Here is a 56836-nt window from a genome sequence, read left to right on the forward strand (position 1 = left end):
AACCACCAACATCACACCGGACCGGCCCCCACCAGCCCGGCGATGCCCCCTGCACAAGACCCGCCCTGGTCAGGCTCATTTTCCGGTCAGACGCTCGCCGTGCCGCATTTGTCAGGGCTACGCCTATCTCCACTCACCCGCTGGCGCGGCCGTGCTTTTCCTGGGATGGGCGCTGGGCGTTGTGGTGTACGAGATCGGTCAGTCGCGTCAGATGCCGCTGAACGCGCGATTCGTGCTGGGCGGGTCGATCGTCGCGTGGATGCTGTGCGGGTTGGGTCTGCACCGCTTCGCTCTCGGTCGCATGCCCCGGCGCCGGTTCATCGTTGGCCTGGTGGGAATCGCGCTGGCCATCGTGGTGACGCTGGTGGTCACCGAACCTGGCCTGCTGCTCGGGCTCACCTCGGCGATTCTCGTCGGGTACGCGATCGTGGTCAGCCCGCAGATCGTCAAGGCCACTAAAGGCTATCGATGAGCTTTCCTGCGGTATCGGTGGCCGCCCGTCCGAACGAGTGCCGGCTCAGCCCTGTTCGACCCATTGCGCCCAAGGGGGCTAGTCGCAACGCCGGTCAGTTAGGCGGTGAGGGCTTCGGTCACCAGACCAGGCATCGCCGGCGGCCGGCTGTCCGACTCCGGCTGATGAGGGCACGGCGGCTTCACCTGATGGGCGACACGATCAGCAGCCGACCGGGCCAGCGCGCCGTCCGTGACCAGATGCGCCGAACTGACGACGCTTCCGGCGTTCACGTCGCTTCCGCTTCCGGGCGGTGTGCGGACGGCTAGGATTTCACGGGAGCGACCGGCGACCCGGAGGCGGTGCAGAGCGTGCGCCGGCGGGCCGCGACTTCATCCCTGCGGCGTGAGGTTACCGCTGTCCGAGGGTTCCGACGATTGCTGCAGCCCATCGGAAGGAGCATCATGAGCGAGCCGACGACCAATGCGCTGCCGATCGTGCTGATCCACGGGCTGTGGATGACCGCCCGAAGCTGGGACCGCTGGGTGGAGCACTACCGGGCGAAGGGCCATGAGGTCTTCGTGCCGACGTACCCGGGATTCGAGATCGAGGTAGAGGCGTTGCGGGAAAGACCCGAGGTCATCGCCGAGGCCTCCGTTCCCGCAACGCTCGACCATCTCAGCGAGGTGGTCGAGAGCCTGGACCGTCCGCCGATCATCATGGGCCACTCCTTCGGGGGGACCTTCACCCAACTCTTAGTGAACCGCGGGTTGGGCGCCGCCGCGGTGGTGATCGACTCGGCGCCACCCGAGGGCGTGCGGGTGAACCCGCCTGCCCAGACCAAGTCCCTGTTCCCAATCCTCAAGAATCCGGCCAACCGGCACCGCGCGGTGGGCTTCACCAAGGAGCAGTTCCACTATGCCTTCGCCAACACGGTCAGCCGGGAGGAATCCGACGCCGCGTACGACCGCCTCCACATCCCGGCGCCCGGCAGCTGGGTCTGGACCTATGGCCTGACAGCCAACTGGAGGCCGGGCCACCAGGAGACCTGGGTCGACTACGACCTGGACGACCGGGCTCCGCTGTTGTTCATCATTGGCGGCAAAGACCACCTGATGCCGCCCTCGGTGATCCGCTCGAACGCGAAGAAATACCGCAACTCCGAGGCGACGACTGAGACCTACGAGTTTCCGGACCGCTCACACTTCACCGGCGTCGAGCCTGGCTGGGAGCAGGTGGCCGACTACGCGCTCGAGTGGGCGACGAGCCACGCGCGAACGTGACAGAGCTGACCAACCGCAGACAGCGGCAAGTTGTGGTCCGTCCGGCAAGCGCCGTACCCGCACCTGGGCGGGGATGCCAACTATTGCCGGTGCCTCACGCTCAGGCTTGGCGGCGATTCCTTCGTGGCCTCACGGTGCGTGACTTGGACCTTGCCCGCTTCGCCCAGAGCCCCAACGCCGCCCCCGCAAGACCCTCGGCTTCATGACACCATCCGAGAAGCTCGCCGAGCTCCTTGCGCACCCCTTGAACCCACGGGTCAAGCATCAGCCGGGACGGGACAGAGCGCTTCCTGTGATTGTGATCCGACAACTGATCCGCGACACTCGTCCGCCACCTGAGGTGCGATAGATCCAGCGACCTAATAGGGCCTCGCATGTGCCTGACCGTGGTCCGCTTACCAGCCCCGTGGTTAGTCGATTCTAGGCGGGGTACGCACTCGGGCAGGCGTGTGTAGACCCTGAGCGTTCTTGTCGACCCCTGGAGGGGAAGAACGGTGTCACACGAGTACCGCAAGAGCCCCGAGGCAGTTTCTCGGCTGTCGCCGGAGCAATACCGAGTCACTCAGGAAGCGGGGACGGAGCCAGCCTTCGACAACGCCTACTGGGACAACGAGGAGCCGGGGATCTACGTCGATGTCGTGTCGGGTGAACCGCTGTTCGCTTCCGTCAATAAGTACGACAGCGGCACCGGCTGGCCGACCTTCACCAGGCCGATCGAATCGGAGAACGTGGTCGAGGTCCGAGAGTCGAGCCACGCCATGTTCGGCACCGAGGTCCGGTCGGCGCACGGGGACAGCCACGTGGGCCACGTGTTCGACGACGGTCCCCCAGAAACGGGCGGACTTCGTTACTGCATGAACTCGGCGGCGCTCCGGTTCATCCCACGCGACGACCTCGAGCGTGAAGGCTACGGCGAGTACCGCAGAATTTTCGAGCACCCGGACGGGGAGCGACGATGACCGAGACGACTGCGAAGGCGCTCCTGGCCGGCGGCTGCTTCTGGGGCATGGAAGACCTCATCCGGAAACACCCGGGCGTAGTCGACACCAGGGTCGGATACACCGGCGGAGACGTGCCGAACGCGACGTATCGGAACCATGGATCTCACGCCGAGGCGGTCGAGGTCGTCTTCGACCCCGCGAAACTGGCCTACCGAGAGCTTCTCGAGTTCTTCTTCCAGGCCCACGACCCGACAACGAAGAATCGCCAGGGCAACGACGTGGGAACCAGCTACCGGTCGGCCATCTTCTATTGCGACGAGCAGCAGCGAAAGGTCGCCGAAGAGACGATCGCCGACGTCGACGCCTCCGGCCTGTGGCCGGGCAAGGTGGTCACCGAGGTCACCCCCGCTGGCCCCTTCTGGGAGGCCGAGCCGGAACACCAGGACTACCTGGAGCGAAATCCCGGGGGTTACACGTGCCACTACGTCCGGCCGAACTGGAAGCTTCCCCCTCGCAACGAGAACGCGAGTTAGCGCGCGGGTAGGTGTAGACGCCCCTGCCGGGAAGCTGCCGACGGGTGGATCTACCAGGCAGAACAGGTTGGTCACCGGGGAGCGAGACCTAGATCATTCCGTACCTGTTCCGGATCTTTTGACACGGCCTGACTGCCCGCTTACAAGCTCTGTGCAGCACGTCCGCGCTGATCCCGGCGGTCGAGAGGCCGAGGTAGGGTGCATCGCTGCGCGTCGGTTGACGCGGCTCGTGGAGTCCTTCCCGTGTTCGCCCGATCCGGGCCCATGGTTTACGCGCTGCCGCCTAAAATCGGGTAAAGCCGACATCACGGGCGCGAGCTGCTGTACCTCTCTCGCAGCTCTTCGGCGGTTCTGCGGTACCGGCCGGCCCGGCCGGCATGCCCGACGGGGACGAATCGGAAAGGACAGCGGCATGAGCTACATCACCGCCAAGGACGGCACCGAGATCTATTACAAGGACTGGGGTGCGGGCCCCGTTGTCACTTTCTCCCATGGCTGGCCGCTGAACGCGGACGCGTGGGACGGCCAGATGCTCTTCCTCATGCAGAACGGTTTCCGGGTCGTCGCGCACGACCGCCGTGGTCACGGCCGGTCAAGCCAGGCCTCCGGCGGAAACGACATGAACGGCTACGCAGACGACCTCGCGGCGGTCATCGAGGCGCTCGACCTCACCGACGTCACACTGATCGGGCACTCGACCGGCGGTGGTGAGGTCGCGCGCTACATCGGCCGCCACGGGACGAGACGGGTCGCCAAAGCCGTCCTTATCTCCGCCGTGCCGCCGATCATGGTGCAGACGCCGGACAACCCCGAGGGCCTACCCATCGCCGTCTTCGACGAGATGCGCGCCAACCTGATGAAGGACCGATCGCAGTTCTACCAGGACCTGGCGCAGATGTTCTACGGCGCCAACCGGCAGGGGGCGAAGGTCTCGAAGGGGATCCTCGACCAGTTCTGGCTGTGGAGCATGCAGGCCGGCCTGTTGAACGCTTACGAGAGCATCAAGGCCTTCTCCGAGACCGACTTCCGCGACGATCTCGCCAAGTTCGACATCCCCACCCTGGTGCTGCACGGCGAGGACGACCAGATAGTCCCGGTCAAAGACTCGGCGAGGAAGACCGCCCAGCTCATCGCGAACGCCAAGGACATCTACTACCCGGGCGCGCCGCACGGCATCACGTCCACCCTCCAGGACCAGGTCAACAGTGATCTGCTCGCGTTCCTGAGGAGTTGACCGAGGCGACATAGCCGTTGGGTTCCCGAGCTGGCCAGACCAGGCCCCGCCCCCTCGACGCCTCGCTTACAAGGAAGATGCCCCTGGCATCGACGGACATGGTCATGAGTCAGCTATGAGTCAGCGAACGCGTCGCGGATGCGTTGATCTCGTCCGTCCGACCGGTGGGTGTAGAGGTTGAGCGTGGTCGACGGCTTTCGTGGCCCATCACGGCCTGGACGTCTGTCGGCAATGAGGACGAGGGCGTGAGGGACAAGCCGCGGTGACTCAGGCAGGTGGTTTGGTCGCAGCGTCACTCGCCTGTACTGGCCTGGATGCCGGCCGATGTGTCCGCAGAGGCGATGACGTCCATGCCAGATCACGAAGTGCTGCGGCTCCTGGTCGAGATGCCACCGCAGTGGGCGGCGCCGCTCGCCGCCAAGCTACCCCTCGAGCGTCAGCAGAGCATTGTGACCATGATGCCTCTTGATCCAGCCGCATCGTTGCTGACCGCAATGACGACGGAGCAGGCGGCATCCGTGCTGGGCTTTCTGATCGTCCGGGCAACCGCCTTCGCGGTGGCAGTTCTGGCCTACCTCCCACCCCTCAGCGCGGCGGCCGCGTTGCCGTGTTTGTAGTTGCCGGTGATGCGCGCCATCAACGCCTGAGGATCTTCGCTGTTGACGTCGACCAGGAACCGGGCCGCGGCGGCGCCGCGAAGCACAGTGGCAGGGCGGCCGTGATGTTGCAGTTCCACGTCGCGGTTCTTGCGGAGGCGATAGGTGAATTCCTCAGGTGCACCGTACCGACGTCGGGAACCGATCCGTCAGCCGCTGGCCGCCTCCTTCGATCTGATGCCGGTCGACGTCTCCGGCTCTGGACGCTTCCCACGGTTACTCATTCCAGGATTCCATGAACGAAGCGGTCCGGGCGCACCGCGGTGACGGTGCCGGGGGTGTCGTTGAGAAGCCCGTCGAGGTCGCTGATCGGCAGGCAGCCGGGTGCCGGGTCCGGGTGTTGCAGGGCGAGGACGACCGCGTCGTGGGGAATGGTGTCGGTTACGGTGCGGGGGTCGCATCGGTGTCCGATGTACGCCCACCGGTAGCCGATGAGCTCATCGAGCCGGACGGGTGCGCCGCCCGCGACGCTGACGCGCGGGTTGGGCAGGACGTGACCAGCCTGTGGCAGCGGTCCGGCGAGGCTGCGCGGCAGCCGTCGCGGTGGCACGGGCCGGCTACCCAGGCGCGCGCGCAGCCCGGGCACGGCCGCCGCCGTGCGGACCAGCCCACGGATCAGTCGTGACGCCGCGCGGTTGCGGGTCTGCACCAGGCGGCCGATGCCTAATGCCATCGCGGTGGTACGCCTGACGTCTGCCCGGCGTTCGCGCTCGTAGCCGTCGAGCAGGTCGGCACCGCTGGCACCGCCGACGACATCGGCGAGGCGCCAGGCCAGGGCACCAACGTCACGGATTCCCATGCTGAGACCGAGGCCGGCGAATGGTGGGATGGCGTGGGCGGCGTCACCGGCGAGCAGGATCCGTCCGGCGCGCCACCGGTCGGCCATCCTGGCATGGAAGGTGAACACGGCCGCCCGTTGGATCTCCAGTGCTGCGGGATCCACCCAGGCAGCGACCAGGGACCGCACCACCTCAGGCATGGTCATGGTGTCCGGGTCCTCGCCAGGCAGCACCATCCACTCCCACCGCCACCGGCCACGCTGAGACATCGCCACGGCGGGTCGCGCGGGGTCAAGCACGAAGGCAAAGGTCGCGGCACCGTCCGTCGCACCGCCCACGCCGCGATTGCCGCTGGCGTCCGGACGCGTCGCGGCATCGACGACCAGCCAGGGCTGCGCGAACGTTTTACCAGGAAAACCGATGCCGGCAGCGACGCGGACAGCGCTGGCGGCACCGTCGCAGCCGACCAGCCACCGCGCTGTCAGACGCCGACCATCATCGAGCACCGCGGTGACGCGCTCGCCGTCCGGTTCCACGGTACGCACGCTGCGCCCCGCCACTACCTCGACGCAGCCCGTGCCGGCAATGACCGTACGCAGATCCTCCTCCAGCACCGGCTGGTCGATGCGGGCGACCTGCGGCTGGCCGAAAGCCCGAGCCGTCTGATCGATCATGATCAGTGGCTGACGATCCGGGCCGACGGCACCGTTGCGAGCCAGCGGCGTCGCCCATTTCTCCAGCGGCGGCATGCCAGGCAGTGCGGTCAGGAGCCGGATCGCCTCGACGTCGAGCACGGCGGCCCGTGGCTTCGGATACGGCCGCTCGTTGGGCTCGACCACCACCGTCGGCACTCCCCGTGCACCGAGCATCGCCGCCAGGACACCACCGACCGGCCCCAGGCCCGCCACGACGACGTGTACGTCCGGATCATCCCTCGTTTCCATGCATACCCCCGTCGTCATCCGGTGCCCGCAGGCGCGTTTCCTGAACGTGCCGCCGACAAACAGCCGGCACAGCCGATGCCCTCTACGGGGCCCTGTGGGCGCCTCGCGGCGTTCGTTGAGCCACGCAGTCGACGCCGAAGACAACTCCCGATCAGCGTCGACCGGTCCACACCTCACGCTCGGCATGGTCGGGGTCGTTGACGACGGTGATCGCCTCGTCGATCAGCGCGGTGGACCGGTTGGGCAGGTTGTATCGGGGCCAGCACGGGTTGCCGTCGGCAACGAAGCTGACCCAGGTGCTGTGGGCAGTGTCGGCGACGATCTGTGGTGGTTGGGGGCCGATGAGGGCGTGGATGGATTCATCGTCGAGGAGGTCGAACACGTACGGGATCTCCACCCCGTGGGCGGCGCCGAGGCGGCCGGAGAAGCTCGGCGACCCGTGGTCGAAGCGGTACATCCAGGTGTCGGACGTGCCGAACTCGAGGCGTGCCTCGGCGACCCGGATCGCCGGAATGCGAATGAAACAGTCGGTGGTCACCGCGGCGAGCAGGTCCCCGTTTTTCGCTTTCGGACGGGCTGCCCGGTAGAGCTCGACCGTCCCCTCGGGTGCGCCGAGGGCGCCCACGAGTGCGGAGAGGGTGGCCTCGTCGGCCTTGTCGATCCTGTCGATGAAGCCGTTGGGGACGAGGCCGATCCGGGTGTCGTCCCGGTTCCACCCGGCCAGGAGCCGCACGCCGCTGCTGGCACCGTTTCTCAACGCGTCGAGCGGGTGGTCGGAGAGGGTGTGGCCGTCAACGACTGGGGCGAAGGGGAGGCTTCCCCACTCGGCCGGATCCGAGGCGGTCGGGTCTTCCTCGACGAGGGCGGACGCCGCCCGCGCGAGCCGTCCGGCGGGTACCTTGCTGAAGGCTTCGCGGGTCGGGGCAACTCTGAGCGACTTAGCCAGCCTCGAGGTGACGCCTGCGGCGGCCTGGGCCGTAAGTGTCTGGGCGGCCGCCCCGCTTTGGATGATTGCGTGGCGGAACAGGCCTTGGGCGCGGGGCATGGCCATGAGGGTGGTGATGCTCATGGCGCCGGCGGACTGGCCGGCGACGGTCACCTTCCGCGGGTCGCCGCCGAAGGCGGCGATGTTGTCCTGGACCCACTCGAGTGCGGCGATCTGGTCCAGCAGCCCCAGGTTGGCGGTGCCGTCATCGAGGTAGAGAAAGCCCTCCGCGCCGAGCCGGTAGTTGATGGTGACGCACACGACCCCACTGTCGGCGAAGGAGGTCCCGCGGTACGGGGTGGCGGATCCGGACCCCTTCGTGAACGTGCCGCCGTGAATCCAGACCAGTACTGGCAAGCCGGATCCGCGGGGATCTGGGGTCCACACGTTGAGGTTGAGGCATTCCTTGCCGGGGATCACTACTTCCGGGAACAGCGGTGGGCTCTTCGGACGGGGGTAGTATTTCGGGCAGGTCGGCCCGTACTTGGTTGCGTTGCGCAGGCCGTTCCATGGCACGGGCGGCCTTGGAGGCCGCATGCGGTACGCCCCGGAGGGCGGGGCGGCGTACGGGATCCCGAGGAACGCTGCCACGTTCCGGTCCGTGCGACCCCGCAGCCAACCACTCGCCACCCGAACCTTCAGCGCGCTGTCCACGGTCACCGAATCGACCAGCCCGGCAGCGGACGCGGCCGGCGTGGGGGCCAGCAGGCCACCGCCGGCGACGGTGCCGAATCCGGCTGCCAACGACGAGAGCAGGAAGGTACGACGCTGCATCGGTGTCATTCCTGGTCACTCCTGGTCAGTCCGATCGGTCCACCAGTGGCAGGCAGGATCCGGGCCAGTACCCGGACCTTCGAATGTGACAGTGGTCGCGTCATGACTTCTCCTGTCGCTTGGAGCTCCGCGGCCTCCGCAATTGGGCCTTGCCGGAGACGATGTCGAGCATCACAAGCTCGAGGCGAGGGTGTCTTGGACAAATGTTCCGCTTTGTGGTCAGCATCTACACTGGCCATGTGCTGTCGGCCGGGACACCACCGGACTGGGCGAGCGTGGACATCGCGGTTCCACGCCCGTCACCTCGGCTGCCGGGGATCAACATGGCCGGGTTCTGCGCACGTGCCCCCGCATCCGCGGACATCGCGATGGTCGCGCACCCATCCGTCACCCTGCTTGTCGACCTGAGCGAGGGAGAAGGGCTGCTCGTCGACACTCATGGCCAGCGCGTGCGCGGCAGTGTCGTCGTCGGGCTCCTCCCCGGCGACCTTCGGGCATCTGGTCGAGGGGGCGGCGAGTGCCTCCAGATCCGGCTGGAGCCGGTCACGGCGGCTGTGGTGCTCGGCTCATCGGCCGAGCTCAGCGGGACGGTGGTATCCCTCGAGGATGTCTGGGGCCGGGACGCCGGACGAGCCGAGGACAGGCTGCGCGCTGCCGCGTCGTGGGACGACCGGTTCGCGATCGTGGCGGAGTTCCTCGGACGACGGCTGGGCGCCCGCCCATCGGTCGATCCGGAGGTCGCCTACATCTGGCGGCAGACGCTCACCAGCCGGGGGCGGGTGCGGGTCGACGGCCTCGCGGACGAGGTCGGCTGGAGCCGCAAGCGCCTGTGGTCCCGTTTCCGGTCCCAGCTCGGCATCACACCCAAACGCGCCGCCCGACTGGTGCGGTTCGACCATGCCGCCCGCCTTCTCGCGGCGGGTCACCCCCCCGCCTGCGTTGCCACCGAGAGCGGCTACGTCGACCAGTCCCACCTCCACCGCGAGGTCAAGGCGTTCGCCGGGCTCACGCCCACAGCCGTGGCCGTCGCGCCGTGGCTCGCGATTGACCACGTCGCGTGGCCAGCCTTATCACCAACCCGAGCCCTGTGACGGGTGGCGAAACCATCCCCGACCTTGGTTGAACGGCTTGCCCCGCAGGGTGGGGGCAGTCCGATGTCGTCCGCGAACTCTTACCTGGGGCGCAGATCCGGACCTCCGCGAAGACCACGGCAGCGGGCTGTCGCCCCTCGAATGGGCCGTTCGAAGCGGCCATGCCGAGACGGAAGCGTTGCTCAATACCGCATCAACCAGGTGAGTAACGAGGACGCTGCGAGCCCATGCGACTGCAGCGCTTTGGCCCCAAGTGCGTTGGCTGCTGGGATGGTAGCCCTACCGACGCCCGATCGGCCATGAGCGGGATGTCGTTGGTGAGCAACCGATCGTCCGTGGGCTGCTGGGTCGCGCTTAGATTTTGTGCTACGGCCGGTTTGGTCCGGGCTTGAACAGCCGATCGATGTGATCGATGAGGATACGCAGTGCGGCTGCACCGTCTCGTTGCCCGCCGAGCACGCTTGAGCCGAGGCCGTTGGTGAGGGCGAGGAGTCCGGCGGCGGTCGTCTCCGGGTCCAGGATGGTGTCGATCTGGTCGGCCTGCTGCGCGGCGGTCAGTTGCCCGGCGAGCAGTCGTTCGACCTTGTCCGGGTAGGCGGCGCCGTGCCGGGTGGCGAGGTCGGGGTCGGTGAAGACCAAGGTGTAGTAGCCGGTGTAGGCCCTCGTCAGGTCGAGGCTCTCGGCGTCGGTGGGCAGGATCGCGGTGAGCGTGCCGTAGACGACGTTGCGGGGGGTCACTGGTCCCAGGGCGCGGATGTGGCGCTCTACCCGGGTGGCCAACCGTTCGCCGAGATAGGCCAAGGCGGTGAGTAGCAGCTCTTCCTTGGTGTGGAAGTAGTACTGCACCAGGCGGAGGGAGACGCCGGCTTCGGCGGCCACCTCACGCATGCTGGCGGACTGCAGGCCGCGGGCGCTGGCGATGCGCAACAGCGCCTCCCCGATCTGCGTGTCAGACCGTGCGTCTACGTACCGCTGGGACCGTCACGGTCGGTCCCTGAGCTGCGGGAATGTGGTCCGGACTTTGCCAAGCATGGTCCACGCAGGTCAAGGCCACTTCCCGGGTTCGGGAGGTGGCCTTTCTGCTTGCGTACGGCAGCGAAGTACAGCAGCGGTTAGTGGGCGGGTGACGACCAGGCGAGGGGGTGTCTGCCTGTGCTGTTACTTTGCCGGCCGTGAATGATCAGTTGACGTGGATCGACCGGATCATCGACGTGACCGGATGGCGCCACGAGCCTGAGGTCGGTGCCGGCTGGGGGCAGGTGGAGGCGGAGCTCGGCGTCGCGCTGCCAGGCGACTTCAAGGAGTTGTGCCGGCGGTTCGTGCCGGGCCTATTTATGGTGCACCTTGACTTACTGCGACCGACAACCGACCACGACTCGACGTCGCTGCTCGGGTGGTGGGACTCCATGCGGCGTTCGGTGAGTGAGCATGACGACTCCGCAGCGGGCCTGTACGCCCCGTACGAGCTGTACGAGCCCGACACGGGGTCTGGGCTGATCGAGTGGGGTCACGACTCGGCCGGAGGCGGGTACTACTGGCTTGCGGACCGCTCCGTGGAGCCTGAGCGGTGGCCTGTGCTGGCCCGGCACGACCCTCCAAACCCGTGGCACCGGTTCGACATGTCGGCGACGGAGTTCGTCTACCGGATGCTCGCGGACCCGGAGTTGGAGTCATTCTCGATGGTCACGCCGACGTGGCGGCCGTTCTACCTCCCGTACTGGCAGCCTTTTCCCACTACTGCCGAGGAGTGGGACGCTCTCGCCGACCCGAACCGCGAGAACTGAACCAGTCCCTGTCTTTGCCCGTCCAGGTCAGATGCCGGGAGTCGCCGAGGCGCTGTCGACCCACCCGGTCGCAGGCTTGGTTCGGGCTGGCTACAGAGCGATTCGATTGTCGACCGATCGCTGAACCGGACTGGTGTACTCGCTGAGGCTGAAGCGGCGATGCCCATCGGTGGGATGCACGGTGACGGCGATAGTGCTCTCGTCTTCGAATCGCAGCGCGAAGGCGGGATCGAGGTCACACAGGAATGCAAAGGCATCGCGGTCCTCGTCGCTGTCGCTGACGGGGCGACCGTAGGCCTCCCAGCCGGCGCCAGCGGCGGCAATCACGACGGCCACCTCGACGCTGCCGAGCAGGGTGGATGAGTTCGTCCACCAGTCCAGCCAGCAGCGGCCCTCGAAGCGGTCCATGCCGTCATCTTTCCAGGACGAGGCCCGGCCGGCTGTCGGCCGGCTGTCGGCTGCCGGCGATGTCGGGTCTCAGGACATCCGTGATGGCATGAAGGAGCGGGGCCTCGCTCCTCGTGGCTCTCGAGCGGGATGCTCGGGGTGCTCACGTCTCACGACGAAGGAGGCCCCTCATGCAGGCAGAGTACGACGGCAGGCAGATCGTGCAGCCGGGATGGCGGGGCTCGCCGTGGTCGAGGTGTCGACATCGGCAGGTGTTCCGCCATGCTGGGCCATCTCGGGGCCCTGGCCTACGAATTGCCTGTGGCCGCGCGGTCAATCCGGTCTGGCGTTGTCGTCGTCCTGGTCGTAGCCTCGACCGATGCCCGCTTGGTCGAGGATTCCGCGAGAGTCGGGCTTGTCGTACTCTCGACCAATGCCCGCTCGGTCGAGGCTTCCGCGAAAGGCGAAGCTGTGGTTCTGGGCGATCTATACAACACTCGGCGCAGTGATGTCGATCGGAATGGGCTACTCAATGTGGGGCGATCTCAACGGCGGGAAAGCGACTGCAACGGTGGCTACCGTCTATTCGCAAACTGCCTATACCGTCAAGTACGTAACCGAAGATGGCATGCATTGCCTGACGCCGCATAAATGGGACCCTCGTCCCGAACCCGTCAAGCCTTCAGACACCTTCGAGGTCTGGTATTCGAAGATCTTGCCTTGTGACAACGTGCGACGTGCGGACGCAGACCCCTCGTGGTTCGCTGATTTCCTGACCTTGGCGGTTTTCATGACCGCAGGCCTCACCGCATTTGTTCTGGTCAAACGCCAACCGAAAACCTGAGCTGTCGCTCTGCGTGTCCAATAAACGCGACTCTCAAAAGCGTCACCGTGACCGTGAGCCGCAAGCCAGGCGGTAACGAGCGTCGGCGGGGCCGACCGGCGCCGAACTCGGGAAGCTCAACGACGGTCCGGCCGCAGGTCATGGACCGACGTTGTCGCCTGGGGTCATTCCATCAAGGAGTCGCCAACCAATCCATTTGACCCCAACGGCCAGGCAAAGCCGGCACGAGCGGGATCCTCGGGGCGCCTTCGAGTTCGAACACGTCTACCGGCAGCTGGCCGTTGGCCTCGGCGAACGTGGCGGCCTGCCGGGTGCGGCCCTTGATCACATTGGATGGCAGATGCTGCCCGCCGGGGATCGAGGCCCGCACCTGATCCCACTCGGCTGGGGTGCGCTTGCGCGGATCGGCCGGCCACGTCGCCAGGACCCCGCCGGTGACCTCGGCGCGCCACTTCACCGAACGAAGAGCACGCCCCGCCTGCTCCTGCGCCATCCGCACGACCCGATCATTGACCGTCACACCCCCAGGCGGGGCGACCGTCCACCCGAGGCGCCGCAGTGCGGTCCACGCGTGCGACGGCAATCGCCGCCCACCCGCATCCACCCCGGATGCCAGCACCTGCACATCCACGCTGTTCCAGTGCTCGCCGATCAGCGCGGCCACCATGCCCGCCACCAGATCGGCACACCAACCGACCCGCCGCGCCAACACCGCCCGAGACAGGACCTCACCGGTTGCCTCGTCCACGCCGGTGCGCAGCACAGCGCGGGCACACGCGGTGCGGGCCGCCTCACCCTCGGCCAGCCGCAGCTTCCCGCTCACCGACTCAACGCCTCAACACCGATCCACAAAAACCGGCTCTCACCGCCGACCCACACCACCAGAACCCTCCCCGAGCCAACCCAAACGTGATACGCCACGGGGTGAACACCGACACGCTTCCCGGCCCTGGAAAGCCGAGAACGTTCCACACAGGCCAATCTATGATCACTGATCATCGATAATCAAATCGGTTAGCCTGCGACGGCCAGGAGCGTCACCAGCCCGACAACGGTTGGCGCCGTCGGCCTTGTGCCGAGTGGTAGGACTGCTCAGACCAACTCGCCGCGTTTCCTGCTCAGGTAGGCGCGCTCGGCGCTGTTTTGGGTGGCGGCGATCGCGGCGTCGTACGCCTGTTTTGCCTCGGCGCTGCGGCCGAGTCTGCGGAGCAGGTCGGCGCGGGTGGCGTGCCATGCGTGGTAGCCGGTGAGGGGTAGCCGGTCGACCAGGGCGAGGGCGACGTTCGGGCCGTCCAGCTCGGCGACCGCGACTGCGCGGTTGAGTGCGACGATCGGTGAGGGGTCGAGCTGGGTCAGCTGGTCGTACAGCGCGAGGACCTGTGACCAGTCAGTGTCCGGTGCCGTGGGGGCGTCGGTGTGGACGGCGTTGATCGCGGCGAGTATCTGGTAGCGGCCGGGTCGGTTGATCGTGAGGCACTCGCGGACCAGGTCGTGGCCCTCGTTGATCAGGGCGCGGTTCCAGCCGGTGCGGTCCTGCTCATCGAGCGGGACCAGCTGCCCATTGCGCACGCGGGCCTCACGTCGGGCCTCGGTGAGCACCAGCAGCGCGAGTAGACCGGCCACCTCCGGCTCGTCGGGGAGCAGTTGGCGGAGGATCCGTGTCAGTCGGATGGCCTCGCTGGTGAGTTCGGCGCGAATCGGGTCGCCATCGCTGGTGGCGAGGTAGCCCTCGTTGAAGACGAGGAACAGCACTGCCAGTACGCCGCCGAGCCGCTCGGGGAGGTCGGCGGCCTCGGGCACCCGGTAGGGCACCTTCGCCGACGAGATCTTCTTCTTCGCCCGGGTGATCCGCTGCGCCATCGTGGTTTCGGGCACGAGAAACGCCTGCGCGATCTCGGCCACGGTCAGTCCACCGAGCAGTCGGAGCGTCAGCGCGATCCGCGCTTCCGGTGCCAGCGCTGGGTGGCAGCAGGTGAAGAGCAGCCGCAACCGGTCGTCCTCGACTGGGCCGGTGGGCTCGTGGGGTGTGTCGTCGTGGTACATGGTGGCCGCCTGATGCTTGGCGTCGCGTTGTTTCTCCCGGCGGATCCGGTCGATCGCGCGGTTGCCCGCGACGGTGGTGAGCCAGCCGCCGGGGTTGGGAGGTACGCCGGATTCCGGCCAATTCTCCAGCGCGGCTACGAGCGCCTCGCCCGCCGCTTCCTCCGCGATGTCGATGTCACCGAAGCGGCGGACGAGTGAGGCGATCAGGCGGCCGTACTCCTCGCGGAAGACCCGCTCGACGGCCGCCGTTGCGGGCTGCATCGATAGTCGCCGGTCGCGCTGGCTCAGGCGAGGCCGTCGAACGGACGGACCTCGATCTTGGCCCGGCACGCCTTGGACCCCTCGGCCGCGAGCTTGAGCGCCACGTCGAGGTCGGGTGCGTCAATGACCCAGAAGCCCCCGAGGGCCTCCTTGGTTTCGAGGTAGGGGCCGTCGGTGATCACCGGCGTGTCGCCCTGGCCGTCCACGACGGTCGCCGTCAGCGCCGGCGCAAGCCCACCGGCGAAGACCCAGTAGCCTTCGGCGTGCAGCTTGTCATTGAAAGCGCCGGTCGCGGCGAACGCCTCCTCCATCTCCTCCTTGGAGCCGTAGTTGCCGAACTCGTCCATCTCGGCGGGGCCGTGCACGGCCAGCAGGTAGTGCGTCATCCCACTTCTCCTCAGTTCCGGCGGTCCCGATGACTGCCTTCCACCTCACCACGAACGGCGTCCCGCCGATACGACAACCCGCCCCGGAAAACCTTCCCATCGTGTTCTTCGTCGGCCAACCGAACGTCCCGCGCCAAGCACAGGACGTTCGTGTGCTCAGCCGCGCCTTCATCCAGGGCGTACCCGACGGGACTGGCTGCGCCGGCGTCACGGCCGGGTCCGGCGCCGGCCCGTCCCGGCGCTGCGTCACCGCGCAGCCATCCGTAGAACTTTTTTTCTCGCGACCTGTCGAATCCGGGCCCGCCCGTTCGTGGAGGGGGTGTGAGCGGGTCGCACCGGGCGACCTGCCGAGGAAACGGAGCCCGACATGTCCACCACCACCCAGGTCCCCACCCGCATGACCCCCAGCACGCCGGCCCCGACTGCCGAGCGACAGCCGGTATGGAAGCACGGCGTCGCCGCAGCCGTCGTCGCCTCGGTCACCACGACCGTCCTCGCGGCAGTCGCGTCGGCCGCCGGGATCTCGTTCGCCGACAGCACCGGCGCGAGCATCCCGATCGCCGGGTTCGCGCAGCTGACGCTGCTCTTCTCGCTCGCCGGCGTCGGCATCGCCGCCGTCATGGCACGCAAGGCACGCCGGCCGCGGCGCACGTTCGTGCGGACAACGGTCGCCCTGATCGCGCTGTCCTTCGTCCCGGACCTCACGTTCGGATTCGACGCCGGCTCCGCAGCAACCCTGATCACGCTGCACATCGTCGCCGCCGCGATCGTGGTGCCGACCCTGGCGGGGCGGCTCGCCCCCACACGCTGACCTGGCTCGAACCGTGCCACTGCCCTTTCGCCGGGCGGGCGTCATCAGTCCCATCCCGCTCCGCCGTCGACGGCCGGGTGACGAGTTCACGGTGCCACCGCAGCAGGGGGGCCGGGGTGACGAGGAGGCCGACCAGCGCGGGCGGGGCAGCCGCGACAGCGCCGCCAGGATCACCCGGTCGGCCGGTTGCAGATCGGGGCGGGTTACCTGTCGGCGCAGGACCGCCACCTGATGGCGGAGCACGAGGATCTTCACATCCTTCAACCCGCCATCGGAGGCGATCTGGGACAACATCTGCAGGATCAGGCGAAGCAGCAGGTACAGCAACGACGCGCTCATGCCGACGAACATGCCGGCTGCCGGGCTCGAGCTTGCACACAGGACTGCACTTCAGACGGCCGAATCGAATATTCGAGCCGCAGAGGTCGGCGCGCCAAGACCTCCGTGACCACGAGGATGCCTGTTGATGACACGGAGAGTCGTTAATGATAAGCGAACAGTGTCTGGCGATCGAAGGCCATGGTCAGCTCACTGCCTGCGGAGCCAGACGCATGAGGTCGGGGAGGCGAAGTCGAGGTCTTCGAGGTCGGGTCCCTTGGACCATGCCGGCAAGCGTGTAGCGAGTACCTGGCCTTGGCGATTCGCCGCAGCTGCACCACGCCGATCTCGTCCAGGCCCGCCACGCCGTGGTGTCCGAGGCCACCGATCCGAACACCTCCTGCTGATGGCGCAGCACGTCGATATCCGCGATCACGTCCCCGCCGTCAGCGATCATCACGGCGAGGTCCACCAGCACGCGACCCCGATCATGCACCGGCCACCAGCCGGCCCGGGCCAGCCCCGCCGACAACGCCCCGGTCAACCCGGCCCGATCAGCCAGCAACCGCAACAGCGTCGCACCGGCGTGCGACACCACACCCGAACCACCTGCGGGTGACCCGCAGATCCCTCGACCACTCCGTAAGCTGCACCTCGGAAGTGCCTCCCCCGAAGAGAACCTGTAGATGTCGCAATCACAGGTTTCCCTTGCAGGGCAGGCACTTCCGCTTATCTACAGGACGACGAACACCACATCCCGGCGATCACCATGAATCACCCGGGCTAGCGGGTTAGCCAGCCGCCGTCGACGGCGAGTACGTGCCCGCAGACATAGTCGGAGGCCGGCGCGGCGAGGAACACGGCCGCGCCGACCAGGTCCTCGGGTGTGCCCCAGCGGCTGGCCGGGATGCGGGCCCGGATCTGCGGTTCCCGGTCGGCGTCGGCGCGCAGCGCGGCCGTGTTGTCGGTGGCGATGTAGCCGGGCGCGAGCGCGTTGACCTGCACGCCGTACGGCGCCCACTCGTTGGCGAGGGCCTTGGTCATACCGACCACGGCATGCTTGCTCGCGGTGTAGCCGGCGACGTTCAGGCCACCCTGGAACGACAGCATCGAGGCGATCGTGATGATCTTGCCGGAGCGGCGGGCCAGCATCCGCGCCCCGACGGCGCGCGTGACGATGAACGCCGCGTCGAGGTTGACGGTGAGCACCGCCCTCCAGTCAGCTTCCTGAGCATCCACCGCCGGGCCGCGCCGGATGATGCCGGCGTTGTTGACCAGGATGTCGATGGGTGCCGCGTCGGCAAGAGCGTGCGCCTCTTCGGCGAGGCCATCCAGATCAGACAGGTCCCGGACCCACCGGCGTGTCCGGCGGCCGGCGGCACGTACCGCCGCTTCGACATCCTCAAGGTCGCCACGGTGCCCGTGCAGGATCACGTCGGCGCCGGCTTCGGCGAGCCCGACCGCGATCGCCCGGCCGATGCCGGTGCGTGCTCCGGTCACCAGTGCGGTGCGACCGGACAGATCGAACAGGGTCCCGGCCGTCATTGCAGCGTGTCGATCGGTGCCGGCACGACATCGGTGTAGGCGGTGTTCTCGCCACCCATCGCCCACACGAACGCGTAGCTGGCAGTACCGAACCCACAGTGGATGGACCAGGGTGGCGAGATGACGGCCTGCCGGTCAGCGACGACGAGGTTGCGGGTCTGTGTCGGTTCCCCCATCAGGTGTACGACGCGGTGCTCGGGGTCGAGGCCGAAGTACAGGTACACCTCGGTTCGCCGCTCATGCGTGTGCGCGGGCATCGTGTTCCACATGCTGCCGTCAGCGAGCTCGGTGACGCCCAGGACGAGCTGGCAACTGCGGATGCCCTCATCGTGGATGAACTTGTAGATGGTGCGCTCGTTGGACGTCCGCTGCTCGCCCAGGGAAACCGGGGTTGCGTCGGCGAGGTTGGCCAGGGTGGTCGGGTGGCTCGCGTGCGCCGGAGTGGAAACCAGATAGAAGGCCGCGTCGCCGTTGCCGGCGAAGGTGACCTCACGGGCACCGCGGCCGACGTAGAGCACGGCCTTCGGCACGAGTTCGAACTCGGTGCCGTCCACGTTGACGACGCCCGGAGCTGTGCCGACGTTGACCACACCGGCCTCGCGTCGTTGCAGGAAGTAGTCGGCCTTCAACGTCTCCGGAGCGTCGAGCCGGACGGGTGAGCCGGGGCCGGGCGATACGCCACCGATCACGAGGCGGTCGTGGTGGCTGTACACGGTCTCCACTCGGTCGGCCGGGAACAGGTCCTCCACCAGGTAGTGGGCGCGCAGCGCCTCGGTGTCGAACCCCGGCACCTGCTCCGGGCTGGTGGCGTGTCGGGTACGCATGTTTCCTCTCAGGTGGGTTGGTCGGTGAGCGCGTCGGCGTAGGCCCGCAGCGCGAGTCCTTGCCCCCACGGCTGGATTCGGTCGGTGCGGATCACCGAGTAGCCGAACGGGATGAGCTGCAGCACGGTGCCAGCACTGGTGCGAGCGAGGGTGCCGTCCGGCTCGACGTACGTGTGGACGCCGGCGAGGGCCTGCCACGCCGCCCGTCTCGTCGTGTCCGGTGCGATGCCGAGTGCGGCGGCGCGGAACATCGCGGCGGCGATCCCGGCCGCGGCCGAGGTCTCCAGGATGCCGCGGTTCTCTTCCTGACCGTCGACGAGGACGTCCCAGACCCCGTGTGCCGGCTGCAGGTCGGCGAGTGCGAGCAGCTGGCCGGCCAGCACCGGAGTGAGTTCGTCGGCGAGGTCGGCGATCCGGGGCTGGTCCAGCTGCCTGGCCGCCTCGAGGAACTCCACGGTGGCCAGCGCGGTCCACGCGTTGGCGCGACCCCAGAAGCACCAGATCGTCTCGCCGTGGTGCGAGCCGTGGGCGTACAGGCCGGTGTCCGGATGCCGCAGGACTGCGGCGTGGGCGAGCAGCTGCTCGCCGGCCTCCGCGACGAGCTCCGGTCGGCCGGCGGCCAGCCCGTAGCGGATGAGGAACATCCCGGCCATGAACACGGTGTCCGCCCACACTCCGCCGGGCCAGTGTTCGATGGCGCCGTTGCCGGCCCGGGTCAGCCCTGCTCCGTCCCGCACCCATGCGAGGAGCTGCTCGCAACCGGCACGATAACGGGGATCGCCGGTGGCCGCCCACAGGTCCGCGCACGCCGCGCCGGGCGCCACGTCGTTGACGTGTCCGATGTTGACACCACGGGCCAAGTGCTCGTCCACAAAAGAGACGACGGACGGGGGTGGCGGCTCCCCGCAGGCTGCGGCGAATCGCAGGGCGCCGTGCAGGACCACGCCCTCGCCCCAGGACCAGCGGGACAGCCCCATCGCAGCGGTCCGCTCGGCGATCCGGCGGCCGGTCGCGGCGAGTGCCGGCGGCGTCAGCTCGGCGACCTCGGCGGGCGGGCGAGGTGGCTCCGCGAGTGCCGCCTGGCTCGAATCAATACCGCTCATGGCAGTGGCCTCCCGCGGCGCAGGTCGATGCGGTGCTCGGTGCCGTCGATGGCGATGACCATCTCCTCCTCGCCGTGATGCAGTAGGCAGGCAGGGTTGTCGATCTGCGGCCACGCCTCGGGCTGGTCGTCGGCGTCAAGGTCGGCTGGCCGGCCGGCCACGGTGAACGGGCCGGTCCAGGCAAGGTCGAGTGCCGGTCCCCGGGGTGGGGTGAACCGCACCCGGCCGGTGTCGAATTGGGGCGTGGCAAGGGATGCCAGAAACTGCTGGAAACTGCCGTCGGTCGCCCGGCGCCCGACGACGCAGACCCAGGCGGTGCCGTCACCGGCCGGCAGCAGCTCTTGCCAGGCGTCCGGACCCGACTCCACCGGTGCGGCGCCGCCGTCGGTGGCGAGCGCGACGTAGCCGTCGCCGAGCCGCCCGGCGATCCACACGCCGTGGCGCGCCCATTCGTCGAGATGGGCGATCGGGAACCAGGCGTGTGTACGGCTTGTCGGGTCACCGTCCGGGAAGGAGTACAGCGCGAGGACCGTGTCGCGGAACTGCCGGACCCGGGGCAGGATCCGGTTGCCGGCCCAGGCGTTGGGCCGGGACGACGGTGAGGACGAGGCATTAGGTGGGTGCGTGACGAAGATCTGCGTCTCCGGGCCGAGCGTGGCGCCCCAGATGTGTTCCTGCAGGCCCGGCAGCCCGACCCGGTAGTCCTGGACGCTGGCGAGCATCACGTCGGGTGTGCGGTAGATGAGGGCATCGGAGCCGTACGGCCGTTCGAGCAGGTCATGGGCGAACCGGTACGTGCCGCGGTACGACTGCCGTCCCAGCCAGTCGTCGGCGCGGTGCCGGGCAACCGCCCGGATCGCGTCCGGCAACGCGTACCGCCGCGCGGTGGCCAGGACCGTGACGGGAAGGACGGCGTCGTTGAGCGCGCCGACACCGAAGCACAGCCACGTGATCGGTGCGGTCTCTTCAAGACGCGATGAGCGCAGCGTCTGCACGTACGACCGGCCGTGCGCGGCACCGTGGATGCCGCGCCAGGTGTTGGCGGCAAGGCTGAACAGCACGCGGTCGGCGAGGCCGGCCGCCAGCTCGGCGAGCTCGCGGTCGGCGCTGAACTCCGCGAGTGAGACGAGCGCGAGCGTGTCGATTGCCAGATAGGCGTTCGAGTCGAACTCGCTGAAGCCACCGGCGAGGCGGCGTTCGATCCACTCCCGGGCCAGCGTGCGCCCGTGCTCGGCGTGCTTTGCCCCGCTCCAGCCGGTGTTGGTGAACGTGTCGTCGGGAAACGCTTCACCGGCCAGGGTTTCCGCGGTGTGCCACACCAGTTGGTGGTTCTCCGTGAAGTAGCACATCGCGTCCAGACCGGGCTGGTCGATCCAGTACTTGAAGCCGAGCAGCGCCTGGCGGACCCGATCTCGCAGACCCGCCGCCCATCCCTCGCTCGGTACCCGATGCCACAGGTGCATCAGTCCGACGGCTTCAAAGTCGGCGCAGTCGGCCCGGTTGGTGAGCATGCCGAGCGCGACCTCGAGCGCCTTGTCGGACACCTGGGCACCGGTCACCGTGAACGCGGCCAGGGGGTTGCCGGCATCGGCGGCGTGCTGGAGGACCTCTCGGCGCCAGTCGGCCGGATCGCCGACCGGCTCACCACGGTACCGCGACGGCAGCACTGCGACCGGGAACGTCCGCTGCACGGGTGCCCGTTCGTCGTCGATGCCGATTCGCAGCGACATCGCGGCCGCGGCGAGCATGGAGGCGGAGCCGACCTCGTCGCCGGGCGCCGGTTCAGGCAGCGGCACCACCGCTCGGCCGCCGTCGAGCCGGACCCTGGTCGACTTCTCCGGCGCGGTGCTCCACGAGATGCGCAGCTGAGCGCCGTCGGGGCCGGTCAGCGGCACGGACCGTTCGGTGCTGCCCCAGCGGGTCACGCCGACGGCGTCGAGGATCTGCTCGGCAGCCGCGCTCACGTATTCGTCGGCATCGGCGCTCGGGATCACCACCCGGACCGGAAGTCCACCGACGCGCAACCGAAGCACCTGCCGGCACTCCCGGAAGGCTACCTGCCAGGAGGCGACGACAAGGGTCGATGTGCCCGACGGCAGCCAGATCCGGATGTCACGTTCGACCGGTTCCATGTAGGAGACGGTGCCGGATTCGTCGATCAGCAGGCCGTCGTGGAACAGCATCGTGGGCCCGGTGCTGGCCAGTCGTAGCGTGCGCCACTCGGCCTGGTCCACCTCGACAACGGTGGCTGCCAGTGCGAGCCGGTATTCCGGGGTGAAGCAGAAGGCGCTCCAGTCGACCATGCCGTCCGGGGCGGTGTGTACCCGTTGCCACGTTCCCTGGTGGGCGATTCCAGTCGGTCCGACGTAGCTGACCTGGCCGCCCTCGGTGACCGGTTCCAGCGGCGCGTCCCGGCGCAGCGGGCGCGCACGGTACAGCTGCTGCTTCAGGGTGGTGACGTCCGGTCCGTTGGTGAGCACCCAACGGCCATCCTTTCCCCACGGTGAGCCGGCGGCGTCGAGGTGGCGGTCCAGGTCGTCGGCGGGCTCGCGCCACGCCGGTCCGACCAGCCAGTCGCGAATCGTGCCGCGCTCGTCCAGGCGGTGCACGCTGCGGTTGGTTGTCATGGTGTCCTTACTTGAGGCCGGTGCTGGCGATGCCGCGCGTGATGTGGCGCTGCAGTACGAGGAAGATGATGATGACCGGCAGCATGCTGACTACTGACATCGCGAGGATGTAGTTGAACGGCACGACCAGTTGGCTGTCGAACTGCGCGAGGGCCACCGGCAGCGTGTACTTGTCCTGGTCCTGGCTGATGATGAGCGGCCAGAGGAAGTCGTTCCACCGCCAGATCACTGAGAAGATCGCGAGCACGGCGATCGGAGCGCCGCAGAGCGGCACGACGACTCGCAGGAAGATCCAGAACTCGCCGGCGCCGTCGATCCGGGCCGCCTCGATGAGTTCGTCGGGGATGCTGAGCATGTACTGCCGCAGCAGGAAGACCCCAGTCGGTGTGGCCGCCGGCGGGATGATCAGGCCCCACAGCGAGTTGACGAGGTGCAGGTCGGCCGCCACCTGGTAGACCGGGATGAGGATGATCTGCAGCGGGATCATGATGGTGCCGAGCGTCACCAGGAACAGGATGTTGCGGCCGCGGAAGTTGTACTTCGCCAGCCCGTAGGCGGCCATGGTGTTGATGACCAACGTCAGCACGGTCGCGCTGACAGTGACCAGTACGCTGTTTTTCAGATACGTCGTGAAGTTGAAGGTGGCGAGGGCCTCGGTGTAATTGGTCGGCGCGAACGAGTCCGGCAGCAGCGTCGGTGGGTGCTGCGCCAGCTCGGTCTGCGTCTTGAACGACGAGAGCATCGCCCACACGACCGGGGCGAGCACGAGGATCGACAGCGCCACGAGCAGCGCGTACATCAGCACCTGGCGGGTTGCCGGCGGCCGGCGGCCGTCGATGGAGGTCCATTGGGCCTTGTCCCGAGCCGCTGCACGGGTGGCGGTATCGGTCGCGGAATCGGTGGCGGTCATGAGGCTGCCTTCCGCTGGTTGTAGAGGAAGTTGAGCAGGGTGACGCCGAAGATGGTGCAGAACAGCACCACCGATCCCGCGGCGGCCAGACCGTAGCGGATGGGTGACTGGAACGCGTTCTGGTAGACGTACTGGACCATGAGCGTCGTGGCGCCGACCGGCCCGCCGCCGGTGAGTGTCCAGAGGAAGTCGAACGCCTGGAAGCCGGCGATCGTGCTGAGCACGACGACGACCATGGTGGTGGGTCGCAGGAGGGGCAGCGTCACCCGGCGCAGCCGCTGCCATGAGGACGCGCCGTCGATCATCGCGGCCTCGTGATATGCGGGGTCGATGCCTTGCAGCCCGGCCAACATGATCATGGTGTAGAAGCCGACGTGGGTCCACAGCCCGACGAAGATGACCACGCCCATCGCGAGGTTGCCGTTCACCAGCCAGCCGACCTCGCTGAGTCCCAGCCCGCGCAGGACGGTGTTGGCCAGCCCGTTGCCCCGTTCGAAGATCCAGCCCCAGACCAGTCCGACGACCACCGGGGACAGCAGCACCGGCAGGAAGAACACCGCCCGGAACACGCCCCGCCCGCGCAGGGGCTTGTCCAGCAGCATGGCCAGGGCGATGGACGCGATGGTGCACAGCAGCACGAAAAACACCGCGAAGGTGGCCGTAGCACGTGCGGCGGCCCAGAATTCGGCGTCGTTAACCAGTTCGGCGTAGTTCTGGGTGCCGACGTACCGGAACGTGCGGCCGTTTGTGCTGTCGTACAGGCTGATATTGAAGTTGTTGAGCGCTGGGTAGATGATGAAGACGGTGAAGATCGCCATGTTGGGCAGCACAAAGAGGTACGGTGCCCACCGCTGGTTCCACGGCTTGACCGGGCGCCTGCTCATGTCGCGCCTCGCTTTCCGGGGTCCGGGGCACCGCGACCGCTGCCGGTCGCGGTGCCGTTCGGGACGTCAGTTCCGGTCACTTCTGGGCCGCCTGCAGGGCCTTGTCGGCCGCGGCGTGGATCGCGTCGGCCGCCGCGTCCGGTGTCTCCTGGCCGGCGAGCACCTTCGCCAGCTCGGTGACGGTGGCCTTGGCCGTCGCGCTGAACGCCGGGTTGTACGTGCTCGCGTAGGTGTCCGGCGGGGTCTGCTTGACGTCGGCGAGGAACACGTTCATGTCGGCGCTGCGGGTCGGGTAATCGATGCCCGATTCGATGAGGTCCTTGCGGGTGGGCAGGAACGCCGCCTGCTGGCACATCTTGCGCTGCGACTCGGCCGAATTCATCCAGGCGATGAACTGCGCCGCCAACTGCTGGTGCTTGCTCTTGTTGAACGACACCATGAACTTGCCGCCCGGGAAGCCGCCGCACCGGGCCTGGCACGGGTTGGGTGCGGCCTGCCAGGTGAACTTCGCGGACTTGTCGAACGCGCTCACCTGCCAGTTGCCGCTGATGTACACCGGCACCTGCTGGGCCAGGAAGATCTCGTTGGCGGCCTTGTACTTCGAGCCGGCCTGCAGCCATAGGTCCTTCGGCATCGCACCGGACGCGTTGAGGTCGGCGAACTGCTTGATCGCCGCAGTCGCGCTGGCCTTGTCCAACGCAACCTTGTTGTCCTGGGTGAAGAACGTTGTGCCGAACTGGCTGAGCATGGTGGAGAACCGGTGACCGGAGACGTCCATCGCGATGGCGTACTCGGTCTTCTTGGCCGCCTGCACCTGCTTGGCGGCGGCGATCATCTCGGTCCAGGTCCACGGCTTCTTCGGGTCCGGTAGCGCGACACCGGCCGCCTTGAACAGGTCGACGTTGATGAGCGGACCGTTCATCGTCAGGTCGCTCGGCACCGCGAGCAACTCGCCGTTCGTGCCGGACACGTAGGACTTCGCCCCGTCGATGAACTTGCCGTCGAGGGCATCCTTCTGAAACTTGTTGAGGTCGAGCAGGTCCGATCGGAACGGTTCGATGTCGTTGAGCCGCGCCACATCGGGCACGTTGTCGCCGGAGAGTCTGGCCTGCAGTTGCTGTTCGAGGTTGGCAAACGGCACGATCTGCAAGTTGACCTGCGCACCGGTCTGCTTCTCGAACTCGCTGATCAGGTTCCTCGTGGCCTGCTCGTCGGGACCGTCGGTGAAGTACACGTAGGTGAGTTTCTTGTCTTCGGCCTGGTTGGCGGTGCCATTGCCGGAGTCACTGCCAGGTGCGCAAGCGGTGAGCGATGCGGCAACGATCATGGCGGCCGCCGCGAAGATCGCAGCGTGACGTTGCATCTGGGGTCTACCTCCTGAATGGGACGGTGTCTGGTGCTGCGTGGAACCCGAGCCGCCGGGAGACCGACAGCGCCACTTCCGTCACTCGCACCGGGATGACGTCGCGTTTTTCGGCAATCCGGTCGCGCGGCCCAGCGACGCTGATCGCGCAGACCGGCCGTCCGTGATCGTCGCGGATCGCGGCACCGAAACACATGACGTCTGGTTCGTTCTCTCCGTTGTCCACCGCGTAGCCGCGCACACGCGCCTCGTCGAGTTCGGCACGCAGGCGGGCCCGGTCGGTGATGGTGGTGGGGGTCAGTGAAACGAGCGAGAGTTGGTCGACGACCGCGTCGGCCTCGTCGATCGGCAGAGCGGCCAGATACGCTTTTCCCAGTGACGTGGCGTGTAGTGGCCGGCGCACACCGAGCAGGCGGCGCACGGCGATCAGGTTGTCGGTGACGTCCTCGTGCGCGATGTACACCATCTGTGTGCCGTCGCGCACGGCCATGAGGGCGGCCTCGGACAGCTCCGACGACAGGTCGCGCAGGTACGCCTGAGCGGCGACGAACGGATCGAAACTCGCCAGTGCGGCCATGCCGAGCTTCACCACCTGCTCACCCAGCTGGATCCGGTCGGCTGACCCATCCCAGTCCAGGTAACCGCGCTGGCGAAGCAGCCCGAGAATCCGGTACGTGGCGCTGCGCGACAGTCCCAGTTCCTCGATGATCTCGTTGGCGGCCACCGGGCCGCCGGCGGAGAGCATCTCCAGGATGGCCAAGCCGCGCTCCAACGTGCCGGCGCGCCTGTCCAGGTCCGGGTCGACTCCCGATGGTTGATTGTTTGATGTCACGTACGCCGCCTCTAGGCCCGATGAGCGAGACAATGTATCGATGGGTGGGAGGACCGTAGCTACGGGCGTAACGAGCTGTCAATAGTTCGGCAATGTCGAACTACCGGTACGCTACCGCTGTGGGCGAGACGATTCAGTCAGTGGAGCGTGCCGCAGCGATCCTGCGGCTGCTCGCGTCGGGCGGGCGCCAGCTGGGCGTCGTGGAGTTGGCCCGCGCGATGGATCTACCGAAGGGCACGCTGCACGGCATCTTGCGCACCCTCGTGCACGTGGGCTTCGTCGAACAGGACGATGCCACCGGCAAATACCGGCTCGGTGGCACGCTCCTGCACCTTGGCACCAGCTACTTGGACGTCAACGAGCTTCGTTCCCGCTCGACGAACTGGGCGGACGCCTTGGCGGGCCGAAGCGGCGAAAGCGTCTGGATCGGCACGATGCATGAGGGCGAGGTGCTGGTCATCCATCACGTGTTCAGGCCGGACGATTCCCTGCAAACGCTGCAGATCGGGACGCTGCTGCCCATCCATGCCACGGCGGTCGGCAAGGTACTTCTCGCCTTCGACCCGTACCGGGAGATCGCCACGCCGCTGTCCGTCTTCACCAAGGCGACGATCGTCGACGCCGGCGTCCTGGACGCCGAGCTCGAACAGATCCGCAGCCGTGGTTGGGCCGCGGAGTTCGAGGAGTTCGAGGAGGGGGAGGTCGGCATCGCGGCTCCGATCAAGGACCAACGCGGCGTGGTCGTCGGTGCCATCGGCATCCGCGGTGCGATCGAGCGGCTGACCAGCGGTGGTGAGCTCCGGATGACCTCGTTGTCCTACGTGCGGGACGCCGCGCGGGCGATCTCGCGCGACTTCGCCCGCTGACGGATCGCGCTCCTGCACCTTGTGGCGTCAGGCGACAACGGCTTACTATCCGGAAGCTGTTCGGCAATGCCGAACACCGATGACGGTGAGGACGCGCGTGTCAGCTGAGAAGTTCATCGCGGCGATCGATCAGGGAACGACCTCGAGCCGGTGCATCGTGTTCGACCACCGGGGAAACATCATCTCCGTCGCGCAGCGCGAACACCGGCAGATCTATCCCCGGCCAGGCTGGGTCGAGCACAACGCGGAGGAAATCTGGCAGGCGGTCCGCAGCGTGATGGCCGACGCCATCAGCGGGGCCGGCCTGCGGCCAGGCGAGATCGTCGCGCTAGGCATCACCAATCAGCGGGAAACGACCGTGCTGTGGGACCGCCGGACAGGGCGCCCGGTGGCACCGGCAATCGTCTGGCAGGACACCCGCACCGACACGTTGTTGCGCGAGCTGGTTGACCATGCCGAACTATTCCGGGAGCGCGCCGGCCTCCCGCTGGCCACGTACTTCTCCGGTCCGAAGATCCGTTGGCTGCTCGACGAGATACCCGGCCTGCGTGAGCGGGCCGAGCGCGGCGACGTGCTGTTCGGCACCATGGACAGCTGGCTGATCTGGAACCTCACGGGACGGCACGTCACCGATGTCACCAACGCCAGCCGCACCATGCTGATGAACCTGCACAGCCTGCAATGGGACGACGAACTGCTGCGAGTGACCGGAGTCCCGCGCGCGATGCTGCCGGAGATCCGCCCGTCGGCCGAGGTCTACGGGCACACCGCCGACGGCGTGCCGGTGGCCTCCGCACTCGGGGATCAGCAGGCGGCGCTGTTCGGTCAGACCTGCTTCGAGCCGGGCGAAGCCAAAAGCACCTATGGCTCGGGCAGCTTCCTGCTGATGAACACCGGAAACGAACCAGTGTGGTCGAAGCACGGCCTGCTCACCACTGTCGGCTACCAGATCGGCGATCAGCCCGCGACATATGCCCTTGAGGGTGCAATCGCGGTGACCGGGTCGCTGGTGCAATGGCTACGAGACAACTTCGGCTTGATCTCCACAGCTTCCGAGGTCGAAACCCTGGCCCGCACTGTCAGTGACAACGGTGGCTGCTATTTCGTTCCCGCGTTCTCAGGACTGTTCGCCCCCCATTGGCGCAGCGACGCGCGCGGAGTCATCGCCGGGCTGACCGCATTCGTCACGAAAGGACACCTCGCCCGGGCGGTGCTGGAGGCGACAGCGTTCCAGACCTACGACGTCGTCGAAGCGATGAACGCCGACTCCGGCGTCGCGATCACGACCCTACGGGCCGACGGCGGGATGACCACCAACAACCTGCTCATGCAGAACCTCGCCGACATCCTATCGGTGCCCGTCGTACGTCCGGTGGTCGCCGAAACGACGTGCCTGGGTGCCGCATACGCCGCCGGCCTTGCGGTGGACTACTGGCCCGACATCGACAGCCTGCGTGCCAACTGGCACAAAGCCGGCCAGTGGCTGCCGGCCATTGACGAAGGGGTACGCCGCCGCGAACTGCACAACTGGCGCAAGGCCGTGCGGCGGACCCTTGAATGGATCGAAGCCTAGCCCCCGCCTGAGCCCGAACACCGACCCGCCGCGCCGTCGGCCAACAGCTCCGCAGGAGAATTACGATGCCCATCGCCACGACCGCCGGACGGATACAGACTCGCGCCGAACTATCCCAGAGCACCTACGACCTGCTCGTCATCGGAGGGGGCATTCTCGGCACAGCCGTCACCTGGATGGCGGCGCAGTCCGGGATACGGGTAGCGATGGTCGACGCAGGTGACTTCGCCGGTGCAACCTCGAGCGCCTCGAGCAAGCTGGTCCACGGCGGCCTGCGCTACCTGCAGACCGGCAACCTCAAACTGGTCGCCGAGAACCACCGCGAACGCCGCGTCCTCGCCTCGGACATCGCCCCCCACCTCGTCAAACCGCTGAGCTTCGTGGTGCCCATCTACCGTGGCGGCCCACACGGTGCGGCGAAGCTCGGCGCCGGCGTATTCCTGTACTCGGCCTTGTCGGCGTTCGGCGACGGCCTCGGTCGTGTCATCACACCTCGGCAGGCCGCCGACCGGGTGCCGGCATTGCGCACCACCGGCCTCAAAGCAGCGGCTGTCTACGGCGACCACCAGATGAACGACAGCCGGGTTGCCATCATGACCGTGCGAGCAGCGGTCGCTTCCGGCGCCGACGTCCTCAACCACGCCGAGGTCGTCGGTCTACGCACCACCTCGGGCCGCGTCACCGGTGCCGACGTGCGCGACCGCGTCGACGGCGTCGAATTCGGGATCAACGCCCGGCTCGTACTCAACGCGACTGGCCCATGGGTCGACCACCTGCGCCGGATGGAGAACCCATCTGTCGCCCCAAGCGTCCGGCTGTCCAAGGGCGCGCACCTGGTCCTTCGCCGGGTCGACCCGTGGCAGGCGGCGCTTACGGTACCAATCGACAAATATCGCGTCTCGTTCGCGATCCCATGGGAGGACCACCTCCTGCTGGGCACCACCGACGAGCCATACGACAACGACCCGGCTACCGTCGCGGTCACCGACGCGGACATCAGCCAGATCCTCGACGAAGCGGGCCACGCGGTCGCCGACTACCAACTCCGGCGCGACGACATCACCTATGCCTTCGCCGGTCTGCGAGTATTGCCCGGGGGGCCGGGCGCCGTCGCCGAAGCCAAACGGGAAACCGTACTGACCCGCGGTCGCGGTGGCATGCTGTCGGTCGCCGGCGGCAAATGGACCACGTACCGCCACATCGGCAAGGCCGTCTTCGATACGCTCACCAAGCTACCCGGCCACCCGCTCGGGAACACCATCGCCCGAGGACCACGGACAGTCCCGCTGCCCGGTGTCGCCAACGCCGATGCCGTCGCTCACCGCCTCCAGGTCGAGCGTGAACAGAGCGCCACCCTCGCCCCTGATATCGCCAGACATCTCGCCTCGCACTATGGATCAATCGCGTTCGACCTCACTCAACTGATCCGCGACGACCCGACACTCGCCGAACGTGTCCACCCCGACGGTCCCGACATCTGGGCGCAGGTGGCCTACGCCCGCGACCGCGAGTGGGCCGTCACCGTCGACGACGTCGTACGCCGACGTACGACACTCACCGTCCGGGGCCTGGACAGCCCGCTGATCCGTGAGCAGATAGAACGCGCCCTGTCATAGACCCAACAACCGCATGACAAGCTCGCCGTGCGTTACCGGACCACCGTGCTCATCACCGCGATCAACGAATGCCTCAGAAGGGTTGTCTCAGCTGGGGGGAGTGTGGATATCTAACGGTGTTTCCGGCCTGACCCATCGGGCGTTGTGCCTGGTGAGGAGGGTGCCGTGATGACTGCGACACTGAACGATGTGACCGGACGGAAGAAGCGGCCTGAGCCGTCGGCGGAGGCGAAGGCCGCCGCGGAGCTGGTCCGGGCGGCCAAGGAGCAGGGCTTGTCGCTGACCGGGCCGGACGGGCTGCTCAAGCAGCTGACCAAGACGGTCCTGGAGACCGCGTTGAACGAGGAGATGACCGAGCACCTCGGCTATGAGAAGCACGATCCGGCCGGTGCCGGTTCGGGTAACATCCGCAACGGCAGCCGGTCGAAGACGGTGCTGACGCTGGCTACCGGTGCTCGTGCAGCCATACCGAGGAACCGGTGGGCGGGCTCGGCGCCCAGGGCCGAGTACCTGGCGTTCCATTGGCCCACGGCATCCTGGTCGCCACGCCCGATACTCCCTCCGACGACCTGATCTCGAGCTTCCTCGCCGCCTCCGACCTGCTGGGCACCGGCTGGTTCGGCGCCCTCCCGGCTGAGGCCGGTCCGGGCAAGACCCGTCGCCGTGGTCGGTGACGGCGCGGTCGGGTTGCTCGCCGTGCTGGCCGCCGACCAGCTCGGCGCGGAACGCATCATCGCCTTGAGCTGCCACGAGCCCCGTCAGAAACTGGCGGCCCAGTACGGCGCGATCCACATCGTCACCGAGCGGGGCGATGAGGGCGTCGCGCGCATCAAGGAGCTCACCGACGGTCTCGCGGCGCACTCGGTCATCGAGGCGGTCGGCACCCAGGAATCAATGATGCAGTCCATCCGCTCCACCCGTCCCGGCGGCCACGTCGGCTACGTCGGAGTTTCGCCCACGGCGTGCAGCTCCCCGGTGAGGAGCTGTCCTTCTCCCACGTGCACGTGCACGACGGTCCGGCACCGGTGCGCCGTTTCCTGCCTGAGCTGATCTGGAACCGAACCCGGTAGCGACCCTGGGGCGGGTCCGGTCAGGTGGGCTAACGCTGGACGCGGGTGCCGGTCCCTCGGATGAGCGCCTCCACCTCCCTGCGGCTGGCCATCGAGGTGTCGCCCGGTGTGGTCATGGCCAGTGCGCCGTGGGCCGCGCCGTACTCCATGGCAGAGGTCAGGTCACCGAGCTCCAGCAGGCCGTAGATCAGACCGGAGGCGAAGCTGTCGCCGCCGCCCACCCGGTCCATGATTTCCAGCCCGGGGCGGTGGGTCGCCTCGACGAAGCCGGTGTCGGCGGACCAGGCGATGGCCCCCCAGTCGTTGACGGTCGCGGTGCGCACGGTTCGCAGGGTGGTGGCGACGACCCGGAATTTGTCGTACTCCTTGGTGACGTCTTCGATCATCCGCTGGAAGTTGGCCACCTTCAGCTCGGACAGGCTCTCGTCGGTGTCGGGCACCGCAAAGCCCAGGCTGGCGGTGAAGTCCTCCTCGTTGCCGATCATCACGTCGACGTGCCGAGCGAGCCGCCGATTGACTTCCTGGGCGCGGGTCTGCCCGCCGATCGCCTTCCAGAGGCTGGGCCGGTAGTTCAGGTCGTACGAAATGATCGTCCCGTGCCGGCGCGCGGCGATCATCGCCGCCTCGATGGTGTCCGGGGTGGACTCCGACAGCGCGGCGTAGATGCCGCCGGTGTGCAGCCACCGCACCCCGATCTCGCCGAACAGGTGGTCCCAGTCGACGTCGTCCGGTCGCAGTTGGCCGGCGGCGGTGTGACCGCGGTCGGACGTGCCGACGGCCCCGCGTAGGCCGAAGCCGCGCTCGGTGAAGTTGAGCCCGTTACGCACGGAACGCCCGACGCCGTCGTAGGGCATCCAGCTGATGAACGAGGTGTCCACTCCGCCCTGCAGGATCAGGTCCTCGATCAGCCGGCCCACCTCGTTGTCGGCGAGCGCGGTGACGATGGCGGTACGCAGCCCGAAGCAGCGGCGCAGCCCGCGGGCGACGTTGTACTCGCCGCCACCTTCCCAGGCGCGGAAGGTGCGGGCGGTGCGGACCCGCGCCTCGCCCGGGTCGAGACGGAGCATGACCTCACCGAGGGAGACCAGGTCGTAGCGGCACTGCTCAGCGGGGCGTAGATCGAACGGCGGCATGGCCCCTCGTCAGCATTCCCCGGCGGCGGACACGGCCGCGGCGGTCAGGTTGGTGACCTCGTCCCACCTGCCGGCGGAGATCAGGTCGGGGGCGACCATCCAGGTGCCGCCGACCGCGAGGACGGCGGGCTGGGTGAGGTAGTCGCGCAGGTTTGCGGGATTCACGCCGCCGGTCGGAATGAAGCGCACCGAGTGGAAGGGGGCGGCCAGGGCTTTGATCATCGCGACTCCGCCGAGCTGTTCCGCCGGGAAGAACTTCACCGTGTCGAGGCCCGCGTCGAGCGCCATCTGTATCTCGGTCGCCGACGCGACGCCCGGGAAGACGGGGATGCCCAGCGCCTGGCAGTGGTGGACGACGGCAGGACTGAATCCGGGGCTGACGACGAACCGGGCCCCGGCTTCGACGGCCCGGTCCACCTGGGCCCTGGTCAGCACGGTGCCGGCGCCGACCAGGAGGTCGGGGTTGCCGGACATGGCGCCGATGGCGTCGGCGGCCGCGTCGGTGCGGAACGTCACCTCGACACTCCGGGCTCCTCCGGCGATCAGCGCGGCCCCCAGGGGGGCGGCGGCCTGGGCGTCGTGGAGGACGACGACCGGAAGGATCCGGCCGGTGGCGATGGTCCCCACGATGGCGGACCCCGCATGCTGTTCATACTTGTGAACGTCGGTCACATACATGACCCTAGCGGTGCCTCGCGCCATGTCAACCCCGCTACAGTGACGGCGTGATGTCAGGGGAGAGGTTTCAGCCGGTCAAGTCGGCCGACCGCACGCTAGAGGTGCTGGAAGCCCTGGCGGCTTCGGCGCAGCGGCGGTCGCTGGTCGACCTCGCGCGGTCGCTGGACATCCCCAAGAGCAGCCTGCACGGCATCCTGCGCACGATGATGCAGCGCGGCTGGGTCGAGGCCGACGAAACCGGAACCCGGTTCGGACTGGGTGTGCGCGCGCTCCAGGTCGGTGCCGCCTACCTGGAGACCGACGACACGGTCAGCCTGCTGGCCGGCGTGCTCGACGACCTGTCCCAGCAGTTCGGCGAGACCGTCCACCTCGGCCGCCTCGACGGCCCGCATGTCGTCTACATGGCCAAACGGGAATCAGTGCATCCGTTGCGGCTCTACAGCGCGATCGGCCGACGGTTGCCGGCGCACGCCACCGCGCTGGGCAAGGCGCTGCTCGCCGAGCGCACCGACGAGGCCGTCCGCGGGTTGCTGAGCTGGCCGCTGGCGGCCCTGACCCCGCACACGATCACCGACCCCGACGCCCTGCACGCCGACCTGGCGGTCACCCGTGAGCGTGGCTACGCGATCGACAACCAGGAGAACACCGAAGGACTGACGTGCTTCGCGGTGACGGCGCCCCTGCACAGCCCGGCCGTCGACGCCGTGAGCCTGTCCGTACCGATCGCGCGGCTCGACGCCGGACTCGAGGAACGGATCGTCGCAGCGCTAAGCCGCTCGGTCAGCCAACTGCGCGCGGCACGCGGCCTGCTCTCCGGCCACCGGAGCTCGCCCGCTAACTTGATGTAGCGGACCCGGGTCGAGCTGTCGCGCGCAGCCGCGGAATTTGTGACAGGACGCGTGGGGGCGTTGTGTCACTGCCGTGGGTGAGCACTCCCGATGCCTGGATCTGTTGAGTTGGCCGAATCGGCTCGAGCAACCTGAGGGCGTGGTCACTACACTCCGCTACGGTGTTCGCAGTGCACGTAGCTTGTCCGACCCCTTGTGAGCGGGCACTGTCGAGGGCCCAGGCCCGACGGTCTGAGCCGAGCTTGTCGGTGTGCTGGCGGGCCCAGGCCAGCGAAACGGCTGGTATTACTGGGGCATGCAGGAAGAGACCGCACGCTCCGCGATCGACACGTTCATCTCCGCGTTCAACGCCTCGGACGACAGCTATGTGACTGCCCTGCTCTCCCAGGCCCTGACCTCAGACGTGGTCTTCTGGGGGCCGTTGGGCCGCAGCGAAGGAATCGCGGCGGTCGAGCGGTTCGTGCTGGACATCCGACGCCACCCGGCGGGGACCGGCACGATGGTGCGCTGCTCAGCGGTGGACATGCCTGACGAATGGGCCCGGTACCAGTGGGTCTTCACTACGCCGGATGGAGGCCCCCGCCTGGCGGGAACGGACGTCGTCCATCTGCGGCGGAGCCTCATCGACCAGTTCATCGTCTTCGCGGGGGAGATCGAACCGTCCGCCTCCTGAGTCATCCCTCTGTCGCTGTCCTTCTCCGGAACTTGCCCCCTTCGGCGCTCGGGGGCCGCGGTTCGCGGTTGGTCAGGCTGCGGTGTTGAGGGGGCGTCCGCCCCAGCGAATGCCCTTTTCGCTGCGGGTGCGGGCGCGTTCCTTGCGTTGGGCGGCGAGTACGTCGGGGTGGCGGACGTTGGTAGTGCGCCAGCGCACGCAGCGGTGCAGTGCGTGGGTTTGCGCGGGGTGGCTGCGGTGGTGGGAGTTGGCCAGAGCCGCAGCGGGCCGAAGTGGGCCTCGATCGGATTGGCCCAGGAAGCGTAGGTCGGGGTGAAGCACAGCCCGACCTTGTCCTTCTTCGCCCAGCGGCGGATGCCCGCGCCGGTGTGGGCGGAGAGGTTGTCCAGGATGATGCAGATCGGGGCGCCGTCGGGTCGGGCGGCGCGGATCGACTTGAGCGCGGCCAGGGTTGGCGGTGCCCTTGCGACGTCGGTTGACGCCCCACAGGCGGTCGTCGCCCACGGAGTAGCAGCCGTGGAAGTAGGTGACGCCATGGGTGCGGCGGTAGGTCGCCGGCAGCCGGTTTGGCGTGCCCTGCTTCGCCCAGCAGGAGCCTCCGGTGGGCCGGATCCCCAGAGGCCCGAACTCGTCGAAGGCGAAGACCCGGTCCGGGAAGCGTTCCAGCACCTGCTCAATCCGGTCGAGCTTGGCGTCGCGATCAGGGTCGGGTGACTCCTTCCAGGTCTTGGTGCGCTGGAAGGTGATGCCGCGGCGCCGGAGCAGGCACCGTAAGGCTTACCGATTTGATATCGATGATCAGTGATCATAGATTGGTCTGTGTGTTCGGCGGTCACCATGACGGCCGCCTCGCAACCGCCCCGCCGACACCTCGTGAGCAGCTCATCGGCACGGTCATCCCCGCCCCGCTTCCTCGTCCGCCACCTGCTCCGATGCCGCAGCTGCCCGCAGCCCTCCCAGCTGCGCGGAAACTCACGATGGTAGTCACGAGGAGGCTCCGCAGACCCAAAACGCCGGCTGGATGGCCGTTCGAGGTGGCGGAAGGGCCTGCCTGACGGCTCGGCGTCGCGGGAGCCTATCGGGCTGCGGCCTCCAGTAGCTCAAGCGCCAACTGCTGCAACTGCGGCCCGGCCTTCTCCGGGCTGCCGGTGTCGAACGGCGGGTCTGGGTCGTACTCCACCGCGAGTTGCAACGCCTGCGCGACCCGGTCGCCGGCCAGCTTCGCCGCCAGGTGCAGGGCCATGTCGATGCCTGCGGACACCCCGGCCGCGGTGATGATTTTTCCGGACTCCACGAACCGGCCTGGGGTGTAGATCGCACCGAAGGTGGACTCCAGGTAGGAGCGTGATGCCCAGTACGTCGTTGCTGGCACCCCCTGCAGCAAGCCGGCCGCGCCGAGGATCAAGGCGCCCGTGCACACCGATGTCGTCCAGGTCGTTTGCTCGTGCAGGCGTCGCACCCAGTCCACCGTCTCGGTGTCCTGCATCGCCGCGATGACGCCCCGGTTGCCCGCGCCGGGAACCACCAGCACATCCGCGTGCCGCACCTGGTGCAGCGCCCGGTCGGCGACCAGCCCCAGCACGCCGGTGTCCGTACGCACGGGACCGACTCGTTTCGCCACCGTCACCACCGATGCCTCCGGTGCCCGGCACAACACCTCGTACGGGCCGACGGCGTCCAGTGCCGTAAAGCCGTCGTAGAGCAGGATCGCGATGCGCGGGCCTCGGCCGCCCGTCGTGGCTCCGCCGGGTGCTGCACCGGCCGACGCCGCCAGGCCTGTCGCGGCCAGCCCCGTGCCTACTCCGCCAGCAACGGCTGCTCGCAGGATCGCGCGTCGTCCATCATCCACCCTCATGCCCCTCGGCTCCTCTCTAGATGGCCGTCCATGGGTAGTCGAGCCAGCACGCGGTCCGGTTCCCGGACAACCGGCCTTGTCACCGCCGGTTTGTGTGTTGGACATGCACTGTGCCGGGCGGACCGGCGGCGGCCGTCATCGGAGCGAGGGTGTGGCCTCGGATGACGACAACCCTGGCACTGACCACGCTGGTCGACGGCGGGCCCGGCTTCTGGAGCCGGAACTTCCCCTGCGAGGTCTGCCTGGGTCAGGCAGGGCCCCTCAGCCTTGGATCGTTATTGCAAAAGTTTGGCAACTACGTAATGCTGGCAGCAGTGGGCGGGTGTCCCGGCTCGCGATGATCCGCACCTCGCCGGGGCGCCCGCCCCTGCGCTGTCGCCCGATGGGAAGGAGCCTGCTGGTGGGCGTCTACACGCTGCCCGACATGCCGTACGACTACGGTGCGCTGGAGCCGGCGATGTCCGGCGAGATCCTGGAGCTGCACCACAGCAAGCACCACGCCGCGTACGTGAAGGGCAGCAACGACGCCCTCGACCGGCTGGCCGAGGCGCGAGAGAAGGGTGACTTCGCGGCGCTGGTCGGGTTGGAGAAGACCTTCGCGTTCAACCTGTCCGGGCACGTGCTGCACTCGATCTTCTGGAACAACCTGTCCCCGGACGGCGGCGACCGCCCGGACGGGGAACTGGCCGCCGCGATCGACGAGCACTTCGGCTCGTTCGAGGGCTTCGCCGGGCACCTGTCCGCCGCGACGAAGGGCGTGCAGGGCTCCGGCTGGGGCGTGCTGGCCTGGGAGCCGCTCGGCCGGCGGCTGATCGTGGAGCAGGTGTACGACCACCACGGCAACGTCGGGCAGGCCGCCACCCCGCTGCTGGTCTTCGACGCCTGGGAGCACGCCTACTACCTGCAGTACCGCAACGTGCGACCGGACTACGTGGATCGGCTGTGGGACCTGGTGAACTGGGCTGACGTCACCGCCCGCTTCGACGCTGCCCGCGCGGCTTCGCCGAAGCCGTGACCGGCGTGCCGGGCCTGTCCCGGTCACTCTGTTCCATCGGCTCGGCACGAGCGGCCGTGGCCTCCGCAACCACAGGAGCAATCATGGGTAAGCCTCTGTCCACCCGAGTGGCGGCGCTGACCGCCGCCGTCCTGGTCGCAGCCGGCTGCTCGTCGCCGGCGACGCCGACGGACGCCGCGCGCGGTGCCGGAACGCTGGTCGTGGCGACCTCGGGTGAGCCGGACACCCTGAACCCCGTGCTGAACTACGGCGTCGACGGCGGTTCGTTGATCTTCGACGGTCTGGTGTCCCGCGACGCCCGCAACCAACTGGTGCCGGCGCTGGCCCGGGAGCTGCCTACCGTCTCCGCCGACGGGAAGACGGTCACGGCGAAGCTGCGCGACCCTGTGCTGTTCCACGACGGCAGCCCGCTGACCGCCCAGGATGTCGTCTTCACCTACCAGGCGGTGCTGGACCCGAAGGTCGACTCCACGCTGCGCTCGGATCTGGACATGCTCGCCTCGGTCGCCGCGCCGGACCCGTCGACCGTGGTGTTCACCCTCAAGTACGCCTACGCGCCGTTCCTGCAGCGGTTGGCGCTGGGCATCGTGCCAGCAAAGGCCTTCGCCGGTCAAGACGTCAACACCGCCGAGTTCAACCGTAAGCCGGTCGGGACCGGCCCGTACCGGGTGACGTCGTGGACGCCGGGAGACCGGCTCGTGCTCGCGGCCAACGAAAAGTATTGGGGCGGCAAGCCGGGCAACTCCGGGGTCGTGGTGGCGTTCGTCGCCGACGACAACGTGCGTGCGCAGCGGATGCGGGCGGGGGAGTTCGACGCGACGGAGCTGGCGCCGAAACTGGCCGCCGGGTTCGACAAGCAGGGCGGGTACCGGGTGCAGCGGGTGCCCACCGCCGACTACCGGGGCGTGATGCTGCCGATGGGGAACCCGGTCACCGGCGACGTGGCGGTGCGGCGGGCGCTCAACGCGGCGGTGGATCGCCAGGCGATGGTGACCGGCGTGCTCGGCGGGGCGGGGAAGCCGGCGTTCGGGCCGGTGCCGCCGTCGTCGGAGTTCGCCGAACCGTCCATCGCCGGCAAAGCCTCCGCCGACCTGGCCGCAGCGACCGCCGCCCTCGACGCCGCTGGCTGGAAGCCAGGCCCGGACGGCGTCCGGGTCAAGGGCGGCCGGCAGGCCGCGTTCACTCTCATGTATCCCGCCACCGACAGCCTGCGCAAGGAGTTGGCGCTCGCGGTCACCGCCGACGCGAAGAAGGTCGGCATCAAGGTGACGCCCGAAGGGCTGACCTGGGACGCAATGACCCCGCGGATGAAGACCGATGCCCTGGTCATGGGATACGGCACCCCGTACGACCCGGACTTCGTCTCCTACAAGCTGTTCCGGTCCGAGTTCGCCGGCCAGGGCTTCTTCAACCCCGGCTCCTACAAGTCCCCCATCACGGACGCGGCGCTGCAGGCCGGCCGTGACGACGCCGACCCCGCCGCCCGCACGGCCGCCTACGCCACGTTCCAGAAGCAGCTCGCCGCCGACGTGCCGTGGGTGTTCCTCACCTATCTGCAGCACACCTACGTCGTGAAGGACACTGTGGCCGGGGTGACACCACGCGTCGAACCGCACGAGCACGACGTCGCCAACAGCCTCTGGTGGAACGTCCACATGTGGACGAAGAAGCCGTGACCGCGGCTACCCGGGCCGGCGGGCCGGCGGCCCAGTCGAAAGCTCCGGCCCGCCAGCGGAGGTTGGCGGGTGCCGGCGCGGTGGTCGGCCGCCGGCTGCTGGTCGCCGTACCCGTGCTCGCGGCCACCAGCGTGGGGATGTTCGCCCTCGGCGCGGCCTCCCCGATCGACCCCGCCCAGCAGTACGCGGGCGCGGCGGCGTTCACGACCAGCGAGGAGAACCTGGCGCAGATCCGCGCGAACTGGGGAGTCGACGACCCGCTGCCGGTGCAGTACACGCGGTGGGTCGGCAACCTGCTCCGCGGTGACCTGGGCTGGTCGACCAGCCGGCACGAGCCGGTCACCTCGGTGCTGGCCGCCCGCGCCGGCTGGACCCTGCTGCTCGTCGGCGCCGCCCTCGCGTCGGTGCTGGTGACGAGCCTGCTGTTGGGCACCCTCGCCGCATACCGGCGTGGTGGCTGGTTCGACCGGGGCCTGCGCGCCACCGCGTACGCGGTGCAATCGATGCCCGTGTTCTGGATCGGTCTGGCCGCGATCGCCGTGTTCGCCCTCAGCCTGGGCTGGCTGCCCGCCGGTGGGCTCACCGACGTCACCGCCACCGGCACGGACCCCGCCGACGTTGCGCGGCACCTGATCCTGCCGGTGGCCGTCCTGGCGATCTCCCAGGCGCCATGGTTCGTACTGTTCATCCGCGACGCGGTCACCGACAGCCTCCGCGACGATCACGTCCTCGCCGCCCGCGCCCGGGGCCTGCCCGGCCGTACCGTCCTGTTCGGGCACGCGCTGCGTACCGCGCTGCTGCCGTTCCTCACCCTGGTCGGCACCCACCTGCCCGAACTCGTCGGCGGCGCGGTGCTGGTGGAGACCGTGTTCTCCCTGCCCGGCCTCGGCGCGGTCACCGTGCAGGCCGCCCTGGGCGCCGACTTCCCGCTGCTCGCCGCGACCACGCTGGTCACCACCGTCGTGGTGCTGGCCGCGAACCTCGCCACCGACCTCGCCTACACCGCAGCCGACCCACGGGTACGCCTCGATGACTGATCTTGCCCTGCCCGCCCGCCTTCGGGGGCTGAAACCGCGTGCCGGACGGGCCGGCGTCACCGTCGCCACGGCTCTGCTCGTCGGCGCGGTCGCCGCCTGCCTGCTCGCCCCGGTCCTGTGGCCGCTCGACGAGAGCGCCGTGGACCTGGCCCGTACCCGACTCGCGCCCTCCTGGCAGCACCTGGCCGGCACCGACGACCTGGGCCGCGACGTGGCGCTGCGCAGCCTCTACGGGCTGCGCGTCTCCCTGCTCGTCGGCGCGGTCGCCGCGCTCGTGGCCACCGTCATCGGCGGCCTCGTCGGCGCCGTCGCCGGCATCGTCGGCGGGCTGGTCGACCGGGTGCTGATGCGGGTGGTCGACACCATCGCCGCGCTGCCGCACCTGCTGCTCGGCATCTTCATCGTGGCGATGCTGCGCCCCAGCCTCAGCGCGGTGATCCTGTCCATCGGGCTGACCCACTGGCTGTCCACCGCCCGCATCGTCCGATCCGAGCTGCTCAGCCTGCGCACCCGCCCGTTCATCGACGCCGCCGTCTCCGGCGGGGCCAGCCGCGCCCGGGTACTCACCCGGCACCTGCTGCCGCACGTCCTACCCCGGCTGGCCCTGGCGACCACGCTGATGGTGCCGCACGCCGTCTGGCACGAGACCGCCCTGTCCTTCCTCGGCCTCGGCCTGCCCCCGCACCTCGCGTCGATCGGCAACATGATCAACGACGGGCAGCGGTCCCTGCTCACCGGCGCCAGGTGGGCCAGCATTGTCCCCGGCCTCGTCCTCGTGGCCGTCACCCTCGCGCTGGCCACCCTCACCGGCCGATGGCGCGACCGCCTCGACCCTCGCGTCCGAGCGGAGCTGAACCTGTGACCACCAGCGCCCCGGCCATCCCCGACATCACCGACACCGGCCAGCGGTCGGCTCTGCTGGAGGTCGACGGGCTGACCGTCCGTTTCCGGCTCCGTGACGCCGTGGTCCACGCCGTCACCGAGCTGCGCCTGCAGGTGCACCCTGGGGAACTCCTCGCGGTCGTCGGCGAGTCCGGGTGCGGCAAGTCCGTGCTCGCCCACGCCTTGCTCGGACTGCTTCCCGGCAACGCCACCGTCACCGGCCACGCCCTCCTGCACCCACCCACCGGCGAGCCGATCGACCTGATCGGCTGCGGTGAACGGCAGCTATCCCGGGCGGTGCGGGGACGCCAGATCGGGCTGGTGCCGCAGAGTCCTGCCACCGCCCTCACTCCGGTCCGCACCGGGCGGCGGCTGCTGGCGGAAACCCTGCGCGCCCACGGCCACCCCCGACGCGACGCCGCACCAGCCGCCGACCGCCTCGCCGCCGACGTGGGCCTCGATCCGGTCGACCTCGACCGCTACCCGCACGAACTGTCCGGCGGAATGGCACAACGCCTGGCCACCGCGCTCGCCCTCGCCCCGGACCCGCCGCTGCTGCTGGCCGACGAACCCACCACCGGCCTGGACCGGCCGCTGGTCGACCACACCCTTGACCTGTTACGCCGCCGCTGCGACACCGGCGCGGCTGTCGTGCTCATCACCCACGACCTCACCGCCGCCCGCCGAGTCGCCGACACCATCGCTGTCATGTACGCCAGCCGCATCGTCGAACACCGCCGCACCGACGCCCTGTTCACCGCACCGGCCCACCCCTACACCGCCGGCCTGCTCGACGCCCTGCCCGAGCGGGCCTTCCGACCCGTGCCCGGCCACCCGCCGATGCTTACCCACCTCCCGGCTGGCTGCGCCTTCGCCCCACGCTGCGACCGCGCCAGCGACGTGTGCCACGATCCGCCCGGTTCAACCGGAGACGGCACCGGCCGGGTCGCCTGCCACCACCCCCTGGCCGCCGGAGTGCGGGCATGACCGGCCTCGCCGCGCACCAGATCACCGTCAGCTACGGCCGGCAGCGCGTCCTCGACCGCGTCGACCTGCACATCGCTCCCGGGGAGACAGTCGGACTCCGTGGCCCGTCCGGCAGCGGCAAGTCCACCCTCGCCCGGGTCCTCGCCCTCCTGCACGCCTCCGACACCGGGCACGTCACCCTCGACGGTCAGCCCGTCGTCGGTGTCCGGCACCGGCTGCCCGCCGCCCTGCGGGCCCGGGTCGCGATCCTGTTCCAGAGCCCCCGCGCCGCCACCGACCCCCGGCTCAACCTCGCCGACCTCATCGCCGAACCACTGCGCGCCACCGGCACCCCCAAGCACGAGGCGTCCACGCGCGCGGCGAAGCTGGCCGACCTCGTCGGCCTCACCCCGGACCTGCTCACCCGGCGTCCGCACGCCGTCAGCGACGGCCAACTGCAACGCGCCTGCCTGGCCCGCGCCCTCGTCCACCAGCCCGCCTACCTCATCTGCGACGAGGCCACCGCCATGCTCGACGCCTCCACCCAGGCCCACCTCGCCGCCGTCATCACCGACTACCAACGCCAGCACGCCGCAGGGGTCCTGCTCATCACCCACGACCCGGCCCTGCTGGCCCGCTGGGCCACCCGGACCGTCGACCTGCCCGTCAACCACTAGACCCGGCTCCGGCGCCATCCAACTACGACCCGCCAGGTCAGCTGGAGCGACGTTCCCGGCTGTCGGTGATGTCGGCGTCGGCCATGGCGGTGATGAGGTCGTCACGGGCGCGGGCGACCCGGGACCGGATCGTGCCGACCGGGCAGTCGCAGACCTGTGCGGCTTCGGCGTACGAGAGGCCGAGCACTTGCGTGGCGACGAATGCCTCCCGCCGCTCGGGTGAGAGGTGGTCCAGGATCCGCCACAGGATGACCTTGTCCTCGACCGGGAAGCCACGGGCGGCTCGCGAGTGCGTGGCGGCGTGCGAGTCCTCCAGTTGGGCCGGCTGGGGTCGGGCGGCTGCGGCGCGGTGGTGGTCGACGACGACCCGCCGGGCGATCACGAACAGCCAGGTGCGGGCGGACGAGGCGGCGGTGAACCTCGGTAGGCTGCGCAGCGCCCGCAGGTAGGTCTCCTGGGTCAGGTCGTCGGCCTCGTTAGGCCCGGCGAGGTGGGCGATGAGCCGCCATACCTGCTGCTGGGTGGCGCGGATGAACGCAGCCGCCGCGGCCTGGTCGCCTTCGCCGGCGGCAAGGGCCAAGCGGGTCGTCCGTGTGTTGTCGTCCACGTCCGGTCCTCCACGCTGCGGATGTTTCGGGGCTGCCGCCCCGCAGTGGGGGTAGCTCGGTGTCCTGGCGGAGGAAGTTTCGTTGCCTCTGCTTGTATGTTGAGTCGGAGCGGGCAGAACTTTTGCTATCTGCATAAAAAGTTGCCGATGCCTTGATTAAAGCCTCCCCGTCGCGAGGATGCTCTGATGCGTCGTCTCCCTCGGGCTCTTGGACGTGCGGCCTCGGGCCTGCTCGCGTTTGTCCTCGTTTTTGCGGTCGCCGTCCTCGGGTTCGCCTCGCCCGCGGCAGCTCACGGCACCTTGGCGATGTCCACCCCAGCGGAGGGTGCCACGGTGAACGAGCCGTTGGCGGCGGTGAAGCTCTATTTCACGGAGAGGGTCGCCGACAACGCTTACTTCGCGATCACCGCGCCGGGTGGCGGTCGGGTCGACAACGGCTGGAACCATGGATCGCCCGAGCCCCTGGACAAGCCGGTACGGGAGTACTTCCTGGTCGCGGGGAAGTTCGAGCCGCGCGAGTACTCGACGGGGTTCCCGGCGGTGGTGACGCTGGCGCATCTGCCGGCGGTGGGGCAGTACTCGGTGAGCTATCTGTCGGTGGCCTCGGACGGTGAGCCGGTGCGGGGCACGATGAGCTTCCGCTACACGGGGCGGGTGACGGCAGCGGCGCCGGGATGGCGCCCGCCGACCAATCAGCCGGATCCGTCGCTGGTGGCGGCTGCCGACCAGCACGCCTCGTCCGGGCACGGGTCGGGGTCTTCGTCGGCTGCGCCGGCCGCGCTGCCCGTGCCGTCGGCCCCGCCGGCCGCGCCATCGCTGTCGGCGTCCCCGCCCGCGGTGGCCGCTCCTTCGACGGCCCAGGATGACGAGGGCGGCCTCGGTTGGGTGGCGTGGACCGGCTGGGCGGTGGCAGTTGCGGCGGCCGTGGCCGGATTCGTGAGCTGGCGCCGCCGCCCGGCTCCCGTAGGCAGGGCCTCCGGCCGGGACCGCAGCTCGGGCGCGGCCGCTCGCCGGCGGAGCGCCGGCCCCCGCTCCAAGGGCAGCTCGGGCGCGGTCGGTCGCGCCGGCGCCAACGGCACGGCCGCCGCGTCGGGCTCCGGCGGCAAGGGACGACGGGCCGCCGCCCCGGCGACGCGGAAGAACGGGGCGGTTCGCTTCGCCGTGACCGCGCCGCCGGCGGCCGGACAGGAGGCGACATCGGCGAGTGCCGTCGCCACGGCGCGGCCCGTGACCGCAGGCCGGGTGGGGGCTTCCGACATGGCCGACCCAGCCCTGACGCTCGGGCCTTGGTTCAGTAACACGCGTTCCGCATTGCTCGTCGCCGGGTTGGTGGTGGCGTTGCTGGCCGGGTTCGGGATCGGGCGGATCGGTACGGGCGACGCGCGAACCCCCACCGGCGCGCCGACGCTCAGGACAACCGCAGGCGGGCCGCCTGCCGTGCAGCCGGCACTGGTGGCGGGGGACGGGCATCAGCATGCGCCGGGTACCGGGGCGCACTCGCATCCGGGTGACGGCAGCGCGGGCCAGACGCCGGCGACCGGGACGACGGTCAGCGCGGGCGGCTACACGCTGCAGCCGATGCGGCGGTCCCAGCCGGCCGGGGTGAGCGTGGACTACCGGTTCCGGATCGTCGGAGCTGACCGGCGGGCGGCGACGCGCTTCACGGTCGTACACGACAAGCCGTTGCACTTGATCGTGGTGGGTCGCGACCTGAGCGGATACCAGCACCTGCACCCCACCATGGCGCCCGACGGCACCTGGAGCGTCCCGTTGAAGCTGGCCCGGACCGGCGGCTACCGCATCTACGCCGACTTCTCCCTGACCGGGACCGACGGCAGCCCCTTGCCGCTGGTCCTGGGCGTCGACCACGACGTGCCGGGCGCGTACACCCCGGCCGCGTTGCCGCCGGCGCAGCCGCAGGCCACGGCCGGGCCGTTCACGGTGTCGATGGACGGCACCCCCACAGTGGGGGTGGCAGCGCCGATGGTCTTCCGGGTCAGCCGCACCGGCACCCCTGGGCCGGTCCAGCTGCAGCGCAATCTGGGCGCGTACGGGCACCTGGTGGTGGTCCGCGAGGGCGATCTGGGCTACCTGCATGTCCACCCCGAGCAGGAACTGGTCGACGGGGCGGTCAAGGTTTGGCTGACGGCACCGAGCATGGGCCGGTATCGGGCGTTCTTCGACTTCCAGGTCGACGGGAAGGTGCACACCGCGCAGTACACGATCAACCTGGCCTGAGCGGACTGATGCCTGCGGCGGCATGCGGTGGGCCGGTGCCACTGACCTGCGAGCAGCCGGTGCCGGTTGTCACCCGGCGTCGGTCAGCAGTGCGCGTTGCGCGAGGAATCCTCAACCGACGTCAATATATTTCGGCGTTCCGGGAACCAGCGAGGACCGGCGGACGACTCTATGACTGATCCAACCGGTGCGTGACCCCCCTCGGCAGCGCCGGTAAGGCCGGTGCCGTCGCACCCTGAACGAGGAGTTCTGCCGTGACCGTGGACAGCGACACCACGATCGACCAGACTTCCGATACTGCGGCGCGGCCTGCGCGGCGGGGGGTGTGGTCGCTGCTGCGCCCCCTGGTCCTGCGTCTTCACTTCTACGCGGGTGTCCTCGTTGCCCCCTTCCTGCTGGTAGCAGCGGTCAGCGGTGGGCTCTACGCGCTGAGCCCGCAGGTGGAGCGGGTGGTCTACGCCGACCTGCTCGAAGCGCCGTCGGTTGCCTCGTCGGCGCGGGTGCCGCTGGCCGAGCAGGTCGCCGCCGCGACGAAGGTGAGCACGGTGCGGGGCCTGGTCGCGGTCCGGCCGGCCCCCGAGGGCGGCACCACACGGGTGCTGTTCGACGACGGCACCATGGCGGAGTCCTACCGGCATGCGGTCTTCGTCGACCCCACGACCGGCGCCGTGTTGGGTCAGGAAAAGGTGTACGGCACCAGCGGCTCCCTGCCGGTGCGCTCCTGGATCGACCAGTTGCACCGGTCGTTGCACCTGGGAGAGGTGGGCCGGCTCTACAGCGAGCTCGCCGCGTCCTGGCTGTGGGTGGTGGCGCTGGGCGGGCTCACGCTGTGGGTGGCCCGGGCCCGTGCTCGCCGGTCGGCACGCGCCCTTCTGGTTCCAGAGTCGGGCGCACGGGGCCGGGTCCGGACCCGTTCCTGGCACGGCGCGCTGGGGGTGTGGCTGGTGCTCGGCTTGCTGGCCTTGTCGGCCACCGGCCTGACCTGGTCGCGCCTTGCCGGGGAGAACGTCACCGAGCTGCGGTCTCGCCTGGGCTGGTCCACCCCGGCCCTGGTCACCACGACGGCTTCGGCCCCGGCTGCCGGCGCCACGGGCGGCCACGCCGACCACGGTGCCTCAACCGGCGGGACGCATGGGGTGGACGCCGGCGACATCGACAAGGTGCTCGCCGCCGCGCGGGCGGCCGACATCACCTCCGACCAGGTCGAGATCGGGTTACCCGCCGGGGCGGGGGCCACTTGGACCGTCACGGAGGTCCACCGCGCCTTCCCGACCGCTGTGGACGCCGCAGCCGTCGACCCCGCCACCCTGGCCGTCACCGACAGCGTGCGCTTTGCCGACTACCCGTTCATGGCCAAGCTCGCACGCTGGGGCGTCGACATCCACATGGGTGTCCTGTTCGGACTGCCGAACCAGATTGCCCTCGCCGGCCTCGCCATGGGGCTGGTCGTAATGGTGGTGCTCGGCTACCGGATGTGGTGGCAGCGGCGCCCCACCACCGCCGCACGGTGGCGTCCCGGCCCGGCCATTCGGCGTGGTGGCCTGCGGGCGCTGCCGTGGCCCGGGCTGGTGGCCGTGGCCTTGGTTGCCGTCATCTTCGGGGTCTTCCTGCCCCTGCTGGGAATCAGCCTGCTGGCATTCCTGCTCGTCGACCTCGTCCTGGCCGCCTACTTGCGGCGTGCCATCCGGGCCAGGTGACCCGCCGGCAGGCGGAGGACCGATCTCGCGGTGCAAGGCCAGCATCGGCGCCGCCACGCGTAGCCGAACAACCCGCGTGGGACGTCCGCGACTGGACGTCGCACATGGCTCCGCCCGGTTACGGCCGCTGTCCTCGGTCCTGGTCCTGGCCGGCCTGCCGGGCGGCGGCGAGAAAGGCGTTGTAGTGGGTCAGCTCGTCCTCTTCGCCGGTGGCCTCGGCGCGGTCGGCGGCGCGGTCGAGGCGGGCCTGTTCCCGCTGGTCGGCGCGGATCCACTGGCGCACGAGGAGGATCATGACGGCGGCGGCGGGGATCTCGCCGAACGCCCAGGCGATGCCCGCGCCCAGCTTCTGGTCCACCAGTAGGGAAGAGGCCCAGGCGGGGTGGACGGAGATGTACCAGTCCGGGGCGATGACGGTGGTGGTCTGCATGAGCACCAGGCCGAAGAAGCCGTGCGCCATCATCGCGGCCAGGTGGATGAGCACGAGGATGGGGTGGGGGATCCGTCGCCGGCCGGGGTCGACGCCGATGAGCACCCAGAACAGCAGGTAGCCGGAGGCCACGAAGTGGACCAGCATGGCGAGGTGGCCGAGGTGGGAGCGCATCAGCGCGCCGAGCAGGTCGCTGAAATAGAGCCCGAAGAGGCTGCCGGTGTAGATGCCGAGCGCGACCAGCGGGTGGGTGAGCAGTTTGGTGGGCCGGCTGTGCAGGGCGAGCATTAGCCACTCCCGGGCGCCGCGGACCTGCGGGTCGGCCGGGCGGCGCAGGGCGCGCAGCGCGAGGGTGACCGGGGCGCCGCCGACGAGCAGGATCGGCACCAGCATGGACAGCACCATGTGTTGCGCCATGTGGGCGCTGAACAGCACGTACGCGTAGCGCGCCACACCGAGGCCGGTGAACGCGGCGAGGACCAGCAGGCCGGCGAGCCAGCTAGCCGTGCGAGCGATTGGCCAGCGGTGTCCGGCCCGGCGCAACCGCCGTACCCCGGCGAGGTAGGCGGCGGCCGCACCGGCGGTGACGGTGAGGAAGAACAGGTCCGGCAGGGGCTGGCCGAGCAGGTTGCCCGGGGTGGGGGCCGCGGGCATCGAGAAACCGAGCAGTTCGGTCAGCGGCTCGGCGTCGGCGGGGTTGGTCGCCACCGGGGTGGGGCTGCGCGACAGCGCCACAGCCAGCCCCAGGGTGGCGGCGAACACGATCAGTTCCCCGGCGGCCAGCCGCCGGAACGCGCCCGGCTTGCCTGCGTGCAGGGCCGGCAGGGTCCGGGACCGGTGCGCCGCGCCGGCGACACCGAGGATCACCAGCGCGACGAGCTTGCCGGCCACCAGCCATCCGTACCTCGACTGCCACAGCTGGTCGACCGTGCCGAGGCGTACGGCGGCGTTGGCGAGTCCGCTGATTGCGACGGCGGTGAAGCAGCCCAGGGCGAGGCGGCTGTATCGGCCGGCGGTGTCGGCGAGGTGCCGGCTGCGGCGGACGGCCAGCAGCGCGGCGAGGCCGCCGATCCATAGCGCGGCGGCCAGGACGTGCAGGACGAGACTGCTGACAGCGATCTGGTGATTGCCCGCTCCGGCGGCGTGCCCGGTGAATGCTGGTGGTGTCACCGCGATCAGTGCGAGCACCGCCGCCGCGGCGGCGAGCCCACGCGACACGCCCACCCGGGCGAGTATCGCTACGGTCAGGGCCAGCCCGGCCTGCAGCAGCAGAGCCCGCCCCTGCGAGATCGAGGACGCGAAGCTGACCACCACGGCGGTACTGAGCCGCTGCGGTGGGAGGCCGAGCAGGTCCGAGACCGTCAGTACGATCAGCGTCAGGGCGGCGGCCGCCCACCCGAGGGACAGGGCGCCGGCGCGACGTAGCAGCAGCCAGCCGTGCGGGGACACGCTCGGCCCGTTCCCGGGCAGCAGGAACGCCGCTGTGACCAGCATCCCGACGGTCAGCGTGGCGAGCGCGTCACTGAGCAGCCGGACCAGGGGCAACGCCCAGGTCGTGAGCGGTCCGGGGTCCGGCAGGCCGGGGATCGCGACCGCGAGCGCGCCGCCAGCTCGCAGGGCAATCAGGAGTGCCGCTCCCGCCGAGACCGCGGCCGCGATCGGAACCACGACCGAGCTCTTCCGGCCGGTGGAGGGGATCCCTGTTCCTGGCGTCTCGGGGCCCTGTCCGGCCGGCGTCCGAATGGCGCGAGAGCCGTCCGGGACATGGTGTGGGTGAGCCTGGCGCGAACGGGTTTCTGGCATGTCAATGCCCCTGGCAGGTTGAGGGCGGGCGGGAGGCGTACACCCTGCCCGCGCGGTCTTGGTCAGAAGGTGGCGCGGCGTCGACGCCGCAGCACCACGACCCCGGCGACGACGACCGCGACGGCGATTCCGCCGGCCACCAGCAGGATCGGGCCGGAGCCGTCGGAGCGGCGGGACGAGGCCGCCGGGCTGGCCGATGCGGGGGAGGCGGCGGCAGCGGAGGCGGCCACGCCCGGGGCGGCGCTGGCGGTCGGGGCGGCGGTGCTGGCGGCGGGGACGGCCACCGTGAAGGAGTACGAGCCCTGCACGGGGTGCCCGTCAGCGGAGACGACGCGGTAGGCGACGGTGTAGGTGCTGTTGGCCAACGGCTGGCTGATCGTCACCCTGCCCGTGGCTCCGGTAACGGCAGGTTCGCTGGTGGGGACCTTCCGCTGGCTGGCATCGCTGAGCACGATGGTGGTGAAGGCCGGGTCCAGCTTCTGCAGGAACTTCAGGGTGATCTCCGTCGGCGGGGCGGAGAGACGAGCGTCCTGGGCGGGACTGGCCGCTTGTAGCGAGTTGTGGGCGGCGGCGGGTGAGGCTGGCGCCAGCAGCACCGCAAGGGCGGCCAGCACGGCGGCGACGAGGCCGCCGGAGCTTAGGCGGCCGATTCGAGTGGGCATGACTGGTGTTTCTTTCCCTTGGTTGATGGTGGTCAGCCGAGTAGTTGCTGGCCGATCCAGCCGCCCTCGGGGCAGCCGGGTGGGATGGCGAAGACAGCGGAGCCGGTCGGGGTGGTCCACTCGTTGAGCAGGTCCCGTTCGGCCAAGCGTTGCTGAATCGGCAGGAACTGGCGGGTGATGTCCGCCTGGTACGAGGCGAAGATCAGCCCGCTGTCGGCATGGCCGTCAGGAGTGGGGACGCCGTCGTAGTTGTAGGGGCGGCGCAGGATCTTCAGCCGGTCGTCGGTGACGTGCGCGCGGGTGAGGTGCGAGAAGTCGGGGATGACGGTGAGCCCGTCGGGGCCGGTGGCGGCGAAGTCGGGCTCGTCGTGCTCGGCGGTGCCAGTGAGCGGGGCACCGGTGCCCAGGCGCCGGCCGACGGCGAGTTCCCGGTCGGCGCGGCCGAGCAGGTCCCAGGTCTCCAGGTTCATGCTGATCCGGCGGACGACCAGGGTGGTACTGTCCCGCGCCCAGGCCGGCCCGTCGGGCACCCACACGGCGGCCTCCAGCGGCCCGCCCGGCTTGGGGTTGGCGGTGCCGTCCAGTTGGCCGAACAGGTTCCGTTGGGTACGGCCGGGTTCGGTGCCGGCGGCGCGGCGGAAGCCCTGCTGCACCCAACGGACGGTGGCGAACGGGCGGCTGTCCTTGACCAGCACCCGCTGGGCGTGGGCGACGGTGACCGGATCGTCGGCGCAGATCTGCAGCAGCAGGTCCCCACCGGACCAGCGGGCCTGCAGGCGATCGATCCGGAACGGCGGCAGTTCTGCCACCGACGGCGGTCGCCGGTCGTCGAGCCGGGCGGCGGTGTAGAGGCCGGGGCCGAAGCCGAACGTGACGGTCAGCCGCGCCGGCAGCAGGCCGAGTTCGGGTTCGGTGTCGGCCAGCGCCGGGCGGCCCTGGGTGAGCCGGGCGGCGTCGTCGGACAGCAGGCGCAGCATCCGACCCAGCACGGCCCGGTCGGTGCCGGGCTTGAGGGTGAATGCGACGAACGCCGCGTACGACTGCGGGTCGGTGGCGACGCCGGCCTGCCGCGCGCCGTGGAACGGCTCGACCGCGGTGCCGACGGCGGCGACCGGCACCGCGTCGGCGGGCCGACCTTCCGGCTTGTCGGCGCGGACGAGGGTTACGGCGGCGGCGCTGGCGAGCGCACCTGCGGTCAGGGCGCCGCCGGTGAGCAGGCCACGCCTGCTCACCGGGCGGACAGCGGGGCGCTCGGTCATGCCGCTGGCTGGCCGTGGTCGGGGGCGTAGCTCTCCTGGGCGCCGGTGAACGGCTTGGCCACCGCCGTGAACGTCTGGGTCTTCCCATCGGCGAACGTGAGCGTGAAGGTCAGCTCGTCGCCGGCCTTCACCGGCTGCTTCAGGTCCATCAGCATCAGGTGCTCGCCACCGGGCTGCAGCACGGTTCTGCTGTGTGCCTTCACCACAATGCCGCCCTGCTTGGGCTGCATGACCATCTTTCCGTCCTTCATGGTCATCTCGTGCAGCTCCATGGGCGACACGTCGGTCGCCGCAGCGGTGATGGTCACGTCGGTGTCGCCGTCATTGACGAGGGTGCCGAACGCGGCGGTCATGCCCTTGTCGGCGGCCTTCACCCACGGGTCCTGGATGCCGAGCACCCCAGGCGTGGAGCTCGCCGACACCGACGCCGACGGGCCCGGCTGCGCCGACGAAGACGAATCCGACGAGCCGCAGCCGGCGACGCCGACCGCGAGGGAGGCCGCGGCGGCGGCGAGCAGGATGGCTGGGCGTCGGCGCGGGCCGGCGACAGTGGTGCGGGGCATGGATGGTCCCTTCGCTGTTTGATCTGTCGGCTGGTTGGTCGACCGCGACAAATAGAAAGTTCCAGGACAAAAGTGATTGATGTCACCAGCCATGTGCGGCGGGGCCGGTTCAGGCCGCCCGGCGGCCCTGGGCCCGCGCGGAACCGGGGTATGGCGGGACCAGCCGGAGTTGCGCTGGGGCGGGTGGGGGCGCCTCGTCGACGTTCAGGCGCCAGCCCGGGCGGTCGCCCCGCCCCCGCGCCTTCGGCCCTTCGGGCTGCAGGCGCGGCCGAGACAACGCCACCACGATCGCGTACCCGGCGAGGAGGAAGCCGTGGCTGACCAGGCGGGTGGTGTCGACCCGCCCGGCCAGCAGGTCGTTGACCGACAGAAGCACCAGCGTCCCCACGAACGCGCTCAACATCGGCACCAGCCCGGTCGGCCGCGTACGCCGCGCCGCCACGAACAGGAACCCGGCCCCGACCGCCACATTCCACGCCGCCGACTCGTGCCACAGATGCCCCGACCCGAGCACACCCGTGTGGTCGTGACCGCCGGCCGGTCCCCGCCCGACCTGTGCTAGCCCGAGCACCAGTTGCAGTGCGCCGAGGAGGCCCAACAGGCCACGCAGGGTGAGCACGACCCGCTTCCGGAGACCGCGGTGGGAGGGCGCGGGCAGCGCGGCGAGGATCGTGTCGACCAGGTCCGGCCCAGGGACGGTGACAGTCAGCCGGGACCGCCGCGTCACCGCCGCGGCCTGGTCCAGCCAGGCGCGGCAGCCGGCGCACTCGTCAAGGTGCGCCTCAGCCCCGGCCTGCTCGGCGGTGGTCGCCTCACCGTCCAGCTGTGCCGACAGGACCTCACGCCACTGCTCACACCCCATGTATCGGTAGTCGCCGCCGCAGCCCGATTGGTTCCCGCATGCTGTGCGTCCCGGATCACGCCGCAGCAGGTCCGGCCCGGTTCAGCCGTATGTAAGGCGGGAACCCCGGCCGTTCACGGCCGGGAGGAGCGCTGTCACGGGCCGGGACGTTTCTGGTTTTCGATGTACTCCTTGACCACCGCCAGCGGTGCACCGCCGCACGACCCGGCGAAGTACGACGGCGACCACAGATGCTCGCCCCACAGGTACCTGCGCAGGTGTCCGGCGAACTCGCGGCGCAGGTGTCGAGACGAGACACCCTTGAGACTGTTGACCAACCGTGACAGGGCGACGCTCGGCGGGTAGTGGACGAGTAGATGCACGTGGTCGTCCTCGCCGTTGAACTCCCGCAGCTCGGCACCGAAGTCGCGGCACACCTCGGCCATGACCTGCCCGCAGCGGGTGAGGATCGGATCGGTGAGCGCCCCGCGCCGGTACTTGGTGGTGAAGACCAAGTGCGCGTGCAGGTTGTAGACAACGCTGCGTCCCCGGCGTACATCCGGGTGTGGAGTCCATCGTGGTGACATAGACCAAATGGTATGATGGTGGCGTGAAGTTGGTCGTGCAGGTGAAGCTCCTGCCGACGTCGCAACAGGCGTCGGCCCTGGAGGCAACCTTGCGCGCCTGCAACGCTGCGGCGTCCGACGTCGCGGCGATGGCACGAGACGTCAACTGCTACCGCAACTACGACCTGCGGCGGCACGCCTACCACGGCATCAAGGACGACTACCGGCTCGGTGCGCAGGCAGCTCAGCACGTCATCAAAAAGGTCGCTGATGCCTACAAGACGCTCAGCGCCAACCTCAAGGCCGGCCGCTACGGCAAACCTGGCTCGAAGCGCCGCCACAAGGTCGAGGTGAACCCGATCGCGTTCCGCTGGGACGCCGCGCAGCCGTACGACGCGCGGATGCTGTCGTGGCAGCACGACGCCCGCGCCGTGTCCATCTGGACGGTGGATGGGCGGCTCAAGACGGTGGCGTTCACCGGGTCCGCCGACCGGTTGAAGGCTGTCGCCACCCGTCCGGTCGGGGAGTCCGACCTGGTCCACCGGGACGGTATGTGGTTCCTGTACGTCACGGTCGAGGCGGACGAGCCGCAGGTGTACCAGCCGGACGGATTCCTCGGCGTCGACATGGGCATCGCCAACATCGCCTACGACTCCGACGACACCCGATACGCCGGGACGAAGCTGAACGGCTACCGGCGCCGCCAGCAGCGACTGCGCCAGCGGCTGCAGGCCAAGGGCACCAAGTCCGCGAAGCGGCTGCTGGCCCGCCGCCGCCGCAAGGAAGCGCGGCACGCCGCGAACGTCAACCACACCATCGCCAAAAGCATCGTGACCGAGGCTGCACGCACCGGTCGCGGGATCGCCGTCGAAAAGCTGACGGGCATCCGCGACCGGGTACGGCTGCGCAAGCCCCAACGGGTCACGCTGCACTCGTGGGCGTTCCAGCAACTCGGCGCATGCCTCACTTACAAAGCTCGCCGGGCGGGTGTACCGCTGGTCCAGGTCGACCCGCGGTACACCTCCCAGACCTGCGCAGAATGCGGTCAGCGGGACAAACGGAACCGACCCGACCAGGAAACCTTCCACTGTCGGTCGTGCGGGGTCGTTGCCCACGCCGACCACAATGCGGCCCTCAACATTGCTGCACGCGGTGTCGAGGACTGGGGCGCAGTCAATCGCCCGCACGCGGCCTAACCTCGCAACCAGCGAGGGCGAGTGACCCGCAAGCCCGCCCATTCATGGGCGGGTAGTTGACCCCGCAGCGTCGCCCGGTGTCCGCCGCCGCCTGAGCGGCTGGGTGTTCATCGCGGCGACGAGGTCCTCGCGAGCCCGGGCCACCCGGGAGCGGATCGTGCCGACCGGACAACCGCACACCTCCGCCGCCTCGGCATACGACAGGCCCAGGACCTGCGTGGCCACGAACGCCTCCCGCCGGTCCGCAGGCAACGCCGCGATCAGGCGCTCCAACACCACCTGCCGATCAAAACCACTGCGCGAGGCATCGGGGATGTCGTAGAAGTCCGACATCGGCACCGTACGGAGCCGAGCCGACGCCGCACGGACGTGGTCAACAGCGACCCGCCGCGCGATACCGAGCAACCAGGTCAGCGCGGACGAGCGCGCCGCGAACGACGGCAGCGACCGCATCGCCCGCAGATACGTCTCCTGCGCCAGATCATCGGCCTCCGCTGGAGAGATCAGCGCGGCAAGGAAGCGACGCACAGGGTGCTGAGTCGCGCCGATGAACCGGGCCGCCGCGTCCCGGTCACCACGGCCCGCGGCGAGCGCCCACGCGGTGATGTCCGCGTCGTCAGTCACCCTGATACCTCCGTGTCCGGATCCACGAACGCGGCCGCCCGCCTGCCAGAACGACGACCTGTAGTAGTCCCGTGCCAGAGTACGGCACCGGCGGGTACGGGCGACCCGCCGCTGGAATCCGGCTAACGGCGGTGAGTTCTACGACCTTGCGGTCGACTGCGGGGGCACCTTCCGAAGACGGACGGAAGCCAACCGTCCTCCGTCGGGGATCTGCGGGAACTTGAGCGCCCTCGGATACGACCAACAGAGGCGGTGGCCGTGGGGTCGCCTCGTGCGGGTCGCTGGTCGGCTGGCGCGGATATGTGGATCAAGGAGTCTGTTGATGCGTGCACGATCGGTGGGCAGGCTGATGGCCGCAGCCGTGGCCGGAGCGCTTGCCGCCGCAACCATAGGAGTCGGCGTGGCGTCTGCGCACGTCACCGTCAATCCCCGCGAGGCGACCCAGGGCGGCTACGCCAAACTCGCTTTCCGGGTGCCGAACGAGCGGGACAACGCCAGCACGACCAAGCTGGAAGTCGCCTTGCCGACCGATTCGCCGGTGGCGTCGGTGTCGGTCCGGCCGATGGCCGGATGGACGGTGCAGGTCGACAAGACCACGCTCGCGAAGCCGATCGAGATGCACGGCAGCCAGGTGACCGAGGCGCCGTCGAAGATCACGTGGACTGCCCAGGGCGAGGCGAACGCGATCAAGCCGGGCCAGTTCCAGGAGTTCGAGATCTCCGCCGGTCCGCTGCCCGAAACCGACACGATGATCTTCAAGGCCCTGCAGACCTACTCCAACGGCGAGATCGTGCGCTGGATCGAGGAACCCAGCACCGACGGCTCCGAGGTCGAACACCCGGCCCCCGTCCTCAAGCTCGCCAAGGCCCCGGCCAAGGATGCAGCCGCCACGCCTGCGGCCGGCTCGAACAACATCGCCACCGTCCGCACCAGCGACACCACCAACACCGACGACGGCCGCACCACGTTGGCCCTCACGGCCGGCATCGCCGGACTGATCGCCGGCCTCGCTGGACTGGCCTTCGGGCTGTTGGCCTGGCGGCGTCGACCCGCCACCCCCTCTGCGGCGGACTGACCCCGTCTTGGTGGCCTCGGCTGCCGACCAACGGCGGCCGATGTCGGCTTGAGAAGCATCGAGGCCCAAAGATGCGGGATGCAACGAATGCGTGGCCCCCGCGCAAAACAAACGGAT

53 protein-coding genes and 2 pseudogenes are annotated in these 56836 nt (G+C 69.2%); 27 read left to right on the forward strand and 28 right to left on the reverse strand.

All coding sequences use genetic code 11. From position 1 onward, the window contains the following. The 6 genes from ACGF4F_RS29785 to ACGF4F_RS29810 all read left to right on the forward strand — a co-directional run. The coding region (locus ACGF4F_RS29785) for a hypothetical protein (RefSeq protein ID WP_357445628.1) at window positions 1–472 on the forward strand (472 nt) is incomplete at its 5' end. Between the two features lie 443 nt (window positions 473–915). Next, complete coding sequence (locus tag ACGF4F_RS29790) at window positions 916–1734, forward strand: alpha/beta hydrolase (protein WP_357445631.1); 819 nt, start codon at window positions 916–918, stop codon at window positions 1732–1734. A gap of 494 nt (window positions 1735–2228) precedes the next feature. Further along, window positions 2229–2693 carry a peptide-methionine (R)-S-oxide reductase MsrB gene (msrB, locus tag ACGF4F_RS29795; protein ID WP_357445634.1) on the forward strand — a complete coding sequence of 155 codons (465 nt, stop codon included), beginning with the start codon at window positions 2229–2231 and terminating at the stop codon, window positions 2691–2693. Continuing rightward, window positions 2690–3208 carry a peptide-methionine (S)-S-oxide reductase MsrA gene (gene msrA / locus ACGF4F_RS29800; RefSeq protein ID WP_357445637.1) on the forward strand — a complete coding sequence of 173 codons (519 nt, stop codon included), beginning with the start codon at window positions 2690–2692 and terminating at the stop codon, window positions 3206–3208. Before msrB ends, msrA begins: the two co-directional genes overlap by 4 nt. 412 nt (window positions 3209–3620) lie before the next feature. Continuing rightward, entirely contained in the window at window positions 3621–4442 is an 822-nt protein-coding gene (locus ACGF4F_RS29805) for an alpha/beta hydrolase (protein WP_357445640.1), read from the forward strand. Between the two features lie 275 nt (window positions 4443–4717). Then, the gene (locus ACGF4F_RS29810; RefSeq protein ID WP_393082460.1) at window positions 4718–5059 is read left to right on the forward strand and encodes a hypothetical protein; all 342 of its coding nucleotides are present in this window, start codon (window positions 4718–4720) and stop codon (window positions 5057–5059) included. Between the two features lie 259 nt (window positions 5060–5318). On the opposite strand, the gene ACGF4F_RS29815 is transcribed toward ACGF4F_RS29810, so the two are convergent. Beyond that, window positions 5319–7007, reverse strand: coding sequence for an FAD-dependent monooxygenase (locus tag ACGF4F_RS29815; protein WP_357445646.1), 1689 nt, complete (start codon window positions 7005–7007; stop codon window positions 5319–5321). After that, entirely contained in the window at window positions 6973–8580 is a 1608-nt protein-coding gene (locus ACGF4F_RS29820) for a carboxylesterase/lipase family protein (RefSeq protein ID WP_393082463.1), read from the reverse strand. Before ACGF4F_RS29820 ends, ACGF4F_RS29815 begins: the two co-directional genes overlap by 35 nt. Before the next feature lie 203 nt (window positions 8581–8783). Between ACGF4F_RS29820 and ACGF4F_RS29825 the strand changes: the two genes are divergently transcribed. After that, entirely contained in the window at window positions 8784–9671 is an 888-nt protein-coding gene (locus ACGF4F_RS29825; protein ID WP_393082466.1) for a helix-turn-helix domain-containing protein, read from the forward strand. A gap of 366 nt (window positions 9672–10037) precedes the next feature. Here the strand turns inward: ACGF4F_RS29825 and ACGF4F_RS29830 are convergent, their stop codons facing one another. Beyond that, window positions 10038–10598, reverse strand: coding sequence for a TetR/AcrR family transcriptional regulator (locus ACGF4F_RS29830; protein WP_393082469.1), 561 nt, complete (start codon window positions 10596–10598; stop codon window positions 10038–10040). 245 nt (window positions 10599–10843) lie between these two features. Between ACGF4F_RS29830 and ACGF4F_RS29835 the strand changes: the two genes are divergently transcribed. Beyond that, entirely contained in the window at window positions 10844–11455 is a 612-nt protein-coding gene (locus ACGF4F_RS29835) for a hypothetical protein (RefSeq protein WP_393082472.1), read from the forward strand. Between the two features lie 90 nt (window positions 11456–11545). Here ACGF4F_RS29835 and ACGF4F_RS29840 read toward each other — a convergent pair whose 3' ends face one another. Next, complete coding sequence (locus tag ACGF4F_RS29840) at window positions 11546–11863, reverse strand: hypothetical protein (protein WP_357445661.1); 318 nt, start codon at window positions 11861–11863, stop codon at window positions 11546–11548. 484 nt (window positions 11864–12347) lie between these two features. Between ACGF4F_RS29840 and ACGF4F_RS29845 the strand changes: the two genes are divergently transcribed. After that, entirely contained in the window at window positions 12348–12686 is a 339-nt protein-coding gene (locus ACGF4F_RS29845) for a DUF1541 domain-containing protein (protein WP_393082475.1), read from the forward strand. Window positions 12687–12858: 172 nt separating this feature from the next. On the opposite strand, the gene ACGF4F_RS29850 is transcribed toward ACGF4F_RS29845, so the two are convergent. From ACGF4F_RS29850 to ACGF4F_RS29860, 3 genes are all read right to left on the reverse strand, one after another. Beyond that, window positions 12859–13509, reverse strand: a complete 651-nt coding sequence (locus ACGF4F_RS29850; protein WP_357445667.1) for a hypothetical protein — start codon at window positions 13507–13509, stop codon at window positions 12859–12861. Window positions 13510–13778: 269 nt separating this feature from the next. Then, a complete protein-coding gene (locus ACGF4F_RS29855) occupies window positions 13779–14990 on the reverse strand; it encodes an RNA polymerase sigma factor (protein WP_357445670.1) in 1212 nt (403 codons plus the stop codon). 23 nt (window positions 14991–15013) lie between these two features. Beyond that, entirely contained in the window at window positions 15014–15376 is a 363-nt protein-coding gene (locus tag ACGF4F_RS29860) for a YciI family protein (RefSeq protein ID WP_357445673.1), read from the reverse strand. Window positions 15377–15743: 367 nt separating this feature from the next. Between ACGF4F_RS29860 and ACGF4F_RS29865 the strand changes: the two genes are divergently transcribed. Then, the gene (locus tag ACGF4F_RS29865; RefSeq protein ID WP_393082479.1) at window positions 15744–16187 is read left to right on the forward strand and encodes a DUF6069 family protein; all 444 of its coding nucleotides are present in this window, start codon (window positions 15744–15746) and stop codon (window positions 16185–16187) included. Window positions 16188–16710: 523 nt separating this feature from the next. Here ACGF4F_RS29865 and ACGF4F_RS29870 read toward each other — a convergent pair. The 9 genes from ACGF4F_RS29870 to ACGF4F_RS29910 form a co-directional block, all read right to left on the reverse strand. Further along, a complete protein-coding gene (locus ACGF4F_RS29870; protein ID WP_357445679.1) occupies window positions 16711–17103 on the reverse strand; it encodes a hypothetical protein in 393 nt (130 codons plus the stop codon). Window positions 17104–17288: 185 nt separating this feature from the next. Further along, window positions 17289–18050, reverse strand: coding sequence for an SDR family oxidoreductase (locus ACGF4F_RS29875; protein ID WP_393082482.1), 762 nt, complete (start codon window positions 18048–18050; stop codon window positions 17289–17291). Then, window positions 18047–18874 carry a 5-dehydro-4-deoxy-D-glucuronate isomerase gene (gene kduI / locus ACGF4F_RS29880; RefSeq protein ID WP_393082485.1) on the reverse strand — a complete coding sequence of 276 codons (828 nt, stop codon included), beginning with the start codon at window positions 18872–18874 and terminating at the stop codon, window positions 18047–18049. Before kduI ends, ACGF4F_RS29875 begins: the two co-directional genes overlap by 4 nt. Before the next feature lie 8 nt (window positions 18875–18882). After that, window positions 18883–19977: a glycoside hydrolase family 88 protein gene (locus ACGF4F_RS29885; protein WP_357445687.1), complete on the reverse strand. Its 1095-nt coding sequence runs from the start codon at window positions 19975–19977 to the stop codon at window positions 18883–18885. Then, a complete protein-coding gene (locus tag ACGF4F_RS29890) occupies window positions 19974–22604 on the reverse strand; it encodes a hypothetical protein (RefSeq protein ID WP_393082488.1) in 2631 nt (876 codons plus the stop codon). Before ACGF4F_RS29890 ends, ACGF4F_RS29885 begins: the two co-directional genes overlap by 4 nt. Window positions 22605–22611: 7 nt before the next feature. Beyond that, the gene (locus ACGF4F_RS29895) at window positions 22612–23514 is read right to left on the reverse strand and encodes a carbohydrate ABC transporter permease (RefSeq protein ID WP_357445693.1); all 903 of its coding nucleotides are present in this window, start codon (window positions 23512–23514) and stop codon (window positions 22612–22614) included. Then, a complete protein-coding gene (locus tag ACGF4F_RS29900) occupies window positions 23511–24398 on the reverse strand; it encodes a sugar ABC transporter permease (protein ID WP_357445696.1) in 888 nt (295 codons plus the stop codon). Before ACGF4F_RS29900 ends, ACGF4F_RS29895 begins: the two co-directional genes overlap by 4 nt. Window positions 24399–24474: 76 nt before the next feature. Further along, on the reverse strand, window positions 24475–25761 hold the full coding sequence (locus tag ACGF4F_RS29905; protein ID WP_357445700.1) for an extracellular solute-binding protein: 1287 nt from the start codon (window positions 25759–25761) through the stop codon (window positions 24475–24477). Between the two features lie 7 nt (window positions 25762–25768). Next, the gene (locus ACGF4F_RS29910) at window positions 25769–26593 is read right to left on the reverse strand and encodes an IclR family transcriptional regulator (protein WP_393082492.1); all 825 of its coding nucleotides are present in this window, start codon (window positions 26591–26593) and stop codon (window positions 25769–25771) included. 119 nt (window positions 26594–26712) lie between these two features. Between ACGF4F_RS29910 and ACGF4F_RS29915 the strand changes: the two genes are divergently transcribed. From ACGF4F_RS29915 to ACGF4F_RS29935, 5 genes and pseudogenes are all read left to right on the forward strand, one after another. Continuing rightward, complete coding sequence (locus ACGF4F_RS29915; RefSeq protein ID WP_357445706.1) at window positions 26713–27459, forward strand: IclR family transcriptional regulator; 747 nt, start codon at window positions 26713–26715, stop codon at window positions 27457–27459. A gap of 97 nt (window positions 27460–27556) precedes the next feature. After that, a complete protein-coding gene (gene glpK / locus ACGF4F_RS29920) occupies window positions 27557–29032 on the forward strand; it encodes a glycerol kinase GlpK (protein WP_357445709.1) in 1476 nt (491 codons plus the stop codon). A 65-nt stretch (window positions 29033–29097) separates the two neighbouring features. Continuing rightward, window positions 29098–30648, forward strand: a complete 1551-nt coding sequence (locus ACGF4F_RS29925) for a glycerol-3-phosphate dehydrogenase/oxidase (protein ID WP_357445712.1) — start codon at window positions 29098–29100, stop codon at window positions 30646–30648. A 168-nt stretch (window positions 30649–30816) separates the two neighbouring features. Beyond that, window positions 30817–31128 (forward strand): annotated as a pseudogene (locus ACGF4F_RS29930) (transposase); the annotation flags it as partial. Window positions 31129–31311: 183 nt separating this feature from the next. Beyond that, the gene (locus tag ACGF4F_RS29935) at window positions 31312–31698 is read left to right on the forward strand and encodes a zinc-binding dehydrogenase (protein ID WP_393082498.1); all 387 of its coding nucleotides are present in this window, start codon (window positions 31312–31314) and stop codon (window positions 31696–31698) included. Between the two features lie 49 nt (window positions 31699–31747). On the opposite strand, the gene ACGF4F_RS29940 is transcribed toward ACGF4F_RS29935, so the two are convergent. Together ACGF4F_RS29940 and eda are read right to left on the reverse strand one after the other, a co-directional pair. After that, window positions 31748–32851: a sugar kinase gene (locus tag ACGF4F_RS29940; protein ID WP_357445715.1), complete on the reverse strand. Its 1104-nt coding sequence runs from the start codon at window positions 32849–32851 to the stop codon at window positions 31748–31750. Window positions 32852–32860: 9 nt separating this feature from the next. Beyond that, complete coding sequence (gene eda, locus ACGF4F_RS29945) at window positions 32861–33523, reverse strand: bifunctional 4-hydroxy-2-oxoglutarate aldolase/2-dehydro-3-deoxy-phosphogluconate aldolase (protein WP_357445718.1); 663 nt, start codon at window positions 33521–33523, stop codon at window positions 32861–32863. Window positions 33524–33579: 56 nt separating this feature from the next. On the opposite strand from eda, the gene ACGF4F_RS29950 reads away from it, so the two are divergent. Next, a complete protein-coding gene (locus ACGF4F_RS29950) occupies window positions 33580–34377 on the forward strand; it encodes an IclR family transcriptional regulator (RefSeq protein ID WP_357445769.1) in 798 nt (265 codons plus the stop codon). Window positions 34378–34672: 295 nt separating this feature from the next. Beyond that, window positions 34673–35050: a nuclear transport factor 2 family protein gene (locus ACGF4F_RS29955; protein WP_357445721.1), complete on the forward strand. Its 378-nt coding sequence runs from the start codon at window positions 34673–34675 to the stop codon at window positions 35048–35050. Between the two features lie 72 nt (window positions 35051–35122). Here the strand turns inward: ACGF4F_RS29955 and ACGF4F_RS29960 are convergent. Next, window positions 35123–35824 (reverse strand): annotated as a pseudogene (locus tag ACGF4F_RS29960) (IS630 family transposase); the annotation flags it as partial. A gap of 301 nt (window positions 35825–36125) precedes the next feature. Beyond that, window positions 36126–36824: a DJ-1/PfpI family protein gene (locus ACGF4F_RS29965; protein WP_357445772.1), complete on the reverse strand. Its 699-nt coding sequence runs from the start codon at window positions 36822–36824 to the stop codon at window positions 36126–36128. Window positions 36825–37305: 481 nt separating this feature from the next. Between ACGF4F_RS29965 and ACGF4F_RS29970 the strand changes: the two genes are divergently transcribed. From ACGF4F_RS29970 to ACGF4F_RS29995, 6 genes are all read left to right on the forward strand, one after another. Then, the gene (locus tag ACGF4F_RS29970; protein WP_357445724.1) at window positions 37306–37920 is read left to right on the forward strand and encodes a superoxide dismutase; all 615 of its coding nucleotides are present in this window, start codon (window positions 37306–37308) and stop codon (window positions 37918–37920) included. A gap of 83 nt (window positions 37921–38003) precedes the next feature. Continuing rightward, a complete protein-coding gene (locus ACGF4F_RS29975; RefSeq protein ID WP_393082503.1) occupies window positions 38004–39596 on the forward strand; it encodes an ABC transporter substrate-binding protein in 1593 nt (530 codons plus the stop codon). Continuing rightward, window positions 39593–40633: an ABC transporter permease gene (locus ACGF4F_RS29980; protein WP_393082506.1), complete on the forward strand. Its 1041-nt coding sequence runs from the start codon at window positions 39593–39595 to the stop codon at window positions 40631–40633. The genes ACGF4F_RS29975 and ACGF4F_RS29980 overlap by 4 nt, the downstream gene beginning before the upstream one ends. After that, the gene (locus ACGF4F_RS29985) at window positions 40626–41495 is read left to right on the forward strand and encodes an ABC transporter permease (protein ID WP_393082509.1); all 870 of its coding nucleotides are present in this window, start codon (window positions 40626–40628) and stop codon (window positions 41493–41495) included. The genes ACGF4F_RS29980 and ACGF4F_RS29985 overlap by 8 nt, the downstream gene beginning before the upstream one ends. Beyond that, window positions 41492–42502, forward strand: coding sequence for an ABC transporter ATP-binding protein (locus tag ACGF4F_RS29990; protein WP_393082512.1), 1011 nt, complete (start codon window positions 41492–41494; stop codon window positions 42500–42502). The genes ACGF4F_RS29985 and ACGF4F_RS29990 overlap by 4 nt, the downstream gene beginning before the upstream one ends. Next, window positions 42499–43158, forward strand: a complete 660-nt coding sequence (locus ACGF4F_RS29995; protein ID WP_393082515.1) for an ABC transporter ATP-binding protein — start codon at window positions 42499–42501, stop codon at window positions 43156–43158. Before ACGF4F_RS29990 ends, ACGF4F_RS29995 begins: the two co-directional genes overlap by 4 nt. 37 nt (window positions 43159–43195) lie before the next feature. On the opposite strand, the gene ACGF4F_RS30000 is transcribed toward ACGF4F_RS29995, so the two are convergent. Then, entirely contained in the window at window positions 43196–43765 is a 570-nt protein-coding gene (locus tag ACGF4F_RS30000; RefSeq protein WP_393082517.1) for a sigma-70 family RNA polymerase sigma factor, read from the reverse strand. Between the two features lie 186 nt (window positions 43766–43951). Here ACGF4F_RS30000 and ACGF4F_RS30005 point away from each other — a divergent pair, with 186 nt between their 5' ends. Then, window positions 43952–46003 carry a copper resistance protein CopC gene (locus ACGF4F_RS30005; protein WP_393082520.1) on the forward strand — a complete coding sequence of 684 codons (2052 nt, stop codon included), beginning with the start codon at window positions 43952–43954 and terminating at the stop codon, window positions 46001–46003. A 254-nt stretch (window positions 46004–46257) separates the two neighbouring features. Next, window positions 46258–47700: a PepSY-associated TM helix domain-containing protein gene (locus ACGF4F_RS30010; protein ID WP_393082522.1), complete on the forward strand. Its 1443-nt coding sequence runs from the start codon at window positions 46258–46260 to the stop codon at window positions 47698–47700. A gap of 118 nt (window positions 47701–47818) precedes the next feature. Here ACGF4F_RS30010 and ACGF4F_RS30015 read toward each other — a convergent pair whose 3' ends face one another. The 6 genes from ACGF4F_RS30015 to tnpA all read right to left on the reverse strand — a co-directional run bounded on the left by ACGF4F_RS30015 (window position 47819) and on the right by tnpA (window position 53845). Further along, on the reverse strand, window positions 47819–49798 hold the full coding sequence (locus ACGF4F_RS30015) for a cytochrome c oxidase assembly protein (RefSeq protein ID WP_393082525.1): 1980 nt from the start codon (window positions 49796–49798) through the stop codon (window positions 47819–47821). Between the two features lie 197 nt (window positions 49799–49995). Continuing rightward, entirely contained in the window at window positions 49996–50595 is a 600-nt protein-coding gene (locus ACGF4F_RS30020) for a copper resistance CopC family protein (RefSeq protein ID WP_357445754.1), read from the reverse strand. A 32-nt stretch (window positions 50596–50627) separates the two neighbouring features. Continuing rightward, on the reverse strand, window positions 50628–51854 hold the full coding sequence (locus tag ACGF4F_RS30025) for a Dyp-type peroxidase (RefSeq protein WP_357445757.1): 1227 nt from the start codon (window positions 51852–51854) through the stop codon (window positions 50628–50630). Then, window positions 51851–52417 carry a copper chaperone PCu(A)C gene (locus ACGF4F_RS30030; RefSeq protein WP_357445775.1) on the reverse strand — a complete coding sequence of 189 codons (567 nt, stop codon included), beginning with the start codon at window positions 52415–52417 and terminating at the stop codon, window positions 51851–51853. Before ACGF4F_RS30030 ends, ACGF4F_RS30025 begins: the two co-directional genes overlap by 4 nt. A gap of 109 nt (window positions 52418–52526) precedes the next feature. Then, window positions 52527–53279, reverse strand: coding sequence for a zf-HC2 domain-containing protein (locus tag ACGF4F_RS30035; protein WP_357445760.1), 753 nt, complete (start codon window positions 53277–53279; stop codon window positions 52527–52529). Between the two features lie 134 nt (window positions 53280–53413). Continuing rightward, a complete protein-coding gene (tnpA, locus tag ACGF4F_RS30040; protein WP_357444169.1) occupies window positions 53414–53845 on the reverse strand; it encodes an IS200/IS605 family transposase in 432 nt (143 codons plus the stop codon). Window positions 53846–53880: 35 nt separating this feature from the next. Here tnpA and ACGF4F_RS30045 point away from each other — a divergent pair, with 35 nt between their 5' ends. Further along, the gene (locus ACGF4F_RS30045; protein WP_393082648.1) at window positions 53881–55020 is read left to right on the forward strand and encodes an RNA-guided endonuclease InsQ/TnpB family protein; all 1140 of its coding nucleotides are present in this window, start codon (window positions 53881–53883) and stop codon (window positions 55018–55020) included. Between the two features lie 42 nt (window positions 55021–55062). Here the strand turns inward: ACGF4F_RS30045 and ACGF4F_RS30050 are convergent, their stop codons facing one another. Further along, on the reverse strand, window positions 55063–55644 hold the full coding sequence (locus ACGF4F_RS30050) for a sigma-70 family RNA polymerase sigma factor (RefSeq protein ID WP_393082530.1): 582 nt from the start codon (window positions 55642–55644) through the stop codon (window positions 55063–55065). 349 nt (window positions 55645–55993) lie between these two features. Here ACGF4F_RS30050 and ACGF4F_RS30055 point away from each other — a divergent pair, with 349 nt between their 5' ends. Further along, the gene (locus tag ACGF4F_RS30055; RefSeq protein ID WP_357441832.1) at window positions 55994–56719 is read left to right on the forward strand and encodes a YcnI family protein; all 726 of its coding nucleotides are present in this window, start codon (window positions 55994–55996) and stop codon (window positions 56717–56719) included. Window positions 56720–56836 lie beyond the last annotated feature (117 nt).

The sequence above is a fragment of the Micromonospora sp. NPDC047740 genome (genome assembly GCF_043204735.1).
In the GTDB taxonomy this organism is placed as follows: Bacteria; Actinomycetota; Actinomycetes; order Mycobacteriales; family Micromonosporaceae; genus Micromonospora.

Bases quoted from the DNA above. Each gene is read 5' to 3' on its own strand.
- ACGF4F_RS29855 (WP_357445670.1), bottom strand. From the start codon at position 14,990: ATGCAGCCCGCAACGGCGGCCGTCGAGCGGGTCTTCCGCGAGGAGTAC.
- ACGF4F_RS29820 (WP_393082463.1), bottom strand. From the start codon at position 8,580: ATGCAGCGTCGTACCTTCCTGCTCTCGTCGTTGGCAGCCGGATTCGGC.
- ACGF4F_RS29875 (WP_393082482.1), bottom strand. From the start codon at position 18,050: ATGACGGCCGGGACCCTGTTCGATCTGTCCGGTCGCACCGCACTGGTG.
- ACGF4F_RS30035 (WP_357445760.1), bottom strand. From the start codon at position 53,279: ATGGGGTGTGAGCAGTGGCGTGAGGTCCTGTCGGCACAGCTGGACGGT.
- ACGF4F_RS29985 (WP_393082509.1), top strand. From the start codon at position 40,626: ATGACTGATCTTGCCCTGCCCGCCCGCCTTCGGGGGCTGAAACCGCGT.
- ACGF4F_RS29940 (WP_357445715.1), bottom strand. From the start codon at position 32,851: ATGCCGCCGTTCGATCTACGCCCCGCTGAGCAGTGCCGCTACGACCTG.
- ACGF4F_RS30020 (WP_357445754.1), bottom strand. From the start codon at position 50,595: ATGCCCACTCGAATCGGCCGCCTAAGCTCCGGCGGCCTCGTCGCCGCC.
- ACGF4F_RS29860 (WP_357445673.1), bottom strand. From the start codon at position 15,376: ATGACGCACTACCTGCTGGCCGTGCACGGCCCCGCCGAGATGGACGAG.
- ACGF4F_RS29805 (WP_357445640.1), top strand. From the start codon at position 3,621: ATGAGCTACATCACCGCCAAGGACGGCACCGAGATCTATTACAAGGAC.
- ACGF4F_RS29995 (WP_393082515.1), top strand. From the start codon at position 42,499: ATGACCGGCCTCGCCGCGCACCAGATCACCGTCAGCTACGGCCGGCAG.
- ACGF4F_RS29925 (WP_357445712.1), top strand. From the start codon at position 29,098: ATGCCCATCGCCACGACCGCCGGACGGATACAGACTCGCGCCGAACTA.
- msrA (WP_357445637.1), top strand. From the start codon at position 2,690: ATGACCGAGACGACTGCGAAGGCGCTCCTGGCCGGCGGCTGCTTCTGG.
- ACGF4F_RS29975 (WP_393082503.1), top strand. From the start codon at position 38,004: ATGGGTAAGCCTCTGTCCACCCGAGTGGCGGCGCTGACCGCCGCCGTC.
- ACGF4F_RS29815 (WP_357445646.1), bottom strand. From the start codon at position 7,007: ATGCCGAGCGTGAGGTGTGGACCGGTCGACGCTGATCGGGAGTTGTCT.
- kduI (WP_393082485.1), bottom strand. From the start codon at position 18,874: ATGCGTACCCGACACGCCACCAGCCCGGAGCAGGTGCCGGGGTTCGAC.
- ACGF4F_RS29885 (WP_357445687.1), bottom strand. From the start codon at position 19,977: ATGAGCGGTATTGATTCGAGCCAGGCGGCACTCGCGGAGCCACCTCGC.
- ACGF4F_RS30005 (WP_393082520.1), top strand. From the start codon at position 43,952: ATGCGTCGTCTCCCTCGGGCTCTTGGACGTGCGGCCTCGGGCCTGCTC.
- ACGF4F_RS29905 (WP_357445700.1), bottom strand. From the start codon at position 25,761: ATGCAACGTCACGCTGCGATCTTCGCGGCGGCCGCCATGATCGTTGCC.
- ACGF4F_RS30055 (WP_357441832.1), top strand. From the start codon at position 55,994: ATGGCCGCAGCCGTGGCCGGAGCGCTTGCCGCCGCAACCATAGGAGTC.
- ACGF4F_RS30030 (WP_357445775.1), bottom strand. From the start codon at position 52,417: ATGCCCCGCACCACTGTCGCCGGCCCGCGCCGACGCCCAGCCATCCTG.
- ACGF4F_RS29955 (WP_357445721.1), top strand. From the start codon at position 34,673: ATGCAGGAAGAGACCGCACGCTCCGCGATCGACACGTTCATCTCCGCG.
- ACGF4F_RS29890 (WP_393082488.1), bottom strand. From the start codon at position 22,604: ATGACAACCAACCGCAGCGTGCACCGCCTGGACGAGCGCGGCACGATT.
- ACGF4F_RS29825 (WP_393082466.1), top strand. From the start codon at position 8,784: ATGTTCCGCTTTGTGGTCAGCATCTACACTGGCCATGTGCTGTCGGCC.
- ACGF4F_RS30025 (WP_357445757.1), bottom strand. From the start codon at position 51,854: ATGACCGAGCGCCCCGCTGTCCGCCCGGTGAGCAGGCGTGGCCTGCTC.
- ACGF4F_RS29790 (WP_357445631.1), top strand. From the start codon at position 916: ATGAGCGAGCCGACGACCAATGCGCTGCCGATCGTGCTGATCCACGGG.
- ACGF4F_RS29900 (WP_357445696.1), bottom strand. From the start codon at position 24,398: ATGAGCAGGCGCCCGGTCAAGCCGTGGAACCAGCGGTGGGCACCGTAC.
- tnpA (WP_357444169.1), bottom strand. From the start codon at position 53,845: ATGTCACCACGATGGACTCCACACCCGGATGTACGCCGGGGACGCAGC.
- ACGF4F_RS29840 (WP_357445661.1), bottom strand. From the start codon at position 11,863: ATGGACCGCTTCGAGGGCCGCTGCTGGCTGGACTGGTGGACGAACTCA.
- ACGF4F_RS29865 (WP_393082479.1), top strand. From the start codon at position 15,744: ATGTCCACCACCACCCAGGTCCCCACCCGCATGACCCCCAGCACGCCG.
- ACGF4F_RS29950 (WP_357445769.1), top strand. From the start codon at position 33,580: ATGTCAGGGGAGAGGTTTCAGCCGGTCAAGTCGGCCGACCGCACGCTA.
- ACGF4F_RS29895 (WP_357445693.1), bottom strand. From the start codon at position 23,514: ATGACCGCCACCGATTCCGCGACCGATACCGCCACCCGTGCAGCGGCT.